This window comes from Chroococcidiopsis cubana SAG 39.79 (assembly GCF_003991895.1).
Lineage (GTDB): Bacteria > Cyanobacteriota > Cyanobacteriia > Cyanobacteriales > Chroococcidiopsidaceae > Chroococcidiopsis > Chroococcidiopsis thermalis.
The window spans coordinates 1-57671 of sequence record NZ_RSCK01000038.1 but is presented as its reverse complement, the minus strand read 5'-3'; the positions used below and the strand labels follow the sequence as shown (position 1 = coordinate 57671).

Below are 57671 nucleotides of genomic sequence, written 5' to 3'. Positions count from 1 at the left end.
GATGATTTCAGTTTGGCGTTTAGCTTGTCACGAACTAAACGGTGAACAACGTGATAATTTGCTTCAACTCCTAGTACAGTTTTGAACCATAACTGCACTTCTTTATAACTAGAAAATCCTTCTGGATCTTTTAATTCTTCTTTTAACGATGCGATCGCCTCTGCTGATCTCACCATCGGTCTCCCTTGGCTTTTGTGTTGGGACAACAATTGGCATAGTCCACCACTACGATAAGAGCGTAACCAACGTTGAACTGTAACTCGATTCCGTCCCAGAATTGCTGCCAAGTGTTGTACTGTCTCGACTTGTTTTGTTTTCAGCAGATATAATGCTTGTACTCTTTCCTTGCCAAAAGCTGTTGTTTGTGCCGCTAATAACGTTTTCAGCTCTTCAACTGATTCAATGATGTCAATTTTAACCACGCCAGACATAGCATTTCACCTTTTGATACCTCCTACTATCTGTAGCATCTTTAAAGTAAAATGGTATTACCCCTCTTCTGTTACTTTAGGCAAATTCAACGAATCTACGTGGTTTTAGCCTACGAAAAATCAAGGTTTCACCCCAGTTTGACAGAAGAGGGATTACGGGTGTATTTATTGCAGATTTATGTATAAAAACTGCTGTTTTTGAATTGTTACTAACTTGACATTGACCCGCAAATTGTTCTATTCTGCTCAAGCTTATAAAAAATATTCGCAATAATATCGACTTAGATTTGAGAATGATTTAAGTGGATTGACTAGACGTGAGAAAACCGGATTGAAAAGACAGTCGTTACTCCCAGGCTTGTGTGTGGGTGAATTTTTTGTGTGGTTGACAACTCTTATTCGTTCCCAGTTGTCATCAATGCTTTTGACGATGACATACGGTGCAACAGTTTAGGTAGATAGGGTGTGAGGTAAAGTCATGAAGCTGCATTTATTGCTCTCCTGCGTCGCACTGCTCAGTGTTGGTATGATGCCGACAGCAATGGCATCACCAAAGTCTCCTGAGGAAGTTGCCAAATATTCCCATCAGAGATCGCTGCCTGTCGCGGCAAAAGTGCGATCGCCACAAAATCCTTTAGCTGCGCGTCTGCGTGAGGTAAAACAGCCTCACAAAACCGTACAGTCCCTATCTCAAGCTTCTCCGTTAGCGCCAGCGAGTGCGATCGTACAAGTCAAGGGTGTACGGCTGATCCCAACTGATAAGGGGCTGGAAGTTATCTTAGAGACAGCTGCTCCGCAAAAGCTGGAATTCTCCACTACCAGCGAGGAAGCTACCTGAATTTCCAACGTTGCCAACGCCCAGCTAGTTCTACCAGAGGGCAATGAGTTTCAGGCTGACAATCCGGCTGAGGGCATTTCTGCAATTAGAGTCGTGAATCTGAATGACAACACCATTCAGGTGCGGGTGACAGGAACGGCAGCAGCACCGAAAGTTGAGGTGTTTGAGAGCGGTAAAGAAGGGCTGATTTTCAGTTTGACCCCAACAACTCAAACGGGTCAAGTACCCGCACCAGCACCAGAGACACCGGAAGCTCAACCTAAACCAGCGGAACAACCAGCGACTCAAGCCGAGGCAGAGGAACTCGATATTGTCGTGACTGCTAGTCGCGTAGAAGAATTACTACAGAACGTGCCGCGATCGGTGACGACAATTACTCGCGAACAGATCGAGACTCAGACCTCTGTGACCAGGAATTTGCCAGATATTCTCGGTCAGGCGGTTCCTGGCTTTGGTCCGCCGACCCAAAACCGCCGGACTGGTCGTCTGCAAACTCTGCGGGGTCGTCCGCCGCTAATTTTAATCGATGGAGTCGTTCAAAATACGAGTGCTGGTTTCGATCGCCAACTCAATGCCATTGACCCGTCATCGATCGAGCGGATCGAGGTCGTGCGCGGTCCCAGTGCTGTTTACGGTCAGGGCGCAACGGGTGGAGTCATCAATATTATTACTCGTCAACCGACTGACGAAAGAATTCAGTCAGAGTTAGTTGTAGGGGCGCGTACCGATCTGGGCGAACTATAAGGAGAATCTTTTGGCTATACCCTGATGCTCTTGACAGTTTTAACAGTCTATGCGTGCAGTAGCACTACTTCCCAAGAATTGCCCAGCAATAACAAGATTGCTAATTCTGTTTCTACATCAGGCGCAACCGCACGAGTCATAAAACACGCAATGGGGGAGACTAAAGTTCCGGCTCAGCCGCAGCGGGTGGTGGTGCTGGATACAGCCCCCCTCGATGCTGCTTTAGCGTTGGGTGTTAAACCGATCGGCTCCAGTCTTCCCAGAACTGATTCTTTGCCAGCCTATTTAGGCGATCGCGCGGCAGGAATTACGCCTGTAGGTAAAACCCCACCTAACCTTGAGGCAATTCTGCGCCTCCAGCCGGATTTGATCTTGGGCAATACGATGGCTCATAGACAAATCTATGACAAGTTATCGCAAATTGCTCCCACGGTCTTAACAGCAGGAAATAGCACTGACGGACAGTGGAAGCAAGAACTCCAACTCTATGCCCAAGCGCTCGATCGCGCTGATGCCGTTCAGCCACTCCTTGACGATTACGATCGGCGGGTAGCCAAACTCCAACAACAGCTCAAAGCTCAACCTAGTAATATAAAGGTATCTGTAGTTATTACAACTGAAGGTTGGATAGCTTTTTATACGCAAGACAGCTTTCCTGGTTTAGTGTTGCAGGATGTAGGTTTAGCTCGTCCCCCAGCTCAAGACGTGAGGGGGAAATCCTGGGAACAAGTATCGCGGGAAGACATTAATAGTATAGATGGCGATGCGATTTTCCTGCTCAGCGTCGATTCAGATAAAGTCCCAGGTAGTTTTACGGTTAACCAGTTTGCAAAAGATCTGCTCTTTTCTCAACTGAATGCCGTCCAAAAAGGACAGGTGTATCAAGTGGACGCTGAGGTTTGGCATCTCGGCAGCAACATTTTAGGGGCAAATCGGATTCTGGATGACTTATTTAAATATCTAGTAGCGGAAAAAAGCTAGCTGTCTAACAAATTCAAAATTCAAAACTCAAAATTCAAAATTCAAAAGTAAATTTAAATGTAGAGTGGGCATTGCCCACCTAACGAGCGGGAGAGCCATTTCTTGCAGCCAGAACAACCAACTAGCTTACGCACTTTCCTAATTTTGTGGATCGGTCAGATGACTTCGATCCTTGGCTCTGAGATGACTAACTTCGCCATCACAATCTGGGCTTGGCAGATTGCAGGTCAAGCAACGCCCTTATCCTTAATTTTCTTTTTTACATATACACCAAAATTAGTTGCTGCCTCTTTTGCTGGGTTACTCGTCGATCGCTGGAATCGCAAGCAATTGATGATGGGGGGCGACACAGCAGCAGGAATTTCTACCATTGCCATTCTACTGTTGTTGTTGACCGGGCGCTTAGAAATCTGGCATTTCTACATCACTGCTGCTATCAACGGACTGTTCGGCTATATCCAAAGTCTAGCCTTCTCAGCTTCTATGTCGGCGATCGTTCCGCCGCGACATTACACTCGTGCTACAGCGATGAGTTCGTATGTCACCTATTTTGGCTCCTACATCATGGCTCCGGCAAATGATGCCGCAGTCTTAGCTAGCGTGCAATTCGCGATCGGCATAGGTGGTTTAGTGGGTGCTACGGGGTTGAGTGTTTGGGGTGGACCTAAACGCCGCATTCACGGTCTGTTATTTGGTACAGCACTGATGAGCTTGGGTAAAATCATCTTTGGCTTAGGACGTGTAGCTTGGCATTGGATGACGGCTGGCTTTTTAGCAGCTTTCGTTTCTCCGGCGATCGATAGTTCCAATCAAGCAATTTGGCTGTCGAAGGTGGAACCAGATGTACAAGGGCGAGTCTTCGCCTCCCGCTATCTGATTGCCCAGGTTACTACACCGTTAGGGTTAGCGATCGCCGGACCATTAGCTGACTATTTTTTTGAGCCAGCGATGATGCCAGGAGGTAGCATGGCTGGAATATTTGGTGGTTTGTTCGGCACTGGTAATGGTGCTGGGATGGCACTGCAATATAGTCTCTTTTCTTGCTGTAGTATGCTGATTGGCTTTGGAGGGTATGCCTTTCCAGTATTACGTGACGTGGAAAGCCTCGTACCCGACCATCATGCCTAGAAATCGCGGCGATCGCTAAGTCAGTAGTCGTCAGCAGTAGCTTTGCTTGCTCCATCCGCTGTTGAATGAGCGGCGAAATGCACTTTAGAAATTCCCAGAACATCAAGTGCGATCGCGTCCGCCGCCATCTGTTGAAGGACTTGCGGCATAATGACTAAATCGAGCAGTTAGTATGCTTCACGCTGCTTTCCACTTGAGTTATAACTTAGACGTTGTAACTTAGACGTTGTAACTTAGACGTTGTAACTTAGACTTAAAGAGCGTAAGACTCCCTCAGGTTAAGGCAATAAAATGGCAGATCCGGTGCAACTTGCTCTACTAACTCAAGGAATAGCAGTTTGGAATGATTGGCGCAAAAAGAATGGGGGAGTTATGCCAAACCTGAGTCGAGCTACGTTAATCAGAGCTTATCTGTGCGCTGTCAATTTAAGTAAAGCTAATCTCTGTGCTACAAACTTGACTGGGGCTAACCTCAATATTGCCGATTTAACCGATGCCGATCTCAGTGGTGCTAATCTCAACAATGCATATCTTATTGGCGCAAACTTGACGGGAGCTAGTTTGAGTGGAGCCGATCTAACTGGAGCCGATCTGAGCGAAGCCGATTTAAGCGGTGCTAATCTTCACGCCGCGATCGCGAATCGTACTAACTTTTCCCAAGCTAAGTTTTTTAAAACAACTATGCCTGATGGCTCGATCCGTGGATAGATTTTACTACCACAGTCTTTGGCTTACCTCATTAGATAGAAAACAGCTTTTGATATTAAATGCTAAGTATATAAGTATATTCAATTCCTTTAATAAGCATCGCTCGCACTTGTGTAAATCTGTATTATTTATAAAGATTTACTGTCAAAAATTAAGCGTGCGAGCGGTTGAAAAAGATCGAAAATCAAAGCTGCTGTGGCTTTGCCTCTGTGAAAAAATAGCTAAAGCTAGTACTTAAGTATTCATTTTTGCAGAAATATTAACTTATGTATATAATCAAAATCTATTTACGCGATTAACAAACAAAATTTGAAGCAGAGGAAGTGTGAGATATGGAAACTCTAGCTATTTGTATCGGCTTGGGAATTATGGCGATCGCGATTACCGTAGCTGTGTTGTGGACAGTTGAGAAGCGATCTGCATTGAACAAACTCAAACTCAGGCAGCCCAAACATTGCTAACATAATAGGCTGACCTCTTTTAAATAAAACTTGCGATCGGCAAAAGTTTGCGATCGAAACTGCGCGATTCTCTACGAGAATGGTGTAGTATTAAATATGCGATCTAAAGCCTATTTTGGTTGTTAAATAGCTGGCTGGAAAAAGCCGTCGTGTATTTTTAATATCGAAATATACTGACAAAAGCACCGATCGCCTTTAAATACAGATAAAACAGAATTAAAATCTAGTTTGAGACTAACCGATATGAGTTCTGACGACCTCAATAAATCTCTTGCAGAATCAACTAGAGCATTGGCAAAAGCTTTTATCGTTTGGGGTTTAGAAAGCATGGATCGAGTGCAGGAGTTTAGCCACCAAGCCCAGGAATACATGCAAGAGTTGGTGACTGAAGCCAAAAAAGAGCAGACTGCTGGCAAGACTAACAAAAGTAGCGACGAGGAGCCTCATTACAAACAGGCAGAAGCACCGGATACAGTGACCAATGACCACTGACCTGTTACCAGTTAATTCTGACTCCCACGCCAAACGACTTCCGCGCCAGCGCGATTTCTCCTTGCTCCCTCTGCTTTCTCCTTACGCTTAAAAAAAGGAACAGGCGATGCGAAAACCGATACCGCTACCACCATTATCTGCTCGATCCCAGTGGCGCTGTGCGGCACGGCAGAGCTTTGGAATACAGTACCAAGCACCGCCTCGTAGTAGTCTCTGGCTGTTGTCTCCCCCAAAATCCCAAACGCTACCATCGGTAGGAGCGCCTTTGTAGTTGGAGTACCAAGGATCGGCGCACCATTCCCAGACGTTCCCGTGCAAATCGTATAATCCAAAGGCATTAGCGACACCAAAACTACCTACAGGAGTTGTTTGCTGTCGATAAGTTCCTCGGATTCCAGAGCGGTAAGTATAGTTGCCGTCGTAGTTAGCAACATCAGAAACGATCGTATCGCCAAAGTGAAATGGCTTTGTTGCCTGTGCTTTAAAGATTTCTCGATCCTCAGTGTATTTAAACGCTGCCTGACTCAGATCGAATTTAGTCGAGGCGATCGCCCGACAAGCATACTCCCACTCGGCTTCACTGGGTAACCGATACTCGCGTCCAGTTTTGCGGCTGAGTCTGGCACAAAACTCAACTGCTTCGTACCAAGTGACTTGTTCTACGGGTAAATCTTCGCCTTTAAAATGAGCAGGATCGGGATTGAGCGATCGTTCGACTTTAGGTAAAGCCGCGACTGCTTGCCACTGAGCTTGAGTGACTGGATATTTTCCCAGCCAAAAAGATTTGACCGTAACTTGGTGCTGCGGTCCTTCGTTGGCTTCCCGTCCCTCTTCATTCGGAGGCGAACCCATCCAAAACGTACCAGATGCGATTGAAACAATTTCTAACTCGATCCCATCTCCCAGTTGCTCGCTCCAAGATTGGGCAAAGCTGGTATGACGATCGATTTGTTTGCCGCGATCGTCTAAGGTTAGGACAGAGAAAGAAAATTCCGATCTGCTAGTAGGTATGCTCTCCAGCAGTAATGATGGTACGCGCTCTAACTCTACTTGTAGTTGCGATCGCTCTCGATCGACTTGAGACAATTTGCTTTGCAAGCGCGATCGCTCTTGGAGCGATTGTTCTAGCTGAAACTGAAGATGAGATTCTTTTTGTCTGGCTTGTTTGATTTGCAGTTGCAACTGATGCATTTGTTCTTTTTGCAACTTAGTTGCCATCCACTGTTTCCGCGCCCACTCTAGTTTGACTTTCTCTTGCTCGATCCAATCTGGCAGTAAGCTAACTAAAAATGGGTAAGGCTGGAGTTGCCAATGGCAGACAGGGCAATTTTCAATTTCGCCTTCAATGTATTCCGTCTGGCAAACAGGACATTTAGCCATAGGAGGGGCTAGGGGCTAAGGGCTAGAATTTTTATGAGACAAGGGAGACAAGGGAGACAAGGAAGCAGGGGGAGCAACCACCAACCACCAACTACCAACTACCCATTACCACTGGTAACAGGTCGCTGATAACTAGTCACTGGTCACTGATAACCAATCGCTGATTCAGACAGTTGCCATCAGAGGTGAGAAATCTGGAATATCATTGCTCGTGTTGGAGTTAGAAAACTTAGCGGTGGAGATTTTGGCGATCGGATCGTCTTCCGCATCGAATAGCGGGCGCAAAGCATTCAACTCGGCAAGGAGGGCAGAACCGTTGCTGATAATGACTGAGAGAACTGGGTTTAAGGCGAAGAAAATACCTGCAAGTACAACTCCAATGTTGGGAATGGCAACTAAAGCTGTATTTTGGTAAACGATATCCATTGACCTTTTGGCAATTTCAATCGCTTTTGTCAGTCCTCGCAAGTCGTCGTCTAGCAGCAACACATCTGCTGTTTCCCGTGCAATGTCACTTCCAGAGGCAATCGAAATCGAAACATCGGCATAGGCAAGCGCCGCAGCATCGTTAATGCCCTCGCCTACAAATGCCACCGTGCATCCATTATCGCGCAGTTGGCGAACGATCTCAACTTTTTGGAGGGGCGAACAGGAACTATAGGTATTGTCAGGCTCTATGCCTAATTTTTCGGCGACTTCATTCGCAACGCGCTGCCGATCGCCGCTGAGTGTATAAATATCTAAACGTTGAGCTTTAAGAGCAGCAACGGCGCTATGGCTTTCTGGACGCACGGGATCGGTATATAAAATTGCCCCCAGCAGTTCGCTATCTTGCGCCACGTAGACGAGGGAGTGGTTGCCGGACGTGATGTCAGGATATCGAGCGTGAAATGCATTCAACTCAATGCCCTCTTGCCGCATTAGGCGATCGCTACCGACTAGCACTCTTTGTCCGGCAATTTGAGCAACAATACCTAAGCCAATTTGATAATCCCAAACTTCGCACTTTTGCCGTTCGATGCCGTTAGCTTCGGCGTAGCGGACGATCGCGTCGGCAACGGGATGGGTGTTGGTTTGCTCGGCGGAGGCGGCGACTGTCAGGACTCGATCTGCGTCAATGCGATCGCTAGCGGTACGAATTGCCACGACAGCCGGATTGCCTTGCGTCAGCGTTCCCGTTTTATCAAATACGATGGTATCGACCCGCGCTAGCATTTCCAATGCCCTGCCGCTACGAATGTATACGCCATTGCGTGCTGCATAGGAGAGTGCAGAAATCACTGTGGTGGGAACGGAAAGCCGAATGCCTTGGCTGAAATCGAGGTGTAAGGGAGCCACTGCCCTAGAGAAGTCTCGCGTCACGGCAAAAATCAAGGCACTCAAGCCCAAGGTAGGTAATACGGCAGCATTGGCGAGTTTTGAGGCGTAATCTTCTACGCGGGTATCGTGGACGGGAGCGGCTTGCATTAACTGGAATGCAACACCAATGCGGGTACTATCACCAACCCGTTTGACCAGAACGCAAAGCTTTCCTTCTACTAATAAAGTAGAGGCGTGTACTACCTGCCCTTCACAGCGGGAAACAAGGGTAGATTCTCCAGTAAGTTTGTGTTCGTCGATTAAAGCTTTACCCCGCAGGATGCGACCGCTGACAGGAATTATGCTACCTGGGTAGACAACAACGCGATCGCCTATTTGTACTTCTTTGAGCGGAACTCGCCGTTCTTCTCCGTCCTGTTCTACTAAGGCATATTCACCCAAACTATTCACCAAATCTAATGCTTGTCGATCTGAGGCGCTGGCGGTGACATCGCGTAATAACTCGCCAGATTCAATCATGCTGACCATTAAAGCCGGAGCAACAAAATCGCCTTTGGCAGTATAAAGACTAATCCATAGCGCATCGAGCAGGTCGGCATCTAGTCGCTTTTCTTTTACCGTCGTCTCGAACACTCGCGTCAAAAACGGTAAAGCTGCGGCAACCACTGCTCCGCCTACCAAGATTGCCGGAATTGGCATTGCTAGTTGATTGGCAAGCAAAGATAGAGACAACCCTAACATCGGCAAACCCAGGCGTTCTACCCAATCGATTTCGGGTCTTTGGTCGAGTTGTTCGGGTGCTGCCGCCACAGGTAATTCGATAACGTAAGCCTGTTGAATGGCAGTGCCAATTTTCTCTTTTAATTGTGTGGGAGCAATGGCACAAACATCATATTCCAGCACGAGCGAACCAACCAGACAGTTAATTCGGACGTAAATTGCAAACTCGAAAGTATCAAATAACCATTTCAGTTTACTAGCATACTCTGAGTCATCGATTAACCGAGGAACGCGGATGCGCCAGCGACCCTCAATTGTGTGGATGACTTCATATTCTAGCGATCGCTCTTCTATGGACTCAGGCTGGATTGCTTGCAGCATATTATTTTCGCCTTATTAAACATCCACAACTTTTTTATTTGATTATTAAGGGGATTTTTACAAAAATGCAGGAATTAAGCAAGAACCGCAAGAAGGATAAACTCTTCTTGACAGTTACGATTGATTCCTGCATAAACTCAAAGTTCATTGGACGGGCTATGTGCCGTTTTTCAGCTTTTGAGCTGAGATGAACTATCCATGTGCTTTCTACTATTAGCACAAGTTCAGGTCACAAAGTGTTCGTATATTCATAACTCTATGATTAGGAAACCGGATAATCAGTTATCAGTTGCCAGCAATCGCCACACTCAGAAAATCAAAACTATAAGCAATCATGACTTTAATAGCTGACTATTTAAAAGTAAGGTAAATCGTCTCAATTTCCACCTAATGTCACATTCCTCTTGGTAGATGTTCGCTTCAATTCCTTCAATTTATACTGAAAACTGTTCTGCAATTCAATGCTTTGAGAAAGTTGAAATTGTTGAAAAGTTGAAACCAAGAGCAGGAGAAAAAAATATGCTAAGAACACTTAAGAACGTTGCTTTACTAGTTGCAGGAACGATTAGCTTGGTGGTTGGGATTGTAGGAGTTATTCTTCCTATATTACCAGGAACTCCTTTTTTAATTTTAGCTTTCTTCTGCTTCGCGACTCTGCTTGAGTCAATTCTTGAGTCAATGTTTATTGCAGCTTGGTTTTAAAAGTTGCAATTAAACACGATAGCACTATCGAAAAGTTGCTAAATCGCTATTTTTAGCAGTTCGGGCAACCGAACTCTCAACTCGATCGTCGCGCCATGTAGAAAGGAAAAGTTCTTCCATTTAGGCACGTTTCGATACTTGGGGCGGGTTGGTGAAGCACCCAGAATCTTTAAATCCTGTCCGCCATACTTTTTTGTAATTTTAGGAGATTTTATAGCTTCAAAATCTCCTGAGAATCTTTACTCTATCCAAAATAAAACCTAATTGAATTTGAAAAGATAAATAAAAAATAATTTAAAAAGATTGTATCAGATATTATAGAGTTCTGCTACTAGTAAAACCAACACTTTAATCGCAGAACAGATTATATTTATTTATACTATTGTTCTTTTAAGATTTCTAAATTTGCGCTCTTATTGCTAGTAATTATTGTATTCTACAAGAAAGCAATACCACTAAAGGTATATGCCGAAGTAACGAGAAAATGTATCTGTATTTGCTAATTGTCAACCTTGTTACTTCACCCTGTCGTGGCTGACATTTCGCGTAACCATTATTTCTGGTAGTTAATAGTTATTAGTCTGCTACATAGCGTGCGATGTGAAGCAAACAGAGGCTAATTCCTACAGTCAAATTAGCTGTCGGCTACATCTATAGTAGTTACGCGATACCTAACCGTTCAGTAATTTTTGGAGGATAAATAAAGATGCTCGAACTAGAGACTTTGTTACTAGGTCTTGAGCCAATTACAGCATTAACTATTGGTGCTGGTGCATTAATTTTAGTTCCGGCGATCGGCGCGATCAATTCAATGACGGGTAACTCTCTTTCGGACTCGGCAAGAGGTGCTGCTAAAAATGGTTTAGTTTTTGCCCTCGACTCATTCGACAAGGGACAACGTTTGATTGCCGAAGCTGGCGAATCTTTCCAAGATTTAGTTGCTGAAGCTAAATTAGAAAGAACTAAACCGACTAATGGCGCTCCAGAAGCTCCCCGTGAGGTATCAATCGTATCTCAATAAGCTCTGAGCTTTGGATATTTTTTGGTGGATGAGGAGTGATGTCGTAACACGCTATAACCTGGGAAGGTAACCGCCTTCCCCTCTCGCTCTTAAACAACCCTCTCAACACTCGCTTTTAGGTTTCTACCTGGGCGAGTTTTTTCATCATGGGTAATTGGTAATTGGTAATTGGTAATTGGTAGTCGCCCCTCTGCACCTGAAGTTCCTCTGCTCCCTGCTCCCTTGTCTCCCTTGTCCTCCTTGTCCTCAAGAGGGGGCGCGTACTGTTGAAGAATTCAGCTAGGAAGGCAGTAAAGTTGTTGGTGACGACATTGACAATCGGGTTAAGACCGAAAAAGATCCCGCCAGTGACTACGGCGAGATTAGGAACGATGACGATCGCAGCATTTTGATAAACAATTTCCATCGCTCTTTTGGCTAAGGCGATCGCTTCTACTATCCCAGCTAAATCGCGATCTAACAGTACGACATCTGCGGTTTCTGCTTCTATGTCGCTACTAGATGCAAAAGAGATTGAGACATCGGCAAAAGATAGCGCCGCCGCTTCGTTAATTCCATCCCCGACAAAAGCCACAGTTTTACCGTGGTGGCACAGTGCTTGTACTAACTCGGCTTTGTTCTGGCTAGTTGCATGGGCGTGAACGCAATTAGGAGTCATACCCAGTTGCGTTGCAACAGCGTTGGCAACTTTGGGATTGTCTTCTGTCACTACATAAATCTCAATTTGCAATTGTTGCAAAGTTGCAATTATGTCTGCACTTTCTGGGCGTAAAAAATCAGTATAGAAGATTGCTCCTATAACTTGCCCGTTTTTAGCCACGTATATGTAGGAGTCAGTACTAGCATCAATTTCAGGCTGAAGGCAGCTGACATCGACATGGTGTTGTTGCAATAGGCGATCGCCTCCAACTAAGATTTCTTGCCCGTCGATCTGACAAGCAATTCCCATGCCAGCAAAGTAATCCCATGTTTCGCATTCCAATAACTGAATCCCTTGGGTTTCAGCAGCATAGACGATCGCAGTTGCTACGGGATGATTGAGAGAGGCTTCAGCGGTTGCGGCGAGTTTTAATACTTCAGTAGGGGAGATACTTGGATCTGTGGTATGGACGGCTACAACTGCATTGCCTTGCGTCAAAGTACCAGTGCGATCGAAAACTATAGTATCAACTTGAGCCAGCAACTCTAAAACGCGACCGCTACGAATATACACGCCATGACGTGCCGCAGCTGTGAGAGCGCCCAGAAAAGCTGTGGGCATGGCAATTTGAATGCCGCTACCAAAGTCGAGTTGGAAGGGCGTAATCGCCGGACCATACGTCCCAGTCAAGGCAAAAATAGATGCACCTAAAAAGATAGTCGGTACGACAGCACTTTTGGCAAATTCTGCCTGCTGCGTACCGATCTGGGTGTCGTATACGGGTTCTGCTTGCAACAATTGAAAAGCTAATCCGACGCGGGTATTGTAACCAGTGCGTTTGGCTTGGATGCAGAGTTTACCTTCTAACAATCGGGCAGAGGCACAGACATCTTCGCCTGCTGTAGCAACGACTGGCTGCGGCTCGCCAGTTAAGTGCCGTTCGTCAATTAATGCCGTTCCCTGTAAGATTTGCCCGTCTACGGGAATCACATCGCCAGGATAGACGATGACGCGATCGCCTACGGCGACCTCTCGATAAGCAATTTGTTGTTCTTGCCCATCTCGTTCGACCCAAACAAGCTGTTGGGAGCCATTCAACAACTGTTGAAATTGTCGTTCTTTTTCCTCTCCACTCATACCGCGCAGAGTCCGCCGCACGCCTACCAAAGCTGTCTTCAGTGATGGAGCGACAAACTGCCCGTTGAGGGTGTGAAATGTCATCCACAGGGAGTCTAGCAGATCGACATTGGGCTGGCGATTGACAACTAAACTCTCAGTTGCCCGACTAAACCAAGGTACGGCAGCACTTGCGATCGCCGCACCAATAATTAGGGGTGGAATTTCCAGTGGAGCAGCTACCAAGGCAAGTCCGAGGGCAACTGCTGGTAGTCCTAGTTGTTCCCACTCATTGACCTGCGGTCGGTCTAGTGGTTTTGTCTCTGGCAGAATTAGATCGGTACTGCCATCTGCATTACCGAATCGTTGAATGCGATCGAGCAGTTCTGCTTCGGCGATCGTTTCGGAAACTAAATGAGTTTCGTAAGTCACGATCAGCGATCGCGCCGCCGGATTGATCCGAATGCTGGTGACAAAATTCAGCGACTCTAATAGCCAATTCAGCTTGTCGGTATACTCTGAATTGTCGGCAATCCAAGGGACGCGAATCCGCAAGCGCCCCTCCGTGCTGTGAATAACTTGGCAATCCATCTTTAACGAGGGGATGAGGTCCGTAGAGACGTTGCGTGCAATGTCTCTACGGACATTAAACTACGTTGGTTGTGGAACAACACGACTAGCAAGGTGAGCAATGACATGACTATTCCACCACTCCATTGCTCTTGCTTGCGGGTTGTCGCTGTCGTGCCAACCACAATGTTCGACATGGATCGATTCGGGTTCGGCAGCGTGCGCTCTTTCGAGTTTTTCCGCCGTCACCGCGATCGCCGGTATGTAGCCAATGTGGGTGAATGAGTAAATATAATACTCGCCATTTTGATTTTTGTAGGCGGCGTGGTACTCATTCAGCGTATGGTGAGAGTCATGCTTGGCATCGGCATCTGCTAGGTTGCGTCCGTCCCATGCCTCGGCAATTAACTCATCGTAAGCAAGAGCGCGATCGTAAGCAGCGTATACGTTAGAGTCGAACTTGGGCTTTTCTCCCAATTGAATTTGTTCAAACATTAGCGCACTCCTGCTGTAACTAGCTGTTCTTGCTGGGCGTTGGAGTTGTCGAATTCAACCGTGTAGAAGTATCTCGAACCTGGTTCGTAGAACCATGCAACACCTTCTGGATCTTTGGTCATGCTCCATTCAACGAAATCAGTTCTCGATCTGCGGTATGTCAGGGTTTGAGGAGACATACCCAAACGTCTTGCTAAGTCGCTCTGCTTTAAATGACCTAGAGGTGATGGTTTCTTCGACATTTCTAGCTCGATCGCCGTTTCTACTGCTGGATGCTTGCCGTTACCATTGCCATTGCCGTTTGTATAGTGTCCGTTGCCATTGCCGTTTGTATAGTGTCCGTTGCCATTCGTTTCAGGCGCGATCGCTACACTGACTTCCTCAGCAAGCTGCGGTTTCGACTCGACAATTGAAGTTACAATGTCTTCCTTAGCTGGCTGTGGTTTCGACTCGACAATTGGAGTTGCACTAACTACTGGAGTGGATGTTTCTGACGGAGCGGCGATTGCTTCTTGAGGTACTGCCTTGGCTCCGGTGAGGGCGGGAATTTCCATTCCAGGTCCCATCAGCGGACGCAAGCCATTCAGTTCGGCAAGGATAGCCGTACCGTTGTTGATCACAACAGCAAGTAGTGGATCGAGGGCGAAGAAGATACCTGAGACCAATGCGCCAAGGTTAGGAACGGCAACGATCGCCGTGTTTTGCCAAATGATATCCATCGCCTGTCTTGCTGCCTTAATTGCCATCAGTAAGCCGCGCAGGTCGTCTTCCATCAACACGACATCAGCGGTTTCTCTAGCAATATCCGTTGCACCAGCAAATGAGATCGAAACATCGGCGTAAGCGAGTGCGGCTGAGTCGTTAATTCCGTCACCGCAGAAAGCAACTGTCTTGCCACTGTCATGCAGGGACTTCACAACTTCGACTTTGCGCTCTGGGAATGCTTCAGCATAGATGTTGTCGGGATTCATGCCCAAGTTACCAGCAACGGCTTTCGCGACTCGCGATACGTCACCACTGAGCATGTAAGCAGTAATACCCATGCGCTTCAATTCGGCGATGACTTCTCGACTTTCTTCGCGAGCTGGGTCGCTGTAGCGGACTACGCCGATGAGTTTGCCGTCGCCTGCAATGTAAACTAGAGATTGTCCGCCGGATTTAGCATCGGGATACCTGCGATCGTATTCATCCAGAGAAACGTTCTCTTGGTTCATGAAGCGCGGACTGCCGACGATGATTTGCATTCCGTCGATTTTGGCTGCTGCACCCAGACCGACTTTGTATTCCCACTCTTCGCATTCTTTCAGCGCTATGCCTTTATCTTTGGCGTTATGGACGATTGCCTCAGCGATTGGATGCGTTAGTCCTTGTTCGGCGGTTGCAGCCAAGCACAAAACATCATCTTTAGTAAAGCGATCGTCCATGATGTCGATGTCGTTGACACCAGCATGACCGACAGTTAGGGTTCCCGTTTTATCGAAGACGACTGTATCGATGCGGGCAAGAATTTCAATGGCTCGACCACTGCGGATCAAGACACCGTTACGAGCTGTGTAAGTCAGAACCGATAAGATCGTGGTCGGTACTGATACGCGAATGCCCGTACCAAAGTCTAAAGTTAACAGAGCAACGGCACGATTCAGATCGCCACTCATTAGACCGACACCAGCACCAATTGCCAGAGTGGGAAGAACGGCTTGGTTGGCTACCATTGCCGCATAGTTTTCAACTCTGGTATCGTGTACTGGCGCGGCTTGCATTAAGTTGACAATCACGCCTGCGCGAGTGTTGTTACCGACGCGCTCGGCATCAATTGTTAATGTCCCGTCAACTAATAGGGTGGAAGCAAATACTTCTTCACCTTCGCGTCTGGTAACGGGGACTGATTCACCTGTTAATTTGCATTGGTCGATAATGCCAGTGCCGCTGATGATACTCCCATCAACCGGAATTTGGTCGCCAGGATAGACGATAATGCGATCGCCTACTACCACTTCAGCTGTGGGAATTTCTACTACTTGTCCGTCACGAATGACGAATGCCGTCTTACTCAAACAGTCGAGTAGGTCGAGGTTAGCTCTTTCGCTACCGCGAGCTGTCAAGTCTCGGATCGCCTCACCGCCTTCGACCAAACCGAGCATGAACGATGGTGCAAAGTAGTGACCTTGCAAAGTATGCAAGCTCAGTGCCAAACCATCGAGAAAGTCGATTGTCAATTGTCTGTCTTGTTGGATTGCTTCCCAGGCTCGTTTAAAGACAGGGATAGCACCGACAAATACTACGCCAGCAATAACAAACCCTGGAATTGGTAAGCCTATCATCGCGCCTACAGAGAGTGCTAAACCAGCCGCAGGAAAAGCTAACCGTTCTACGAAGTCTACTTCGTTACTAGCTTTTTCCTCCTCTGTTTTTGGTGTCCATCCTATGGGAACTTCTACTTGCGGCGCTGTTTGAATTGCACTGAATAGCTTTTCTTGAACGATCGCGATCGCTTTGGCACTAGCTTCGTAGTCATACTCTACAGTCAACGAGCGAGAGGCTGGGTTGAGTTGAACATCGCTGACAAAATCTAGCCCGTCAACTAAGTAATGAAGCTTGCCGACATATTCTGGATCGTCTGCCAGTCTGGGGATGCGAATCCGAAAACGTCCCTCAGTCCAGTGAACAACTTGGTAATGGATGTTTTCGATTTGAATCGTTGGTTCAACCGCAGCAACCGTAGGAGTCAAATCATTAGTAACGCTTGTAGCAATCATGACAAACAGTTATCTCCAAAGTGGCTGACAAAACACAAAAATTTAGTTAGTCCAAACCCTGGCTAATACCTTGCATTTATCCTGCAATACTGAGTTTGCTGAGGCTTGCTAATGAATGGGGCGGTAAAATCCACAATTCACTACGATTGCCCGCATACCAAACCACACAATTGTGAGGCATTACTTGCCAGATATAAGCTGTATGGGTAATTTTTAGACCTTGTAGATGTCAAGCTGAAACCTCTACTAACTGAGGTATTCGCAGTTGATAACAACTGGATGCTGCCCCGATCCGTCAGCTCACCAGGACGAATAGAAAATATGGGCGATCGACAAAAATCAGACATTGACCTCGCGTTATAGTTCAGCTTCACAGTGCTACAGCGAGTGCATTTAGAGTTCTTCTAAAGCTTACTATGAAATTTCCAGAATAAACAGAAAACTTTTGTAAACTACAATTAAATCGATTGATTCGACTCTGAAGCCTGCATTAGTTATTGGTTCGATCCCGCGTTTGAACAAGTTATAGCTTTAATTTGATTAGCTTTTAGGCGATCGCTTCACTGAGAGTTCAGCGGAATTTTTTTGGCGATCGCCCTCACTCACGCCACAGAATTTCTGAGAATTTTCTCGTTTCTAAGCTGCGTTATGTTAAGTAAAGCTAAAAATATCCTGAAATTTTGCCATTTTTAACTCTTTTTTGTAACTTTTGCTTCACGTAACGTTAGCCAAATTAACTTCCATCTCCTGAATTCTGGCTTCTGACTTCTTTCACAAACTCACTTCTTTCACTTTCGTCTCGCCTTTCTTCCAGCCTTTCTTCCAGTAAGAAACGATCTCATGTACTTGCTGGCGATCTGGCTCTACCAAGATTCCCCGCCGTTCAAATCGATTCAAAACATCTAAGATTTTAGGAAAAGGCAAATAACAAATTGCGACTGTCTCTCCCACTTCCGTATAGAGATCGAGTAATGCCTCTAAAGTGTTTTCCAGTAGTTCGGAATTCTTACCTTTAGGTAAATACCGCGTGGCAATGATCCGCGTATCTGCGGGAATATCTGTCTGCCAATTGGGAACTGGCGGAAAAGCAAGCAGAAGTTTTAGCTTTTCTGGCAGCCGTTGACGGAGTGCAGGAGAATTTGGCTCGTCGCAATATAAGATGTGATCTTTGGCTAAGTGCCAGCAAACTTCCGGCTGGCTAGTTGAACTTTTCCTGTTCCTACTTGCTTGGTTGGGAGATAAACGCGCTACAGTGTTAGGCTTTGTTTCAACGATCTCCACTTGGGGGGATAATAGCGATGTTTGTGCCGAAACTGCCTGATGACTGCTCGGATCGGTTTCGCTAACTGTGGATTGAGCTTCTAACTTTGGCTTTGCCGAAGAAACCTTGTATTTTTTTTTGAGTGCTTTCGCTTTCGAGTAGGTAATGCTTTCCCCCGATGCAGCTAGGGCGATCGCTTCTTCTATCGCTTGTTTTGAAGTTGACGGCGCTGCTAGCTCGTACATTGCCGACGGAGCAAATTTATCAATTTGATAGATTTGGCTACCAAAGCGATCAGCAACTTGCATGAATCTCGCCGCAGTTGGATAGCTCCAATGAAATTCTGCCTCAATCCAATCAATAAAGCGTCCGTGCTTCAATTTGTCTTTTACGGCATTAAGCTTCTGCCCGATTTCGATAATATCTTGGGCAGTGCGTTTCACCAGGGCTTGGATTTCTCCCGTTTGCTGTCGCACAAATTGAGAGATTTCTGCTTCTAGCTCTGTATAATTAAACTCTTTTCGAGCCGCGTCGATTACTGAGACTGGCATTCTATTCATTTGTTAAAACCCGCTATCAATATAGTTTTGCCAGATATTTATCTTTTTTACTTCAAAGAAAATTTTGTTTCCTCTGCCTTTGGACAGGCATGTGTTGCCTCCCTACCATGACTATTATATTCAGAATAGGCATAGTTGCAACTTCGCGATCGAGTAACTTTATCTAAACGGCTTTGAATTGATGAGTGTAGACTATTCTTGCTAAGTTGCACCGACTTCACCAAGTCAGGCGATCGCACGAGTAGAGATACAGACAAAAAGCCTACCTACAGTGAGAGAGAGAAACATAAAGTTTTAGAAATTTTATTGCTAATTGTTTTGTCCAGCTAACACTCCGGGAAGAAAACTTACTAAGTCTTAGTCTATCGTTACTATAAGAGTTGCTTTGTCTACTCAAGATTTTTTTTAAGACTTTGTTTAGATTTAGTATAAATCGCAAATTTCAATTTTATACATTGATTTCACTAATATATTCGATTGCAAGCAGTGATGAGTCAGTTTGCTTAGAGGGTGTGTTATGGGTGAAAACAAGCTTGTAACGCTTACTGCTAGCTGCTTGGATAATTTCAAGCTAGACAGTTGTATATATAAAATTCAATCCAAATAATCAGAAAAGATGACGGATTTTAGTTGATTAATATCTCTCAAATCGACAAAATTGTTTGATAATTAAATAATTGTCGAACAGAGCGATCGTACATGTTAATTATAAACAATATCACTCATAAGCAGGAAAAAAGAAAAACAATAATTTAGCTTTAACTCATTCATTAGCTTTGCCAAACCACTAGTTCATGGAGTTAGAATTTCTGACTTTAGTTAGATTACTTGTTAAATAAATCAATTTAAAAAATAATACTAAAGGAGGCAAAGTCAGATGGAAGCAGTAATGTTTAAAATTTACACTAGACCAGATAAGTTTAGCGAATTAGTAGAAGTTTTAAAAGATCGTGGATTAAAAGTTGTTGTTAGCTATAGAGCCGATCGCTCGGAAGAATACGACGAAATCCTCGTATATCAAGGCTTAGACGATATCGAGCTGCAAAATGAATAGAGTGAAAAACACGATTAAGTGACGGATAGTCTGAAGCTGAAGAACAGTTGGCAGCGATCGCATGTAAAGTTATTGAACAGTTCAAATTTTTCAATTGTTTTGAATTTTATCGATCGCTCAGGTACGTGGAGTTACTTTTCAATAACAGATGTTCTAAGATTTAATAACTTAGATTAAGAAAATTAAACTATAGTATTAACTCAGGTTCAATTAACTTTTTTAAAAATCTTTGAAGTAGTTCAATTAGATTTGTGTTATTCCTGCTATCATCAAAATTGAGTTTTAGAAGCTACGTAGGGTGACAGAGTTTGATTGAGTGCAAATACATTTTGCTCTTGTGACCCAAATTCAGAGATAACGACTGTCTTTCGCACTCAGCGCGATTAGCAGCTGTTGGTTATTAGTTATCTGCTGTCGGTCATCGATCTAGGCAAATAGCTAATAACGAGTGACAAATAGCTTTAGCGCGATCGCTTCCCACGATAGGCATGAGGTAGTCGTTGCGTCCGGTACGAGTTGCAATTGTTCTTTTTTGGAAACTGAATCAACATGCTTGAACTAGAAGCTTTATTGCTAGGACTAGAACCGTTAACAGCAGCAGGGATTGGTTTAGGAGCATTAGCCCTAGCACCTGTAGTTGGTGTCGTAGGTTCTGCTATGGGAGGGTCTAATTCAGCTGTAGGTAATTCTTTGTCAGAGTCATCCAAATCCTTAGCGAAAACCGGTATGGTTTGGATGTTAGATGCTTATGACAAGGCTCAAAGTACCGTAGCTGAAGCATCAGAATCTTTTCAGGACTTGGTGGCGGAAGCCAAAACTGACTTGAAAAAGAGTAAAGCCAAGCCCGAACAGAGTTCAATTCCGCATCAAGTGGAAATTGGCTAAAAAAGGACTGGGAGACAATGGAATTCGGAATTCGGAATTCGGAATTCGGAATTCCGAATTTGTAATTACTCTCTGCTTGGGTAAGGGCGGGTTTTGACTCCAGATTGACGCTGGGAACGGTGAATCTGCTTGCTACCCCCCCCTACCACTCTTAATTCACAATCAATGACCAATGACCAATGACCAATGACAAAACAAATAGAACAGTTTCATCAACTGGTATTGCAAGACTCATCGCTCAAAGAAAAGCTGAAACAGTCAGGCGATCGCGAAAGTTTTTTAAATCTAGCAGTGGAACTAGGCAAACAGAACGGCTATAGCTTCACTTACAGCGAAGTCAAAGCATACATATCTCAAAATCTGCTGGCGATCGCCCAGCAGTTCTTATAAATGTCAGAGGTTGAGGGAGCGAATTTTTGGCAATCCCTCAGCTTATCCTCCAAATATATTTGAAAGTCACAACTTCGCAAATTAAATAAATTGCAAACAAGTAATAGTTATATTTTCTCACTTTATATAGTTAAAAACTTGACATCTGAAAATTTGGAAATCTGTCAATTTTTACCTCACGCTGTTTTACATAAGTTTAGATATTTCAGATAGTTTGCTCATCGATAAAGTCCAATTTGAAAAGTTTTAGGGGATTTACTACATTAGAGCTAAATCCTTGCAGGGCAAGAGATAGCAGCTTTTTTACATGTGTCTATAGAAGGATAATTATTTTTCTTTATTTGCACTTAACAAAAATTTTAGATTTTTCTAACGAGTTTATTGTACATTTAAAGTCAAGTGCATTTAGAGTTTCAAAGCTGCATCATTACCTTCGGGTCGATTGCAGTTTCTTAATTCATTCAAATATCCAATATCCAAATCAAGTGTCGCTCTAGTTGACGGTACTGAACAGCAATGGCAGTGCCTACTATCTCGATTGAATAACCTGTTCTACAAGCTGAGAAATGAATTAAAGAGATGGCTGTTGCACAACATCAGCTTCTTGCTTAGGTGTGGTAATTGAAAACGGCTGTAGATAGGTTTGCCAAGAATTAAACTCGCCCTTACATGGAATGAGGTTGGGCTGGGTGTCGCTTGAAAAGCAGCCAAGCAATCTCCGCAGGATTAGGTATGTGAGATTGCCCCATCCCCTCCAAAGCACAATAGACTTTTGGAGCCGGAATAATGTCAGTATCAACAAAACCAGACAGACCCACTGCGGGGAAAGTGGTGTCGCGCCGAACGATGTCACGCAAGGATGCGTTCTTGTTACGTATGCTTGTGTTCGTTCCTTTGGCACTGCTGTTTAGACAACTTGGTTTACCACCATTAGTTGTTTTTGCTACAGCAGGCTTAGCAATTATCCCTCTAGCAGCATGGATTGCTAACTTTACAGAGGCGATCGCTAACAAAATTGGTTCATTTCTAGGTGGTCTACTCAACGTCACCTTTGGGAACGTCACCGAAATAGTCGTCTCAATCGTTGCCCTGCAAGCGGGTATGGTTGAGGTGGTCAAAGCGAGTTTAATTGGCTCAATTATTGCTAACCTTTTATTAGGTCTAGGATTCGCATTTATCTTAGACGGCTTGAGCTTCAAAAGACTAGATTTTCAGCACAACATCAAACGAACGACTGTAGCGCGGATCAATTCTGGTTCGCTCAATCTGGCAGTTGTATTTATTTTGATGCCCGTAGCGCTCAAATTTACGACAAGTTCTAGCCATCAACTCGCCAATGCCAATCATTTTTCTTTTGTAGCATCCATACTGTTACTAGGCTTCTACGCCATGATGCTATTTTTCTCGATGAAGACTCATAGATTTATGTATGAGTTGGAGGAAGATGCCGAACCTGAGAGCTATGGTAGCGAAGCTACAGGACAAAAGTACGATCTGTGGATACATGTTGGTTTGCTCTTAGGTTTTACGGTTGCGCTGTTATTTGTCTCTGAAGTACTAGTTGATAGTTTGCAAGAAGCTGTCTCTAGTCTCGGTTTGACTAGTTTATTTACAGGTGTCATGCTACTGCCGATTTTCGGTTCAGCAGTAGAAATTATTACCTGTGGTATGTGTGCCGCGAAGCAAAAAATCGATCTGTCTATTTCCATCGCCCTCGGTTCTAGCTTGCAGATCGCCATGTTTGTAGCTCCAGCGTTAGTTCTAGCGGGACAAGCAATGGGGCAACCGATGAATCTAGCCTTTGATACATTTGCAGTTTTAGCAGTTGGTGTAGCTGTACTGATGACAAACTCAGTCAGTACGGATGGTAAGTCTAATTGGCTAGAGGGCGTGTTGTTGCTGATGACCTACACAATGCTATTAACAGCTTTTTACTTGCATGACTGAATCAGGATTCGGTTATCAGTGACTGGTGATTAGTGACTAGACCAATAACTAATGAATCTAGCCACCAGCCACCAGCCACCAGCCACTCACTACTCACTCTCAAGAGGTAATCATGATCGAGCATCCAGACTTTTTTAACGTGCGTAAGACCGCGATCGCCCTTGCAGTTGGTCCCTTGGCTTTTCTGCTATTACTGATTGGAATTGATTTTTCCTCGCATCAGTGGCAAGTATGGCAAGCAGATCGCTCATGTATCAAAGTTGCAAGTTCTACTGGAGTCGTACAACCCAGTGGAAATCATTGTTCGCCTAACCAGGTGCAGTATACGAGTCAAAAATAACGAAATACACGCTCTGTAGGGGCGTACATCTGTGCGCCCCTACTTACCTAAATCGAAAACTATGAACCATCAGTAGAGACGCACAATTTTGCGTCTCTATTTCGTGTCTCTATTTCGTGTCTCTACTGTGCTGTCTTTCACGAAATCCCTCCCTGGGAAGCGGGAGGGAATAAAGACGATCGCGGTTTTAAGAATATGCTCTGTGGCTGCTCAGTAAAGCGATGAGCTGAGTTACAGCCTCTCGCATCCATTCAACTAGAGTAACGGCGATCGCCTCTCGCATCCATTCTGCGATCGCCGCGATCGCTAATTCCGCAATCCAGACCGCGATCGCTTCAACCAAAGTTTCAGTCACAAATGAGATTAACCAAGTCATAATCAGGGGTTAGGAGTTAGGGAATAGGGGTTAGCAGGAAATGGTAGGGGCGGGTTTTTTGAACATTCCTGTGAAAGAACAAACAATTCTGCGGTTAAACCCGCCCTTAAAGTGAGTTACAAACAAAAAATGAGCAATGACAAATGAGCAATGACCAATAACTAACTATGCTGCCGAGATCTTTGCCAACGGATGAATAGCTTCTCTAGCTCGATCCAAACAAATACCAAGGAACTGAAGCCGAAACAAATCAGCAGTTCTATGGGTGGTATGTAATGGGTGCTGAAGAAACTACGCAACGGTGGAACATAGATTAGCAGTAGTTGTAAAAGAGTGGTCAAGACGACTGAAATCAGAATATAGGGATTAGAGAACGGATCGACTTGAATCGCTAAGCGGGTGTTAGAACGAATCGCGATCGCGTGTCCCATTTGCGCTAGACAGAGGGTGGTAAATACCATTGTTTTCCAGCGGTCTGCGCTCAATCCACCGCCTTGAACTGCCTGGGAATGGTGATAAGCCCAAACCATCAGTATAATCGTCACGATGGCGAGGATAATCCCGATCCGAATCATGTACGAACCCAGTCCTCGCGCAAAGATATTTTCTTTGGGATTTTTGGGGGGTTGTTGCATGACAATTGGTCTACCTGGTTCGACAGCCAGAGCTAGCGCCGGAATTCCATCTGTCACTAAATTCATCCAGAGAATTTGCAACGGTGAAAGCGGTACTCCTCCCAGACCTAATAGCGGTGCTGAAGCAATAGTTAAAACCTCTCCTAAGTTACTACCTAGAATGTATCTAATAAAGCGACGGATGTTGATGTAAACAACTCGTCCTTCTTCTGTCGCCGAGACGATTGTAGAAAAGTTGTCGTCTAGCAACACCATATCGCTAGCTTCTTTACTGACATCCGTACCTGTAATGCCCATTGCTACGCCAATATCTGCCTGTTTGAGGGCGGGAGCATCGTTGACTCCATCCCCTGTCATGGCAACAATTTGGTTTTTGTGTTGTAGCGCTTGGACGATCTGTAATTTATGCTCTGGCGAGACGCGGGCGTAGACGCTGACGCGATCGACGTGTGCCTCAAGTTCTGGCATACTCAATTTTTCCAGCTCTCGCCCTGTCAGTACTAAATCTCCTGGGTGAGCAATCCCTAGATCCTCAGCTACTGCTTGAGCAGTCAGTTGGTGATCGCCTGTAATCATCACAGGACGGATACCAGCAGTACGGCACTTAGCCACGGCTTCGCGAACTTCGGGACGGGGTGCATCCAACATTCCCACTAAGCCCAACCAAGTTAAATCGTTCTCTGAGGTTTCTTCCGAACCCTCTGGGGGAATACTTGCAATTGCTTTGTAGGCAAAGCCCAGAACTCGTAACCCCTTACTGGCATACTGGTTGTTCCGGTCGAGGATGTTTAGCCGGATCTCGTCAGTCAGCGGTTTGATGCGATCGCCCGTTTGAATATGAGTGCAACGCTCTAAAGTCAGTTCGGGCGAACCTTTGGTGAACATCAAATAAGGATGGGCGGTGAGCGGTGAGGGATGAGAGGCGAGGAAGTTCACTAAGTCCTCGTTTCTCACTTCACAGATCGTACTCATGCGCTTGCGTTCTGAGGAGAACGGAAACTCAGCAATTCGGGGAAACCAGCTCGATTGCTGGTCTTTTTCTAGCCCTGCTTTACCTGCTAAAGACAACAGCGCTCCTTCGGTCGGATCTCCAAGGATTGCCCACTCGCCTTTATCTCTTTGCAATATGGCATCGTTGCAAAGTACGCAAGCTAAGAGTAAGGCTTGCAGTTCCGGTTGGTCTGGCGCTGAGACGACTCTATCTTGGTGGCGAAACTCGCCAATGGGGTCGTATCCTTCGCCCGTGACTCGCAGAGAATTGCTAGCTGTTGCAACTGCCTGGACGACCATTTTATTTTGAGTCAGCGTCCCTGTTTTATCAGAGCAAATTGTGGTGACGCTACCAAGAGTTTCTACAGCTGGGAGTTTGCGGATCAGGGCGTTGCGCTTCACCATGCGTTGAGTTCCCAACGCCAGGGTAACGGTGATCACGGCAGGTAGCCCTTCGGGAACGACAGCAACCGCCATACTGAGCGAGACTTTCACGAGGTTCTCGAAATTACTCATGGTTGGCGTGTGGAGCATTCCTAATCCCACCACCAACAGTACTAGAATCATCGCCCCCGTGACTAAGGTATTGCCCAGTTGCGCCATCCGTTTTTGTAACGGTGTGGGTTCGGCTTCTACCGATTGCAGTGCTGTAGCAATTTTCCCTAGTTCAGTCTTCATTCCCGTCCCCGTGACGAGGACTGTTCCTCGCCCTTGGACGACCTCCGTACCTTCGTAAACCATATTGACGCGATCGCCTAATACGGTATCATCTGGTAGTTGGAGCGTGGCTTGTTTATTGACGGCGTGAGCCTCTCCTGTCAAGGCGGCTTCCCGAATTTGCAGATTTGCAACTTCTAAGAGGCGACCGTCAGCAGAAATTTTCACACCCGCTTCCAGTAACATTACGTCCCCTGGAACCAATTCTTTAGAATCGACTTCCACGGTTTTGCCGTCGCGCAGAACTCGCACTTTGGGCGAAGACAAGCCTTTTAAGGCAGCTAAAGCCTTTTCTGCGCGACTTTCTTGAATATATCCCAGCAACCCGTTCAGAACGACCACTACGCCAATCGCGATCGCGTCTTTAAACGGTATTTCTCCTGGTTGTTTCGTACCGAACACATCTAAAATTGCTGAAATGACAGCAACTGCTATCAACATCAGCAACATGATGTTTTTGAATTGGTCTAGGAGGATTTCCCAACCACTACGTCCTCCTGTTTCCTGTAATTCGTTGAAACCGTAGCGTTGTAATCTTTCTTCAACTTCAGCGGAAGTTAAGCCGGAGGTGCGATCGCTCTGGAGAACATCTGTGGCTCTCTCAGCTTCCAGAGTATGCCAAGCGTAAGACTCTCCGGCAGGCTTAGCCACTGCTAAGTCTGTGCCAGTGCTTGAAGACATTATTTTACTTCTCAAAAACTCAGGAATGCTCTTATAACCTATATCATTTAACTATATGCCTTGCATACCCTTAACATGGTTAAGTAGTGTGAACTTGGATGAACAAGAGTGAGTCGTGAAGGATTCTCATCTAATGACTCACTACGTTTCTTGGGTGCTTGGCTGCATCGCCATAGAAACAAACTTATCAATTTGATAGATTTGCAACTTTGCATTTGTGTGAAGTTGCAAATCTATCAACACGAGTTTGGAAACTAGAGAAAAACTGTGCTTACGGCTCCCCACTACTCATTGTAAAAAGTTACATTGATTACTATAAGTTAATGTAACGTTAGGTAAAACTGAACATTTAAACCTTTTATGTTTTATTCGTAATACTTTACGATGAAAGATAACCTTTAATGCTTAGGAGATGGTATTTTTATATGCAAACCATTGGTTTAATTTAATAGCTGGCTCAGGTACGCATAGACATTAAATTTGGCTAGATTTCAGCGCTTGGCAAAAATTATAATCTGATTGAGAAGAGCTGTGGGAAAAAAAGACGATCGGAACTACGTGCAAATCAGGGGTCATGTGCGAAAAGATGTAGCACGCCGCTTTAAGCAGTTTTGTTTAGATCGGGAAGTAGACTATAGTGAAGGACTAGAAACAATTCTTAGTGCCTTTTTTACGACGGATACGCAAGTAACTAGCAGCGATCTCGATCGCCAAAACAATTCAACTCACTTTCACTGTTACGAACAGCATTGATAATTATCATTTATCATTTGTGAAAGACCAATCTTGTTATTGGTCATTTGCCATGTGAGATAAACTAATGACAGTCTTATGAGTATTTTATGACTCTGTTGAGGGTTGGAATTACAAATTATTCTGTCTTTTGTTTCCTGTTCTTTTCAGAAAAAAGACCGCTAGCAGTTAGCACTTACTAAAAGCAAAACTTTGTAGAGCAAACATAAGAGGTGAAATGCTAAGAAGAGTAAAGATTGTTGCTATCATCTGCAATTTTGATGCACAGTAGTAACTATTACATGGTAGTGTAAAAACTACAAAACTGAAGATTACTAGACTGAAAACTATCAAGATATCACTCAAGTCAATATGCTCAAGCAAATCAAGAATGCAGCTTTAATTGCTGCGGGTACACTCTGCGCGGGTATAGGTGTCATTGGTGTTTTATTACCTTTGATTCCTGGTACTCCCTTCTTATTAGTAGCAGCAGCTTGTTTCGGCGCGATCGAACAGTAAATTGAGTCAGTTGTCAGTTGTCAGCGTAGAGACGTTACATGTAACATCTGTACGAAGTTATCAGTTATCTCTCATCCTATTTTTGTAGGGGAGGGTTGAACTAAGTTACTTATTTGCTGTGAAGCTTTCGCTCGATGCACTCTTGTAAATCCCTCATTTCGGAAGGGCGAATTTAACTAGAATACCTGCACTTAGCAATTTTTTGGTAGACTCGCCCCTACAATTCCCTATTAGCAACGGGATTGATTCAATGAGCAGAATAATTACATTTCTGGGCGATGGATCTAGAGAACGGACAACGCTAGCAATTGCTACTGCAAAATGGTTTGCCCGACAAGGTAAAAGAGTTTTATTGGCTACCTATATTAATCCCAGTACGGAGCTACTTTTAGAAACTTCTTTAAGTACGCATCCTCAAAGCGTTGAGAGTCATCTGCAAGTCGTACAGTTACAAACAACTGTACTGTTAGAACAGGCTTGGGATGAAGTCAAAAAACTTGTTTCTACCTATTTACCAGATTCTTTTTCCGAACAAATCTATCCTGCCGAATTGATTATACTACCTGGATTTGATAGTTTTTTAACTTTCAATGCCCTACGACAATACTATCAAAGTGGTAGCTATGATGTCATTATTTATAGCGATCGAGAAAATTTAGAGATACTGCGTATGCTAGGGATTCCTAGTGCTTTGGATTGGTATTTTCGGCGCTTTCACCAAATATTTGCAGATCTAGATATTAGCGAGATTGCTAATTCAATTGGTGGTCCATTGGCTGCGGCAATTCTTCACGCTAATATCGATCGCCAGAAAATGCAAGAAGGACTGGCTCAAATTCAGCATTGGATCGAGCAAGGAGTGGCAGTGGTTAACGATGGAGGTCAGTTAACAGCCTATCTCGTGACTAACGATACACCAGAAGCGATCGCCGATACTCGCTGGTGCTGGGGCAGCGCCCAACAAATTAACCTCACTGTCAGTGGTGTTTTAGCGTATCAAGATCGAGATTTGAGTAGAGAAGCTATACAGTCGGCTTTTACCCCATTAGCTGTCCATCATATCTCTACTTTGCAGGAGAGGAATTGGGAGGCAATTATTCAAGAATTGCCAGATTTTAACGCTACTATTTCCGTGACACCACCGCTCAAAATCGACCTCGTTCAGCGCCAAGTTCTCGTTTTTTTACCAGGATTTCATAAAAAACAAGTTAAGTTAACGCAGTCAGGTGCAGAAATAGTTATTGAAGCTGGCGACCAAAGGCGACAGATTGTTTTACCACCAGAGTTGAAAGGAAAATCTGTACAATCTGGTAAATTTGAGGAACCGTATTTAGTAATTTCTTTTTAAGCGCGATTCGTTGTGCTAGAAAATCCCCTGGCTGGGTGTTAGCAGATTGTCGGGATCGTAGCGGCGCTTGGCGCTGACTAGCCTACCCCATACTGGATAAAAGTGCTGTCTCCAATCGGCTTGAGAAAATGGAACGGCATCAATCGGGTAGCGATATCCACCAGTGTCGCGGTTGCGCTCGAAAAACGTGCGGTTATCAGCTAGCATTTTGGCGATCGCGCTAGCATCAGGTGGTGCAGTGCGTAGAATAGCAAACAGGAACACGACTGCCTCATCAGGAACTCGAAACAGCGGTAGCCTCAAGCGGTCTGTTGGCACGGGATACAGTAGCACTGGACCCTGACCCGTATCTGCTAAAGTCAAGTCAGATACGATCTCGCCGACAAAGCGATCGACTGCTGTTGCTGGGACGAATAAATCTAACCAAGGATGCGGATAAAACCATACTCCACTTTCCTTTAAAAAAGCTACAGTTGGAGCTAACCGATTCGCAAAATCAAAGTAAGACTTATCTTCAATCTGTTGAGTCCCCTGAGTGTAGCTTAACCCAGCAAGTAAACTGCTATTGTCTGGTTCATCTGGCGGTGTATAAAAGCTAGCTGCCTCCAACATATAACGCCATCCACCACTAGCATCGGGTACGACTTGACCTTCTACGTAGTCAAATCGTTTTTGGGCAATTAGCCAGCGCTGGTCGTGCGTCAAAGCAGCCAGATCGTTGTAAAACAAGAGAAATACACGGCTATTTTGGGCAGACGGAATCAGGCGAACTGTTGCCCTGACGATAATGCCACATTGACCCAACCCTGCCAGCACTGCTTCAAACAAATCGCGATTTTGGGAGCGAGAACAAGTTTCTAGGTTGCCCGCACCCGTGACGACTTGAAGGGATAGGACGTTATCCACCTGCACGCCATAACGATGACTCCTGCCACCGATCCCACCAACGGCTAAAGTGCCACCCACGGATAGCTCGATGTAATCTGTCAAGACGGGGGGTGTCAGTTGTCGCTCTAACGATGCCAGGAGCAGTTGGCTCCATAATACGCCTGCATCTACTTCTGCCCCCTCTGCATTCATAGTATGAATCGTATCGAGCGAACTCATATCAATAACTATCCCCGCCTCTATGAGCGGTTGACCGTAAGTGGAGTGCGCTTGACCGCGTGCAGCAACTTTCAGCTTGTGGCTGCGAGCAAACCGGACAATTCTCACGATGTCCTCAACCGAACCTGGTTTGAGTACAGCACTTGGATAACGACGCACCAGATGACCGAAATCATCAGCGGCAGCATTGCGGGTGGCAGAATCGGTGTAAAGTATACCGTCCAGGGGTGGCAGAGATTCAAACTCAGATGCAGCACTGGCGGATGTGACCCACGATCGCATGGCAGGATTGAACCCAATAATAATCGCACTGGCGATCGCACCTTGCAAAACTTGACGGCGTGAAGCATTCTTCATCCAGCATCCCCTGAACTAGCGTTTGACAGACCGAAATTCTTTTGCTCAATTAGAACTTCTTCAAACTTAAATGATAGTATTTCTCATTGAAAGCAATAAAATTTGTGTCGGGCTAATGCATGATGAGTTCGAGCCGTTCAAAGCAGTTATTTGACAGTAGTAGATGGGGCAACAGGCGTTAAGCTGGCAACAAAAGTAGAATCGGCAGGTTGAACTTCGATGACTCCTCGAAACATATTCATGCCACAGGTGAAAGTATAAGTCCCTGGTTTGTCCGGCGTAAACTCGATGGGTGTGACTTGGTTGAGGGGGAGATTCTGGGCGATATGAAAGTCAGGAAATCGGATTTCTTCGAGGCAACTGCTAGGATCTGTACGGTGGAAGTTGAGTCGGACTCTTTGACCTGCTTTTACCACAACTCGACTGGGTTCGTACCCACCATCAACAGCAATCTCGACTGCCTGAATTCCTTGACTCGTCTTGGCTTTGTGTGACTTAGGCTTGCTGAGCAAAAACCACCACAGTTCTAGTCCAATTAATCCCAAACCACTAACTGTAACGGCTCCTTTCAACCATAGCGGTTGTTCGATCCGGTGGAACTGACCCTTCTGCTCTATTTCGGAGCGTTGCATCCCTTCATGAGACATTTGTGCCACTGCTTGTCCCGAAGCAATGCCTAATGCCAATCCTATACTCGCAATACCACCTACGATCGCAGTTTTGCTTACCATTGAAAACCTCCTATACAACTGCTCCTGGCTCCTAACAAAAATCTAAATCCTGCTAATACCAATTGACTTTTTAACTACGGCAGAAAGATCCCCCCAACCCCCCTTTTCAAGGGGGGCTATAGAAAATCGTCTCTAACATAGCTTGAGTGAAATGGTATAACGTCCGCAAAGAATGTCACTTTCTTCAGCATCATGAATTTAGCGCCCAGTTTTCGGATGGAAGTTACGCAGACGCAGTGCATTTGTCACCACTGAAACAGAACTAAATGCCATTGCCGCACCTGCAATAATCGGACTGAGCAACCAACCAAAGAAAGGAAAGAGAATACCTGCGGCGATTGGAATGCCAGCCACGTTGTAGATGAAAGCAAAAAACAGATTTTGTCTGATATTACGAATCGTGGCACGCGAGAGTTGAATTGCCGTCACAATACCTTGTAAGTCGCCGGAAATCAACGTAATATCGCTAGCGGCGATCGCCACATCCGTTCCCGTACCAATAGCAATTCCCACATCCGCCTGCGCCAAGGCTGGTGCATCGTTAATCCCATCGCCAACCATTGCGACAATTTTGGGAGTCGTGAATCGTTTTTTGCTCCCCTGCTGCTCTAATTGCAGAGACTTAACAACCTCAGCCTTTCGATCGGGACGAACTTCTGCCATGACTCGGTTAATCCCGACTTCCCGCGCAATAACTTCCGCCGTGCGGCGGTTGTCACCAGTCAGCATTATTACCTCTAATCCCATCTGTTGCATAGTGCGTACAGCAGCAGCAGAAGATGGTTTGACGGCATCCGCAATTCCCATAATGGCTTGGACTGTGCCGTCTACAGCAATCCAAATGACTGTTTTACCGAGATACTCCAGTCGATCCCACTGTGGCTGTAATTGGCTAGTGTTAATTCCCAATTCTTGCATCCAGCGCTGCGTGCCAATTTGTACGAGGCGATCGCCTACGTATCCTTGCACGCCACTACCTGCAACCGCTGCAAATTCTCGTGCGTCAGTCAATTCTACTCCTTGAGAAGAGGCGTATTGCACCACCGCTTCAGCCAAAGGATGTTCTGAATTGCGTTCGACAGCAGCAGCTAGGCGCAAGAGTTTTAGCTCGTTGCTATGTGCCGTACCGTTCACCGTGACAAAATCGGTGACAGTTGGCTTACCTTGCGTAATCGTACCCGTTTTGTCAAGCACGATCGCTTGCAGTTTGTGCGCTAGTTCCAGGCTTTCTGCACCTTTAATCAGAATGCCATTTTCCGCACCTTTACCTGTTCCTACCATAATTGAGGTTGGTGTAGCTAAACCCAAAGCGCAGGGGCAGGCGATAATCAACACTCCAACGGTGGTAATCAATGCCATCGTCAGGTTACCCATGATGTTAAACCAGATGACAAAGGTAGCGATCGCGATCGCGATGACCGCAGGTACAAACCATCCCGTCACTTGGTCTGCCAACCGTTGAATCGGTGCTTTAGAACCCTGAGCTTGCTGTACGAGCTTGACAATTTGCGCCAAAAATGTATCTTTACCAACTCGTGTCGCCCGAAATTTAAAGCTGCCAGTTTTATTGATCGTAGCCCCAATCGCTTCATCTCCAGGCTGCTTTTTCACAGGCAAGCTTTCACCCGTCACCATTGACTCATCAATCGTGGAGGAGCCATCAACGATTTCTCCATCCACGGGAATCTTTTCCCCAGGACGAACTAGGATGATATCCCCCACTATGACTTGGGCAATCGGAATATCTACCTCGCGATCGTTGCGAATGACACGCGCTGTTTTTGCCTGTAAGCCAATTAGTTTGCGAATTGCTTCTGAAGTTTGTCCCTTAGCGCGATTCTCTAGAAGTTTTCCCAGCAAGATTAAGGTAATGATGACAGCGGCGGCTTCGTAGTAAACGTCTGGGTTCAAACCCTGAGCGATAAACCACCCAGGAAAGAAGGTGGGAAACAGGGAATATAAGTAAGCCGCACCCGTACCGATCGCCACTAGAGTATCCATCGTGGCTGTATGGCGCTTGAAAGCTTTCCAGGCATTGACATAAAAGGATGCACCACACCAGAACTGCACTGGAGCCGTGAGGATCAGTTGCAGCCAGGGATTGTGCAGCCACATGGGGATGAAGGGGATAGATAACCCCGTCATAGCAGGCAACGACCCAATGACCAGCACTGCACTAATAATCCCGCTAATCCAAACCTTACGAGTCAAGTCGCGATTTTCTACCTGCCGCGTCCGACGTTCGGCATCGTCATCTGCTGCCAACACATCTTCTTGCATCGGCTGAGCGGAATATCCGGCTGCGTCAACCGCATTTTGCAGTGTCGCCACATCTGTTTTGTCAGGATCGTAAGTAACTGTAGCTTGTTCTGCACCAAAATTAACGCTGGCATGACTCACCCCAGGAACAGAGCGAATCGCGGCTTCAATGTTGTTAGCACAAGAGGCACAACTCATGCCTTTTAGTTTCAGCGTGATGTTATCCATATGGCGATTACTTTTTATTGGTAACCAATTGCTGCTTAAGCCGCAGGATAGCCTACAGCAGCGATCGCATTTTCAATTTCTGCCGCCGATCGCTGCGTCTCGATACTAACCATTTTTGTTTTCGGATCGGCTTCTACTTTTGCCGTTGCATCCACCTTCTTCACTGCTTGAGTTACAGTATCGACACAAGCAGCGCAAGCGAGTTTGGGAACTTTGAGCTGGATTAACATTTGCTCAACTCCATAACGTGACTAAATCTATTGTGAATTCTCTAGTTAACTAGAGAGTCAAGGGGAGAAAAATTTCGGCGTTGCATAATATGAGGTATGAATTGAGGTAAGTATCAACTCATATCAGTGTCTTTCTTTGGTGCGGCACTCACCGCCTTATGGTGAGCGGTGAGTGCCGCACCAAATGCGTAACTCCTGCCTTTCATCAGCTTTATTTTTGCCGATGGCGAATTAATAAATAGAGAAAATAAGGAGCGCCAACAGCCGCAGTCACCACTCCACAAGGCAGTTCGAGCGGTGCAAACAAAGTTCGTCCGAGCAAATCTGCCAAAATGACGATCGCTCCTCCTAACAATGCCGCAGTTGGAATTAACCCTTGATGGTTTGTCCCTACCAACTGTCTACCTAAATGAGGTGCGATTAAACCAACAAAGCCAATCGTGCCAGCAGTGGCGACTCCTGCACCCGCTAAGGCTACACCGACTAACACCAGCATTCCGCGCTGCCATTCCACGCGACTACCTAAACCTTTGGCAACATCATCTCCCAAGTTCAATGCATTCAAATGTCTGGAATTTGTCAACGCTAGCGGTACGAAAATAATTAACCAGGGTAAGAAAGAAAAGACTTGTTCCCAAGTTCGTCCGTAGACGCTGCCAGCCAACCAAACTAAAGCACTACTCACGTCATCAATTTGCCCGAAGGTAATCAGCAAACTAGTAAAAGCACCAGCGATCGCCGATAAACCAGCGCCGATTAAAATTAACAGAATCGGCGAACTACCGTTGTTCCAAGCCAGCGAGTAAATTAAAACAGCCATTAGTAAAGCACCGGCAAAAGCTGATAAGGGCAAGGTGTAAATGGGTGCTGCCGGAAATAGGACAATAACCGTCACGGCTGCCAGACTTGCCCCTGCATTGATGCCAATAATACTAGGGTCAGCCAAAGGATTGCGGGTCAAACTTTGAAAGATCGTGCCGGAAATGGCAAATGCTACACCTACCATCAAAGCAACCAGCGTGCGGGGTAGACGTAGGACGTTAATGACGAAATTATGGTCTGGGTTTCCCGTATCCAAACCCAACAGAGTTTTAACGATATCTAACGGCGCGATCGGATATTCACCCCGTCCTACATTTATCACCATCCCCACCAAGGCGATCGCCCCTAAACACAGTAGCACTGGTGGAACGCGGCGATCGAGTCGAAAGGAGAGCGACTGCGAGCGGATGACTAGCCAATCCAACTTCATTTTTTCACCTTTGACTTAGCCAAGTAGACAAAAAAGGGAGCGCCAACTACTGCTGTCATCACCCCTACAGGTAATTCTTGCGGCTTGAGTAAGACACGCGCTGCTACATCTGCAACCAAGAGTAAAGTTGCCCCTGCAACTGCTGCATAAAGTAAAATCCAACGGTAATCGGTGGGAATAAAAAATCTCACCATGTGAGGAACGACTAAGCCGATAAAGCCAATTGGTCCGGCTAGCGCCACCGAGCTTCCTGCCAGTAAAACCACGCCGATCGCCGTAACAATCTTGACCCAAGCAGTCTGTTGACCTAAGCCTTTTGCCACATCTTCACCCAGGCTCATTGTCGTAATTTGTCTACCCAAAGCAAATGCGACGATTAAACCCACTCCAAGAAAAGGTAATACTTGCCATAGAATCTCAGTATCGCGTCCTGCCAGCGAACCAGCTAGCCAAAATCTAATTTCTTCTAGGGTTTGTTGGCTGACAATTAAGATTGCCGTAGTCAGAGAAGAAATCAAAGCCGTCAGCGCCGCACCTGCTACAGTGAGATTCAGTGGCGTAGCTCCTCCCCGTCCTAGAGAACCGAGAAAGTAGACTAAAATTGCCGTGACTGCTGCACCTAGCATGGCAGCAAGAGTTAAAACGCTCAAGCTAGAACTGCCAAGCAGAAAAATTGTCGCCACTACAGCTAGTGCTGCTCCCGACTCAATCCCTAAAATTCCTGGATCTGCCAAAGGGTTGCGCGTCAAGCCTTGCATTAACGCTCCCGCTACTGCTAGGGAAGAACCGACAAGTAGAGCAATGAGCGATCGCGGTAATCTGACAGTCTGGACGATTAAATGATTGTAGGAGCCATCAAAGGCAGTAAAAGATGCCAAAATCTGAGCTAGAGGTATTTCTGCTGCGCCTAAACTGATGCTGTACAAAAAGCAAACGAGCAGGATTGCTAGCCCGACGATTAGACCAACTAAGGGCGATAGTTTGGGCTTGTTCGCTCCTTTAGGTGAGCTGGCGATCGCTTTTGACATTGTCAATTTTTGTCATTGGGAATGCGTAGTTTGACTTATCGAGCTAGAATTTGAACGCTAATTGCCAACTATTGACAATAATTGTACAGATAAATGACACAAAGAGCGTCAACTACTTCCAGGCTGCACCTGCCAAAGACTAGCATAAATGCCATTCCGTGCTAGTAAGTCTTTGTGATTCTTGCTCGATCGCCTTGATACATCACGTAAATGCAATGACTGTAACGAATCGTCGTGTTGTTTGAAACCTCTGTGATAGGTTAAAAGAGGAAATTTTAAGTTCGATCGTTTGTCGTGGCTGCCAAAGAGCGTTTTCATCAAGTTGTTAAGACGGCTCTTGTTAAGGATGGGTGGAATGTGACTCACGATCCGCTTCAGATTAAAGTAGGCAGTGTAGAGATGGAAATCGACTTAGGAGCAGAACGATTACTCGCAGCGGAGCGAGGAAGTGAAAAGATTGCGGTTGAAGTCAAAAGTTTTCTAGCTAGTGCATCGGCAATTTCAGAGTTTCATACAGCACTGGGGCAGTTTATTAACTATCGAGCAGCACTGCGTCGTGAAGATCCCGATCGCGTTCTCTATTTAGCCGTACCCGATTTTATCTATAACAGCTTCTTTCAACTTGATTTTCCAGTTTCAATGCTGCAAGAAAATCATGTGAAACTGATTGTTTACGATATTCAAATGGAGCAGCTCGTCCTATGGAAAAATTGACAGATAAATTAACGCATTATCAACAAATTGTGCAGCAACTACTAACGGGCTATGCCCAAAGTAAGCCTGCTTACGGCGAGCTTGAAGTTGAAACTATTTTTGATACCCAGAGAAATCATTATCAAATTGTGCATTTGGGTTGGCATCATAAGCGGTGGGTACATCATTGTGTAATGCATCTCGATATTCGGAATGAGAAAATCTGGATTCTCTACAACTCAACGGAGCATGATATTGCAGATGATTTAGTAAATTTAGGCGTGCCAAAGCAAGATATTGTGTTAGGTTTTTATCCCCCTTTTATGCGTGAAATGAGTGATTATGCAGTGGGTTAAAAGTAGAAGAATTAAAAGCGCGATCGCTTCTATTTGCAGACAAACAGAGTGCGATCGTCGGGCATAGTTTAAGGTGTGTTGACGAGGTACTTTTCTAGATCGTCGAGGATAGCATTAATTGCGTAAATATCTGAGCTATGCCAGTGTGTGCCGACAAGATAAACTTTATTTTTTTGAACGACTTCGAGTTGTGACCATAAAGGACTTTGTTTGAGCTTATCTAATGTTTTCTTATCGTCTTCTCTTTCCCAAGATGCAAAAAAAAGAACATCTCCATCAAGATCTGATATTTTTTCCTTGGATATATTTTCAATATAGAAGAAATCCCCTCTCTGCGAGCTGGGACGTTGCAGACCAATATCCTTCAATACTGACCCAGAGAAATGCTTTTTTCCATAAGACCAAATGCCATATTCTGAAGATGTATTGGCAATAGATACCACCATAGTTTTACGGCGATCGCCCAAAGCTTGCTTCAGTTTTTCCACCCGTTGCCAATATTTATCTATGAATTGCTGGCTCACTTCTTCTTTGCCCAAAACAGTAGCAAGTTCCTCTAAGCTCTCCTGCCAGGGGGGTGAAGGAAAGGGGGTATTGAGTACTACTGTAGGGGCAATATAAGACAACTGTTTGTAAATCCCTTTCAACTGGGAACCAGAAATGATTAAGTCTGGCTTAAGTCTCAAAATCTTTTCTACACTCGGGCTAGAATAATCGCCAACAGATTCTACTCGATTTACCTTACCTTGAAGATATTTTGGTATAGGAAAGCCCGTAACATAAGCCGATGCAATAGGACGGATACCTAACGCCCAAGTATTTTCAAAACTATTAAGAGTTACTACCTGTTGAGGATGGCGAGGAATGCAGCTGCTACCCATGATATGTTGCACGGTTCGGCAATTCTCAACAGGCTGTTTATCGCTAGCAATATTAGGATCGTGAACTATATTACAAGCCGAAACCAATGTTACCATCGAGATTCCCAAAAATACTAGATAGGCAAAGCGGCGTAAACAGATTTTCATGAATCTAGCGATCGCTCAAAACTGCCAAGAAACCGTTCCTTGGACGGTGAAAGGGTCGCCTCGAAAAACTCTATCTATAGAATAAGCACCTGAATAGTATTCCACATCAAAAAGATTGCGGAAGTTGAGTGCGGCACGGAATGCATCCCGTTCGTAGAAAATAGCAGCATCGGTGCGGAAGTAACTGGGTAGATCGAAGGAATTTTCTAGATCCCCAGGTCGCTCCCCAATATAGGAGAAGCCTAAACCAAACCCCAGACCTTGCAAACTCCCTGTTTGGATTTTGTATGATGTCCAGAGATTAAACATGTGTTCGGGCGCTAAATATAACCGATTACCAACGGGAATCTCAGTGTCTTCAGTGACTTTGGCATCAGTGTAGGCATAACCGCCAATAATGTTCCATCCAGGTAGAATTTCGCCCCTAACATCCAATTCAATGCCTTGACTGTTCTGCTCTCCAGTTTGAATCGAAAAGTCAGGATCTTCTGGATCTGTTGACGTGACATTAGAGCGGGTCAAATCGTAGAGGGCAAGGGTTGCCGAAAGTCGGTCGTTGACATCTGCTTTAATGCCCACCTCATACTGCTTGCCGCGCTCTGGCACAAATGGGTCGCCGCTAGCAGATACACCAATACTTGGCGAAAAAGAGCGAGTAAAACTGCCATAGAGCGAAATCGCTGGGATCGGTTGATAGACAATCCCCACACGCGGACTAAATGCTGTATCTGATTGCGTTGTTTCCTCGTCTGCAAGTCGATCTAGGGCGCGTTCCTCAAAGAAATCGACCCGTCCGCCTAGCAAAAGTTTCAGATTTTCTGCCAGTGCAATTTGATCTTGGAGATAAATACCGAGCGTATCTCTAGTTGTCAAACTGTCAGTTTCAAGAATACCGGAACGAACAAAGGTTTGATCGAAAACTGGATTGAAGATATCCACCGGAGCGGCAGGACTATCTTGTTCAAAGGTAAGCTCGATTTCATTTCGACTCAAACTGAAGCCAAACAGGAGTTGATGGTCAATCGAACCAGTGCGGAACTCGCCAAGTAGGTCGGTACTGAGGTAGTAGAAATCATAAAACTGGCTACCAACACTAGCAGCTCGATTGAGCGTACGGTTATCTTCAGCTAGGCTTTCGCCAGAGAAACTAGGTGCGCCATCGCGATCGTCATCATCGTAGAATGTGTATCGGAATGCATTACGAAGCTTCCAGTTTTGATTAAATCGATGCTCCAAGCGATATCCAACTCTGCCATTGATGGTTAGGTTATCTGTTTGGGGTCCTGTGGGGTTAAAGCTACGGTCGATCTCCCCGTTGGGATTCGGTAGCACAGTCCCTACAGCTGGCACTCCATAGGGTTGCTGTCCGTTTCGTTCCATAGCGTTGACATCGCCCTCCACAATCAGGTCAGTATTTTGACCCAGGCTGAAGCTCAAAGTAGGAGCGACGAAAAACTCTTGAGATTCGTTAAAGTCAATGAAACTCTCACTATTCCGGTAGGAAGCGATGAAGCGGTAGAGAACCGTTTTGGAATCGTTGAGGGGTCCAGAGAAATCAATTATCCCTTGATAGTCGTCAAATCTGGCAGCACTTACACTCACTTCGTAAAACGGATCGCGCAACGGTTGCTTAGTAACAAAGTTAACAAGACCGCCGATAGAACCTTCTCCAGTTTCACCATATAAGACGGAGGCAGGTCCTTTCAATACCTCTAACCGTTCTATATTGGCAAAGCTACCATCACTACTTATTTGTGGGTCGGGGATGCCGTTGACAAGGAAGTTATTATAAGCGAAGCCTCGGATTGTAAAATAATTTCGAGTCCCCGCAGGACCAGTAATCGGAGCTACGCCACTGACGTTTTCTAATCCATCGGCGATGCTTCGCGCTTGCCGCTCTTGCAGCACTTGTTGCGGTACTATCTGAATTGATGCGGGAATATCGCGCAAGGGCGTGTCAGTTTTGGTTCCTATACTGGCATCGGGGATGCGATAGCCTTCCTGCTCTCCCGTTACCACAATTTCTATTTCCTCTCCCCCTGGCGCTGGCTTAGTTGGCTGTTGAGGCGTGGCTGGCGCTGGTGTTACTTGCTCTGGTTTGGTAGGGGGTTGTGGCTGCGCTGTTTCCCCCTGTGACAAGGGCAGTTGTGGCGGTTGGACTGTAGGAGGGACGACTGTAGGATTGACGGGTGCAGATAAATTGAATACCAAAGCGCGATTGCTCTGGACTATTCGCGTCGTAGGTACACCAGCTTTACCAATTACACTGACTCGAATCCCGCTAGCAGTTGGCTGGGTTACAGTCACGGTGGCAATTCCTGCTGCCGGATTGTCAGCACGAAACATCTTTCCCTCTGGTAGTGCTAGCTGGCTATTGGGAATATTGGCAACAAAGGTTTGACCGTAACTAGAAGTTAAGACTTGTAATGGTTCGCCACTTGTAGTCTCTAGAATCAACTCAATGCCGTTTTTGGTAGGATTTAAGCGAACTCCAGCGATCTGAGTTGGGAGTTGGGAGTCGTTGGCAGAAGGCGATTGGGCAAGCCATTCTGCAACAGTGGTAGCAGGGCGATGCCTTCGGCGGGCTTCGCCAACGCCTTGTTGAGAGTTGGTTGTTAGTCGAGGCTTTGCACTCCCCTCAATTTCCCCTGCGGCTTGCTCTCCTTGGTAAGCAGAAACTTGCGCCCAACTAGGCAAAGCTAACGCACCAACTAAACTTCCCGATACCAGGATCGATCCCAGTCGCATTAAATCCGCAAACCACCAAACGCGCATCTCAATTCCTCACACCTGAAAAAACGCCTTCTTGCCAACTTTTATCGATTGCAGTAAAAGGCAGTGTAGAGAAGTCGATCGCGCTGTGTCTACTCAAAACCGGAAATAGATCCCGAACCGGACATTTTTAGCTCAGTAATTTTGCCCAAATCATGACAATAAATCGCGACCTCAGCAAATCCTATTCTTGAGCCAATTTCTTGCCCATCGCGCATTGTTTGGGAGTCATGCCAAATTTGCGTTTGAAGGCAGCAGCAAAGTGTCCTTGGTTACTGTAGCCACTGCGATGAACTACCTCAGCAACGGTCAAGTTGCCACAGCGCAAAAGCTGTTCTGCCTGGATCAGCCGTTGCTCGGTTAGGTAGCCCCACACAGTTGTGCCAAATAATGCTTGAAAGCCTCGCCGGAGAGTACGATCGCTCACTCCTACTTGCTGCGCCAGTTCTGTCTGTGAGGGTGGTTGTTCTAGGCGCGATCGCAAAATTTCTGCTGCATAATAAATCCGAGCGATCGTGCTGGGCTTCAGCGATGTCTCTGGTGCAGACTGTCGATCGCACATAATACTACTAAGCTGTAGCGCCATCAACTCAAACACCTTGCCCTGTAAATAGAGCCGCTTGGTTGCCCCCCAAAACGGGCAGTCAACGATCTGCTGCACTACTAATCGCATCGCCTCCGTAGTCTTGGGAGAAAACACCTGCTGCCAGTCGTCGCCGCGTACTAAAGGTTGCAGTTCTGCGGGTAGTTCTCCTGTTGGTGTGGCAAAAAACTGACTCAGTAAGTGTGACTGTATGTGAATATTAACTCCAACCTGGGGTTGGGACTGAGGCAAAAACACCTTCAGGCGGCGTTGAATACCGCTACCACCAACATAACTTTGCTTGGCATCGATTAATACGTGGTTTCCACTATCTTCCACTCCTGATAAAAGCACCTTAAACTGCACCAGATGCCTGTTCTCTGGTACCTTTATTGTCAGATCGCGATAGGTTTCGTGGAAAATACACAGTTCCAAACTAGGATACAGTTTTATGTCCCGACTGTAGCCACTGCCCACCAAGGTTGGTACGCTGTAGATTGTTTCCAGGCGATCTATGGAAGTTACTGGCGGACACTGCTGCTCGGCTTCCATACAAATTTTCTCTACCTCTTGTTCGGTCAGCTCAAGGCTCATAGGAGAATGGGAGATTGCAGTGCAGACTAACGAGAAATAATATCAATAATCTCTATTTGCTGCTGAGAAGTCAAGGAACTTGACAGCGTTATCAAATCCCAGACTGCACTCGCCAAAGACTAGCATAAATGCCATTAAGTGCTAGTAAGTCTTCGTGTTTACCCTGCTCGACAATTTCACCTCGATCCATCACGTAAATCCGATCGCTGTGACGAATTGTGGAAAGGCGGTGAGCGATCGCAATTGTGGTACGGTTTTGAGTAATCTTGGTCAGGGATTTTTGAATTGCGGCTTCAGTCTCGTTGTCTACCGCAGACGTTGCTTCATCTAAAATCAGTATGGGCGGGTCTTTGAGAATCGCACGGGCGATCGCAATTCGCTGTCTTTGTCCGCCAGAAAGCTTCTGTCCCCGTTCTCCCACAATCGTCTCGTACCCTTGCGGCAACTCCACAATAAACTCGTGTGCTTCGGCTAATTTGGCAGCATGGACGATCTCTTCGTCGTTAGCTGCTAAGTTACCATAGGCGATGTTTTGAGCTACCGTACCGTGAAATAAAAATACGTCCTGGCTTACCCAACCGATGCAACGTCGTAGTTCTTGTAGTTGTAATTCTCGAATATCGACTCCATCAATCCTAATGCGTCCGCTTTGAATTTCGTAAAAGCGCAACAAGAGTTTGACGAGCGTACTTTTCCCCGAACCCGTCGCACCGACAATACCGATATTTGCACCAGGGGGAATATGCAGCGATAAGTTTTTCAAGATCTTGTGGCGCTCTTTGTAGGCAAAGGCGATATTCTCTATCTGCACTTCACCGCGTACTACTGTTAATGGTAAGGTGCGATCGCCCCCCCCAATCGCGATCGGGGTATCTAACAATCCCATCACCCTACGGATCGAAGCCATTGCTCTTTGATACTCGTCCATAATTTGGCTTAAAGAGGCAAAGGGCCACAGTAATAGCTGTACGATGAATACCAAGAAACCGTAAGTTCCTACGGTTAGGCGATTGTTTGCTACAGCTACACCACCAAAAAATAGCGTAGCGATAAAACCCACCACAACCAAGAAGCGAATTAACGGATAAAAAGCAGCAGAAAGGGCAATTGCCTTACGGTTACTACGTCGATAAGCATCGCTTTCATCAAGGACACGGCTGCGCTCGTAGTCTTCGGTAGTAAAGCTTTTAATTGTCGCAATTCCTGAGAGATTGTTGGCTAAACGGCTGCTAATGAATCCCGCTTTTTCGCGCACGTCTGCATAGCGGGGAGCGAGTTGTTTTTGAAAAACAAATGAACCCCAAAAAATGAAAGGAATCGGCAGAATTGCGAAAGGAGCCACACTAGGAGCAATCAGAATAAACGAGCCACCCACAGCCAAAACAACGGTGAGAAATTGGAGAATTTCTGCTGCGCCAAAATTGAGAAATCTTTCTAATTGATTGATGTCATCGTTGACAATCGAGAGAAGTTCTCCGGTGGAGCGTTCTTCAAAATAGCTCAGTTCTAGTTCTTGTAAATGGCTGTAGGTATCGAGGCGTAATTCGTGTTGGATGGTTTGGGCAAGGTTGCGCCAGAGGCGATCGTACAGAAATTCAAAGAGTGATTCTAGGCTCCAAACTAATAGAGTTAATAGGGATAGTATTGCTAGTTGACCAATGATGTTGGTTATGCCAATTTGAGCAATCAGAGAATTCTCTTTTTCTACTACCACATCGACTGCAACACCGATTAGATAGGATGGCGCTAGGTCGCAGAGTTGGTTGAGAATTGTGCAGGTGACAGCAATCCAGATTTGAGGACGGTAGTTTTTGGCGTAGCCTAACAATCGTAGAAGTGGATGCTTTTTGGATCGCAAATTAGATGGCGATATATATAATTGCATAAACTCTATTAATGCTGCTGCACTTTCTTATGGTGAAAGATTGACAAACAGATATGTTGGTTTGTCTTGACTAGATACCGATACCACACAGCCTTGAGAGCAAGCCCATAAACATCCAACTGGCTGAATTTCAAATTCATCAGATGAGAATTCTTCACTGCATAAATCGTTGATTTTGTCAAGCAACATAACGCTATCAGCAGGCTGACCTTCTGGTAGTTCTTCAGAGCCACGGTGACAAGATTTGCAGACAAAGAGAACGTGTTTGGACATAGTTTAAAGTGTGTTAACAATGAATGTATAAAGGCGATCGATGACTCAGTTATTGTGACATTAATTGGATTGTTCAAGAAAACAGAGATTTTATGGATTTTCCGGCAGGTATTTAAACAAGTCATCCAAGATTTGATTCGCTCCTAAAATCCCCCTGGTATCCCATCTTTCTAAAGGCACGAGATAAGCTCGATTGTTTTTGACTGCTTTGAGGCGACTAAAGATAGGATGTTGAAGAAAAAAGCTGAGTGGCTTTCGTTCCAGATTAATAATAAATAGGATGTCAGTGTTGTATTCATCGACGCTTTCAATGCTGAAGGACTTACCAGAAGGTGGCAGTTTATAGTGTAGCCCCAGATCGATTAGAACATCAGCAGTTGCATCATAGTTTTTTGCTGGTGTATAAACAAGACCATGAATATAATAAATTACGGAAACTTTGATTTGTGACAACCGATTTCCCAAGCGTTGCTTCAAGTCTTCAATTCGTTTCTGGTATCGATCTAAAATTTTCTCGGCTTTTGTTTCTTCGCCAAGAACTTTCGCAATGTAGCGCAGATTTTCCTTAAAGAAAGCTTCATTCGCTGGCACATCAAAATTTGGAGAAGGCACTACAACGGTAGGCGCGATCGCGGATAATAACGGATATGGATGGTACTTTGTTGCTAAAATCAAATCTGGTTTGAGCATAAAAACTTGCTCTAATGAAGGCTGATCTGACTTCCCAACATTTGTGGCTCCTGCAACATCATCAAGTGATACGCTACCAATAATTTCTTTTCCTCCCACGTTATCAGATGTGTAACCAATTGGTTTGATACCAAGAGCAATTAGGGGATCGAGGATTGTGTCAGGGTTTAAGGCAACAATCCGCTGTGGTTTGAGTGGGACGCAGGTTTCGCCAAATTCGTGCCCAATGACTCGGCAATTCCCCACTTGCAGCTGGTCATTTGTGACATGGATATTTGTTAAACGGGTATTTGTCACGCGGGTATTTCTAGCAGTGTTGCAAGCAGCAATGAGAGTTACTGCTATGAGTCCTAAAAGCAAAAAACAGATAAGACGGCGCAGAGATTTCATGAATGTAATAACTACTCAAAACTCCCATGAAACCGTTCCTTGCACGGTAAACGGCTCTCCTGGAAAAACACTCAGATCGTCATTAGCAGACTCAAAATAATCTACATCAAATAAATTATTAAAGTTCAGCGATGCCCTAAACTGTCCGCGATTGTAAAATATCGCCGCATCAGTGCGAAAATAGCTAGGTAACGTAAACGAATTATCTAAGTCACCCTGGCGATCGCCGACATAGAAAAATCCGATCCCAAAGCCCAATCCTTGCAAATTCCCAGATTGAATTTCATAGCTCGTCCATAAATTGAAGCTACTTTCTGCCACATTATTAATTCGATTACCAATTGCAAACGTTTCATCTTGTGTAATCTGTGCATCGGTATAGGCATAACCGCCAATAATGTTCCATCCTGGTAAAATTTCACCCGAAACAAATAGCTCGACACCTTGACTATTTTGCTCCCCTGTTTGAATTTCAAAGTCAGGATTATCTGGGTCAGCAGTAGTAACGTTAGTGCGAGTTAAGTCGTACAATGCAAGTGTGGCAGAAAGGCGATCGTTTATATCTGCTTTAACTCCAATTTCATATTGCGTACCGCGTCCTGGCTCAAATGGCTCGCCATCAACAGATCTACCAATAGTGGGGGAAAACGACCGAGTATAGCTGGCATAGAGCGAAATTGGCTCTATTGGCTGGTAGACTAGACCCAGACGCGGACTAAACGCATCTCCTGATTGAGATGTTTCGGTATCTTCGATCAGATCTTCGTCAGTTTGTTCAAAGGCATCAAATCGACTACCTAGCAGTAATTTAAAATTATCTGCCAAGGTTATTTGATCTTGAAGATAAATACCTATTAAATTGATTGATGTTTCATCATCATAAGGGCGGTTAATCACCTCAAGTCTTTGGGAACTGTAAACTGGGTTAAAAATGTCAATTGGCGTTCCTTGGAAAGTCCTCAAGGCAAAGCTGCTAGAATTATATTTTCTCAAATCGACACCAAATAGCAGCTGATGATCGATCGCGCCTGTGGAAAATTTACCAACAACGTTTGTGAAGAGATCGAAGATATATTCCTTGGAATCGCGATCGTCACCTTCACGCTGTAAAGTTCTGAAATCGGGTTCGAGGCTAGCAGGACGGACACCTCTAATTTTTTGATAAAGATAGGAATAGTAAAAAGCATTTCGCAACGACCAGTTTTCACTCAAGCGATGCTCTAGGTCGTACCCAACTCGGAAAACCTCTGGACTATATTCACTATCTTCGCTGGCAAAATTGCGATCGCGCTTAATTTCTCCGTTTGGGTTGGGTAATACAGTTCCTATGGCGGGAAGACCAGAGGGATAACTCTGATTTATCTTGCTATACTCTAAATCAAATTTTAGCTCGGTATTTTTGCCAAGTTCAAACTTTAAAGCACCTGCAACTGCTGAGGTTTCTAACTCGCTAAAATCGACAAAACTGTCGGCAGATTCATAAAAGGCATTTAGTCGATACAATGCTGTTTTGGAATCATTCAACGGACCAGTTAAATCGATCGCACCTCCGTAACGGTCATAGCTGCCAATAGTGGCTTCAACCGAATAATAAGGATCGCGCAGGGGTTGTTTGGTGACAATATTAATTGTTCCGCCAGAGCGCCCTCACCAAATAGAACTGAAGCAGGTCCTCTGAGAACTTCAACCCGTTCGATGTTCGAGAAAATTGCGTTTGTACCTGCTGGAAGTCTGACACTTAATCCGTTTCTAGTGACGTTTGGTCCAAAGTCGCCAACAGAAAATCCTCGAATCGTAAAACCAGCAAATCCAGGGATGTAATTAGGAGCGGTTTGAGTCGCACCAGGAACATTTTTGAATGCTTCATTTAAGGTGTTAACTTGTTGTTCCTCTAGCACCTGTTGCGGGACGATTTGAATTGATTGCGGAATATCTCGCAAAGGTGTATCGGTTCTCGTTCCCACGTTGGTATCGGGGACGAGATAGCCATCTTGCTCCCCCGTTACTACAATTTCCTGCTCGTCAGTTTGCGCCGTTGGTTTTCCTGGTTGGGTTTCACCCAGTGGTAGCGGAGTCTGAGCAGCAGATGTACCTGGTGTGAAGCTAAAAATTAACCCCTGATTTGGAGCGTCATATAATTGCACTTGTGGCAAAGCTGTTTCCCCCGTCACCGCGACTCGAATACTATTAGCGGTAGCTTGAGTCACAGCCACGCGAGTAATTCCGCTTGCAGGGTTATAGGCGCGAAATTCTCCTTGAGGAAGTGTTAATACAGCGTTGGGAATATTCGCAATATACGTATTGCCCAAAACCAGAGTTACAGGCTGAAGCACTTTACCCTGAGTAGTTTGTAGAATTATCTCTACACCTTTATCGGTGGGATTTGTCACAACTCCCGTAATTGATACAATGCTTCCCTTCCCTTCTTGGTTAGGCAGGACGGCAGGTGGGTTAGTTGGTGTTGGCGATTCCAACATTTGAGCGCTTGTCGTTGGAAGTCTAATTTCGTTTGGCTGTAAAATATTTTTGTCAACTTCTCGAATCTGCGCTCCCATTTCCTCGCCTTTTGCTGGAGTGCCGAGCAAAAGCGCGTAAGCGAAGCATCCCGTTAGGGTTATCGCACTTGTTAGCAGCAAACTTTGACACAATTTATCTACCTTCATCGCTCCACCTACATTCCCTCACACCGTTTGGTAGTTAGGAGTTACGCACTTGAGTTTCAGTCCTCGACGATCCCTCCTAGTTCCTCCCTTAAAAAGGGAGGAATAAAGCCCCCTGTTTAAGGGGGTTGGGGGGATCGACTGCGTAACTCCTGATAGTATTAGGAAAATTTCCTAACTAAACTAGAAGTGTATGTATAATAGGCGATCGGTATTTCCAATTTGAACGCTAGAGGGATTGTTTTGAACGCTAGAGGGATTTTTGGCAATGCTGAAAGTATTGTTTGGGATTCAAGCCAAATTTTTTGCGGAAAGATGAGGCAAAGTAACTGCGGCTATCAAAACCTATTTTCAATGCTACTTCTTCAACATTCATGTCTCCTAATGCTAAAAGTTGCCTTGCTTGTTCCAGTCGATAGTCGTGTAAATATTTAAATGCTGATGTCCCAAAAACTTTCCGAAACCCCCGCTTCAATTTAAACTCGTTTAGTCCTACTTGCCTTGCTAAATCTATCAAGCAAGGTGGACTTTCTAAGTTTTTTAGTAAAATTTCTTTAGCTTGATAAATTCTGTCAATATCGCTCAAGTTCTTGGTAGGGAAGTGGCGATCGCCTATATCCTGTTCCTGACATTGCTGGAAATGAAATGCAATCAATTCCATCGCCTGGCTTTCCAAATACATTCGCTTCATTAAGCCTTGATAGGGACATTTGAGGATGTTAGATAACACCATCCACATTTGCTGTGTAATTTCCCGTTGTTGGTAGTAAGGTTGTACGCGATCGCCAATTACGGCTTGGCGCAAGTAAATTGGAATCTGTTCTAGCTCTTGTTCACCAAAACTTTGAAAAAAATGCTGCGGTTCGATTTTCAAATAAATTCGGGAAAATTTCTCTCCCGCTTTCCACCACTCAGTCTCTTTAAAATCGCAGTTACATTCTGAATAGTACTTCCCTACTGATTCATCAGTTTCATCAGTTAAGCTGTAACGCTCAATCCTCACCTTTCCTGAGAGAAAAAAGCTCAAGCCGAATTGAGAATCATCCCATCTATCTCTAGTCCATACAATATCTTCAGTTAACTCTACTTCATGTATTGAAAGAGTTAACCCACTGCGTAACTCTACTTGCCAATCGTAGGTATTACAGACATTTGGAATTTTTCCCCGATCGCTCGTTTCAAAATCCTTCGATCGATCGGAAGTTTTTTGCCATAATTCATTCCAGCTTGTATCTGTAAGAATTATTGTCATGATTTAATGAGAATCATTTCATCATCAAACAGTCGAGGTTGCAGCGATCGCCTTGACATTGAACGCTCTAGCTAGCTATATCCCTTTGGTTAAATGAGAAACACTCTTAATTGTGGCACAAAATTCACTGTAAGAAAAGTGACCAACAAGGGAGTAGGGAGCAGGGAGCAGTAAAGCGTTAAGACACTATGCCTGAATGCCCAGCTATAATCTGCCAAGTCCCATCCTGAGACTGCGACCAAACTCTAGTAAACCGAAAAACGCCATTTGTGGGCGTACCATTATAACTACCCGATAATTGCATCTTTACTGAAACGATCGCCACATCACCTGCTAACAAAATATGCTGCTCGGAAGCTGACAGCGAGTTGAGTTTGAGAGCGCCAGACTTATGACCTGCTAGATCTTCCTCTTTTCCTACCAAATGCCCCAGGTGATTTGTAAAAAGTAATTTAGGCGACAACAGTTCATCTAATGCTTTCACATCGGAGTGAAGCATTGCTAGCCTGAGCTTTTCTTCTGCCTCGACGATTTGATGCTCAATTTGATGACTCATAATTTTGTCACATAAACGAAGGTGGTTTTATCCGTGTTTACTCTCTTTGGTGTTTCATGTTACAACGAGTCGCCGCCGCTGCCGTCGTATTTTTCCCTCTGCTTCTAACTGCTGGAGAACTCTAGTCACCGTCACTCGGCTCGTACCTAGCGTCTGAGCCAACTGCTGATGGGTGAGTGGTAGCTCAAGCGTCTGCCCGTTATCGACATTACGACCAAATTTTTGACTCAACCACACGAGTAGCTGCCACAATTTTTGAGATATAGGATTGATATGAATGATGCTCAGTAGTTCTTCTGTTTGCTGCTGGTGGTGAACGATCGCATCTGTTAATTGCGCCCACTGATTGCGGTTCCAGCGACTGACTTCTACATTTGTCAGACAGTGGATTTCGTAGGGCTGCACTCGTGATAGTGCATGTCCAACAACATCTCCCGCTCCCCAGTAGCCCAAGCAAACCAACTCACCTTCCTGACTCCAAGTAATGCTGCGGGCAACCCCGGATTCAATTTGCCATAAAACTTCTTGATTTTCTGGTAAGCGATCGCGGCGTTGAAACTGTAATTTAGTTGGGGTCGCTGGAGATATCGTTACATCATCTCGGTTGCGATAAATAGGCTGGACGTAGCTCATCACTTTACACCAATAAACCACTAATGCGAGTTACTAGGAATAGCATTCATTTATTCTCAAACAAGGCAAGCAACTTAATTTGCTGACTACAGGCTAAATTCACAACAAAAGCTACTGCAAATTCAGTATTGCAAACCACGTTTGTTATTAAAAAAAACCTTTCTTAATAGAAAAGAATCTCAACTCCAGAACTTTTCTGAACTTTACTAGATTGACAAATGATGGCACTAACACTGAATTGACAAGATTTTAATTTGACCGGAGTATAGATGTGATAGCACCAGAAATCATACTTAACTCTCTCTGCTAACCTCAGTTAGCTTGAAAAGGAGATAAGGCAGCATGATGCAACAGTCTCAGTTAATAATCGGAAATCGCAACTTCAAGTGACATCGAAACTAAGGTTTCTTTTAAACTCATGATTTTTTTGGAGGATAAATGCAACAAAACTTTTCTAGTAATTCAGAAGAAAAAATTACTTTACCACAGATTCATACACTTGATAAAACCGAACTGAATTTCAGTCGTGCTTTTTTTCAAACCGCTCAAACTTTATATAGTTATCTACAAGATATTCAGCTTTTAAGTACCTCAATTTTTAACATATCTACCGAGCCTTACACTATAGCTATAGTCAGTTTATTTTCTAAAATGATTCAAAGCTATTACTCTTACGTTCTACTGGAAATACACCGCGAACGTGTCGGCAGTCAAGTTTTAATTGAACATTTGTATTCAGCCGCGATCGCGCTCGTATATTTATTAGAAAACTCGGAACGTGAGATTTTTGAAAAATATGTTTCTGAGTCTATTTACCAAGCTAATATTTTAGTCGAAAGAATAGAAACACAATTACAATCGGTTTCTCCTAATTTAGAGTTAGCACTGCTGTGTGAATGGTTGAAAACTTTTATGTCTAAATCCGAACTACTAGCAACTAACTGCCAGCTTCCCAACTTAACAGCAGATTTGTGGCACTTAGAAACATTTGATATGACTAATCAACGTGCAGCATCAATGGGATTAGATTTTCTCAGCAATCCAGCGCGGCAAATGGTACACAAGATTACACCAGGTAGCTGGCTAGACGTTCGGATCAATTACTTCAATGCTATTCGTAGTCGGCAATCAGAGCTAAAGAAAATTGATTTTCAACAGTTACGTGATGCCAGCCATTTATGCTTACACGCAACTAAAGTATTTTTAGAGGAAGTTGATTGTTGCGCTGATAACAAAGCTGAAGTGCAACGAAAACAGCAAAGTTTAAGTAGATTCTTTGAATGGTTTTATCAGGCTCACCAAGTATACAGTTGCCATAATGATGTTTCTCTAGAGCTAAATTAATATCGATCGTAGGCGTTAAATGTTTTAGAAATGTTGTTTTATTGCGATCGCAGACTCTCCTATTCTCCTCATAATTGCATCCACAAGGGTGTTGGCTCTTGTCTACCCAAATTGTTTGGTCACAATTTACTAAATTGCCATAGCCGAGGGTCAGTGCCATACAGTGCATCAGCGCACACCCACCTTGCTCCAACGCCTGCATCTATCGCTCGCCCCAGCATAATTCTGGAAAAATTAGATTTTACTGAGAAAAACATGATAAATTTCTAGCCAAAATCTCAGCTCTACTAACTGATACTTTTAAAGAGTTATCATTCATCATTTCGTCAATCGAGCAACAATGAACTTAAGCTGCTTAGAGCAATTTCGTATGATGAAATCGCTCAAGCATGACTTAACAATCCGTATTTAGTCATGAGTTCGCTCGGTCTTTCCACGAACGATATCGATTATTACTTATGCTACTCACTTGAGAACTAATTGCTATCTATTCAAGGAGAATTTATATGAGACTTGAAGGTAAAGTTGTCCTGGTAACGGGTAGCAGTCAAGGAATCGGACAGGGAATTGTGGTGCGACTTGCCCAAGAAGGAGCAGATGTTGTCATTAACTATCGCTCGCATCCAGAAGGAGCGGCAGAAACCTTAGCAAAAGTACAAGCTGCTGGTGGTAGATGCTTCATGGCTCAATGCCCCAGTTCCCAGGGATATACGATTCAAGCAGACTTAGGTAGCGTACATGAGATACGTCAATTGATTGGCGAAAGTATCGAGCATTTTGGCAAGCTAGATATTTTAGTCAATAATGCTGGAATTGAAAAACACGCTCCATTTTGGGAAGTTACGGAAGCCGATTACGATGCGGTAATGAATGTCAATTTGAAGGGAATCTTCTTTGCAACTCAAGCCTTTGTGCAACACCTAATCGAAACTAAAAGATCTGGAAAGATTATTAACATCAGTTCGGTGCATGAGGAACTGTCCTTTCCTAACTTTACAGTGTACTGTGCCAGTAAGGGTGGCATGAAAATGCTAACTCGCAACTTAGCAGTCGAACTAGGTTCTTTGGGCATCACAATTAATAACGTAGCACCTGGCGCAATAGAAACTCCAATCAATACCCAGCTCTTGCACAACCCCCAAAAGTTGGGTGCATTGTTGAAAAATATTCCCCTCGGTCGTTTGGGACAACCACAAGATGTTGCTTCTTTGGTTGCCTTTTTAGCATCCCCCGATGCTGACTACGTTACGGGTAGCACTTTCTTTGTCGATGGTGGCTTGCTTTGGAATTATCAAGAGCAGTAAGGAGAATCAATTCATGTCAGACTCACCTCTATTTATTCCCGTCATTCTCGGTACTCCCCGCCAAGGTCGTCAAAGCGAATACGTTGCTAAATTTATCGTCGAGCAACTTTCGGTAAGGGATGGTGTAGAGACTGAGTTAATTGATGTTCGAGCGATCGCAATCGCCACGAACGATGCTGGTGAATCGCTCAAAGACCCGCAGTTTTCAGCCTTGATGGAGCGAGCAGATGGATTAATTGTTGTCGCACCAGAATACAACCACGGCTATCCAGGCTTGCTCAAACACGTACTCGATACTTGTCTGAAAGAATACATTCACAAAGCTGTCGGGCTATGCGGCGTTTCTGCTGGACCGTTTGGCGGTACGCGAGTCATCCAGAATCTGCTGCCCGTGATGCGCGAGTTGGGACTGGTGACAATTTTCTACGACCTCAACTTTAGCAACGTCCAAACGCTATTTGATGAGTCTGGAAATTTAATGGACAAACCGACTTATACCCGCCGCCTAGAGCGGTTTATGCAAGAGCTAATTTGGATGTCAACCGTGCTGAGGTATGGACGCACGCAGGTGAGTTTGGATAAGCAGCAGGAAGAGGTTGCCACGATTCATCATGCAAATAAGCCCTGCCCTGAAATGGCTGCACGTATGGGTACTGATGCAATGGATAGCGTTCTCCAAATTAGCCAATCTTGTGAGACGAACGCAGTAGAAGCCAGTTTACTTGCTTAATTATTTTTTGACTTTTGACTTTTGACTAGCTAAATATGAATGCTCTCTACCGTCACTATCCCGAATATTTAATGGAAGCTGCGGGACTTGGGATCTTCATGGTTTCTGCTGTCGTTGTGACAGCCCTACTGGAGCATCCAGCTTCACCGCTGCGACAAACAATTGTCGACCCGTTATTACGCCGTTGCATTATTGGGATAGCAATGGGTTTAACCGCGATCGCGATCGTCTATTCCCCTTGGGGTAAGCAGTCTGGAGCGCACATCAATCCAGTCGTTACATTTACATTCTGGCGCTTGGGCAAGATTAAACGATGGGATGCATTCTTCTATATCGTGGCGCAATTTGTCGGCGGATTGTTGGGGCTGTGGTTAGTTGCAGTGGTATGGAGAGATGCGATCGCCGATCCAGCAGTCAATTATGTTGTCACTGTTCCTGGGGAAACTGGTGTAGGTGTTGCCTTCTGCGCCGAGCTAATAATTTCCTTTGGCATAATGCTGACGATTCTATTTGTATCGAATATCCCAAAACTAGCTCGATTTACTGGGCTATTTGCAGGCTTATTAGTTGCAACTTACATCACGGTAGAAGCACCATTATCAGGTATGAGCATGAATCCCGCCCGTACCCTTGCTTCGGCAATTGGGGCGCAGACTTGGACGGCAATTTGGATTTATTTCACTGCCCCAGTGTTAGGAATGCTGCTAGCAGCCGAACTTTACGTGCGCCTCAAAGGGCGTAAAGCAGTCCGCTGCGCCAAACTCCACCACCACAATCACAAACGCTGCATCTTTCGCTGTGGCTATCGGGGACAGTGACCAGTGACCAGTGACCAGTGACCAGTGACCAGTGACCAGTGACCAGTGACCAGTGACCAGTGACCAGTGACCAGTAACCAGTGACCAGTGACCAGTGACCAGTGACCAGTGACCAGTAACCAGTGACCAGTGACTACTAGGAGAGAATTGATGCTTGCAAGTCTTAGACAAATTCAAAATCCCGTCCTCAGAAGTGTTACGGGAGCAAGCGCGGCATTTGCGATCGCAACTATTGTTTCTGGTGCAGTCGTTGGTTTAGTAAATATTAGAGACAAAGCTAGATTGAGCGTGTATGCTTCATTACTGGGAACTGGTGGCGGCGTTTTGGTTGGTTTAGTTGCGGCTGGAAGGGTAAGCACACAAGCACCGATCGCTCAACCCACAACTGCTAGCACAACTTGGCAAGACTGGCGCAATTTTGTTGTCGTTCGCAAGGTAAAAGAGAGCGAGGAAATCACCTCGTTCTATCTCAAACCAGAGGATAACGGTGAAATTCCTAGCTTTCAACCAGGGCAGTTTTTAACCATCAAACTAGACATTCCTGGGCAAGCCAAACCAATTATTCGTACCTATTCGCTCTCAGATTATCCCGAACCTTGCGAATACTATCGCCTTTCAATTAAGCGGGAACCAGCTCCCCAAGGGTTAGATGTCCCACCAGGGATTGCGTCTAACTTCATGCACGATCGCATCCATGAGGGATCGATCGTTCCGGCTAAACCACCCAAAGGTAAATTTGTTCTCGCTCTCAACAAGTCTTTACCAGTCGTACTCATTAGCAATGGTGTGGGAATTACTCCCATGCTCAGTATGGTAAAAGCTTGTGGTCGTCTCAATCCCAACCGACCAATTTGGTTTTTGCATGGGGCGCGAGATGGTCGATTTCATGCATTTCGAGATGAAGTATTGGCGATCGCGCCGCAGAATCTTAACCTACACGTACACTTTTGCTACAGCCGTCCGCGAGTAGAAGATGAAGGACATTATCACGGTATCGGTTATGTAGATGCAGCTCTGGTTAAAAGCTTAGTAAGGCAAGAAGCTGAGTATTTTCTCTGTGGTTCTCCAGCTTTTATGGAGTCTCTGATGGCAGGACTTCAGGAATCGGGAGTAGCTAGTAGTTCCATCTTGTTTGAATCTTTCGGTAAACCGATGAAAGCCAGTCCGAGAAACAACTTCCTACTGCAAGTGGGGATGAGGAAGTTGCAGCAGCAGAAATTGTTTTTGCTAAATCGGGCAAAACCTTAACTTGGCACGAGACTGAAGGAACGATTCTGGAGTTTGCCGAAGCTAACGATCTCGATCCTGCCTATAGTTGTCGTGCGGGTATCTGCGGTACTTGTCAGTGCAAAATCCAAGCAGGCGAAGTGACTTATCAGGAAGCACCAACCGCAGAAATTGATGAGGGTGCGGTACTGATCTGCATTTCCAAACCTAAAACGGCAAGAGTTGTCCTCGATCTTTGATAAGTAGCACTACAGTTATGACTAAGCAACTAACTCAAATCGCCAGAATATTGTTCGCAGTTGGTGCATTTGTCGCGATTGTTACTACTCACACTCAAGTATATCCACAGCCAAGCGCTCGGCTAGCTTCGACATCTGTAACTCAGCCAGCTCAGTCAGCTATCACTGCTGTAGAATCGGTAGGAATGACAGTTGCAGACATGGATCGTTCCATTGATTTTTATTCTCAAGTCCTTTCCTTCCAAAAAGTCTCTGATGTAGAAGTTTTGGGAACTCAATACGAACAATTGCAAGGAGTGTTTGGCGTGCGGATGCGCGTGGTAAGAATGCAGCTAGGTAGCGAATTTATCGAGCTAACTGAGTATCTCACCCCCAAGGGCAAACCATTTCCAGTTGATTCGCGCAGTCACGATCGCTGGTTTCAACATATTGCGATCGCTGTTAGCGATATGGATAAAGCTTACCAACACTTACGCAAGTTTAAAGTACAATACGCCTCCACTGCCCCGCAACGCATCCCCGACTGGAACAAAGCAGCAGCAGGAATTCGTGCCTTCTATTTTCGCGATCCAGATGGTCATTACCTAGAAGCTATTTATTTTCCCCCAGGTAAAGGCGATCCAAAATGGCAACAGCCGACAAACCAACTATTTTTAGGCATTGACCACACCGCGATCGTTGTTTCTAACACCGCAGCTAGCCTGAAATTCTATCGCGATCTCCTGGGTATGAGGCTAGCGGGAGAAAGTGAAAATTACGGGACAGAACAAGAGCATCTCAACAACGTATTTGGGGCAAGGTTGCATATTAGTAATTTGCGATCGCGCCTTGCTTCCCCTGGAATTGAGTTTCTCGAATACCTCACCCCCAGAGATGGGCGACCTTTCCCAACTGATGCTCGTCCTAACGATTTATTGCATTGGCAAACTACACTAGTCGTGAAAGATGCAGCAGCAACAGCCCAAAAGTTGCAACGACATCAAGCTACGTTTATTTCTCCTAGTGTCGTAGTCATTCCTGGGCAGAAGTTAGGCTTTAAAAAAGGGTTTTTAGTCGAATGGCACTAAGAAAAGCTGAAATACTTGTGATTTAAGCAGTTTGTAATTGTTCGTGTAATTCGTGCCTTGATTTCG

The 57671-nt window shown here is 45.1% G+C and carries 55 protein-coding genes (1 of these 55 running past the window's edge); 26 read left to right on the top strand and 29 right to left on the bottom strand.

Annotated features, from left to right (window positions below):
* Positions 1-431: the 5' portion of a helix-turn-helix domain-containing protein gene (locus DSM107010_RS20825; RefSeq protein WP_106166139.1), read on the bottom strand. 79 nt of this gene lie to the left of the window's left edge; the window shows 431 of its 510 coding nt (coding positions 1-431); the start codon lies at positions 429-431; its stop codon lies off the left edge, out of view.
* Between the two features lie 478 nt (positions 432-909).
* Here DSM107010_RS20825 and DSM107010_RS20820 point away from each other — a divergent pair, with 478 nt between their 5' ends.
* From DSM107010_RS20820 to DSM107010_RS20805, 4 genes are all read left to right on the top strand, one after another.
* A complete protein-coding gene (locus DSM107010_RS20820; protein WP_106166138.1) occupies positions 910-1269 on the top strand; it encodes a hypothetical protein in 360 nt (119 codons plus the stop codon).
* Complete coding sequence (locus DSM107010_RS42360) at positions 1270-2013, top strand: TonB-dependent receptor plug domain-containing protein (RefSeq protein ID WP_106166137.1); 744 nt, start codon at positions 1270-1272, stop codon at positions 2011-2013.
* A 24-nt stretch (positions 2014-2037) separates the two neighbouring features.
* Positions 2038-2994, top strand: a complete 957-nt coding sequence (locus DSM107010_RS20810; protein WP_106166136.1) for an ABC transporter substrate-binding protein — start codon at positions 2038-2040, stop codon at positions 2992-2994.
* 102 nt (positions 2995-3096) lie between these two features.
* The gene (locus DSM107010_RS20805) at positions 3097-4122 is read left to right on the top strand and encodes an MFS transporter (RefSeq protein ID WP_127023808.1); all 1026 of its coding nucleotides are present in this window, start codon (positions 3097-3099) and stop codon (positions 4120-4122) included.
* 20 nt (positions 4123-4142) lie between these two features.
* Here DSM107010_RS20805 and DSM107010_RS42355 read toward each other — a convergent pair whose 3' ends face one another.
* Positions 4143-4271 (bottom strand): hypothetical protein, encoded by a 129-nt coding sequence (locus DSM107010_RS42355; RefSeq protein ID WP_256498544.1) that lies wholly within the window; start codon positions 4269-4271, stop codon positions 4143-4145.
* A 142-nt stretch (positions 4272-4413) separates the two neighbouring features.
* Here DSM107010_RS42355 and DSM107010_RS20800 point away from each other — a divergent pair, with 142 nt between their 5' ends.
* The 3 genes from DSM107010_RS20800 to DSM107010_RS20795 all read left to right on the top strand — a co-directional run bounded on the left by DSM107010_RS20800 (position 4414) and on the right by DSM107010_RS20795 (position 5783).
* A complete protein-coding gene (locus DSM107010_RS20800) occupies positions 4414-4830 on the top strand; it encodes a pentapeptide repeat-containing protein (protein ID WP_015155663.1) in 417 nt (138 codons plus the stop codon).
* Between the two features lie 332 nt (positions 4831-5162).
* A complete protein-coding gene (locus DSM107010_RS42350) occupies positions 5163-5291 on the top strand; it encodes a hypothetical protein (protein ID WP_015155664.1) in 129 nt (42 codons plus the stop codon).
* A 243-nt stretch (positions 5292-5534) separates the two neighbouring features.
* Entirely contained in the window at positions 5535-5783 is a 249-nt protein-coding gene (locus DSM107010_RS20795) for a hypothetical protein (protein WP_106166135.1), read from the top strand.
* Positions 5784-5870: 87 nt separating this feature from the next.
* Here the strand turns inward: DSM107010_RS20795 and DSM107010_RS20790 are convergent, their stop codons facing one another.
* Together DSM107010_RS20790 and DSM107010_RS20785 are read right to left on the bottom strand one after the other, a co-directional pair.
* Positions 5871-7163 carry a formylglycine-generating enzyme family protein gene (locus tag DSM107010_RS20790; RefSeq protein WP_106166134.1) on the bottom strand — a complete coding sequence of 431 codons (1293 nt, stop codon included), beginning with the start codon at positions 7161-7163 and terminating at the stop codon, positions 5871-5873.
* Between the two features lie 165 nt (positions 7164-7328).
* Complete coding sequence (locus tag DSM107010_RS20785) at positions 7329-9584, bottom strand: heavy metal translocating P-type ATPase (protein WP_106166133.1); 2256 nt, start codon at positions 9582-9584, stop codon at positions 7329-7331.
* A 411-nt stretch (positions 9585-9995) separates the two neighbouring features.
* Between DSM107010_RS20785 and DSM107010_RS41435 the strand changes: the two genes are divergently transcribed.
* Positions 9996-10286: a DUF454 family protein gene (locus DSM107010_RS41435; protein WP_241994287.1), complete on the top strand. Its 291-nt coding sequence runs from the start codon at positions 9996-9998 to the stop codon at positions 10284-10286.
* A gap of 706 nt (positions 10287-10992) precedes the next feature.
* Entirely contained in the window at positions 10993-11307 is a 315-nt protein-coding gene (locus tag DSM107010_RS20775) for a DUF5132 domain-containing protein (protein ID WP_106166132.1), read from the top strand.
* Between the two features lie 115 nt (positions 11308-11422).
* Here the strand turns inward: DSM107010_RS20775 and DSM107010_RS20770 are convergent, their stop codons facing one another.
* The 5 genes from DSM107010_RS20770 to DSM107010_RS20750 form a co-directional block, all read right to left on the bottom strand.
* Complete coding sequence (locus DSM107010_RS20770; RefSeq protein WP_106166131.1) at positions 11423-13654, bottom strand: heavy metal translocating P-type ATPase; 2232 nt, start codon at positions 13652-13654, stop codon at positions 11423-11425.
* 60 nt (positions 13655-13714) lie between these two features.
* Positions 13715-14128 carry a hypothetical protein gene (locus DSM107010_RS20765; RefSeq protein ID WP_106166130.1) on the bottom strand — a complete coding sequence of 138 codons (414 nt, stop codon included), beginning with the start codon at positions 14126-14128 and terminating at the stop codon, positions 13715-13717.
* Positions 14128-16884, bottom strand: a complete 2757-nt coding sequence (locus DSM107010_RS20760) for a heavy metal translocating P-type ATPase (protein ID WP_106166129.1) — start codon at positions 16882-16884, stop codon at positions 14128-14130. Before DSM107010_RS20760 ends, DSM107010_RS20765 begins: the two co-directional genes overlap by 1 nt.
* Before the next feature lie 771 nt (positions 16885-17655).
* Complete coding sequence (locus DSM107010_RS20755) at positions 17656-18705, bottom strand: DUF3102 domain-containing protein (RefSeq protein ID WP_015155673.1); 1050 nt, start codon at positions 18703-18705, stop codon at positions 17656-17658.
* 47 nt (positions 18706-18752) lie between these two features.
* Entirely contained in the window at positions 18753-18962 is a 210-nt protein-coding gene (locus DSM107010_RS20750; protein ID WP_127023805.1) for a hypothetical protein, read from the bottom strand.
* Positions 18963-19582: 620 nt separating this feature from the next.
* On the opposite strand from DSM107010_RS20750, the gene DSM107010_RS38605 reads away from it, so the two are divergent.
* From DSM107010_RS38605 to DSM107010_RS20740, 3 genes are all read left to right on the top strand, one after another.
* On the top strand, positions 19583-19759 hold the full coding sequence (locus DSM107010_RS38605; RefSeq protein WP_158631828.1) for a hypothetical protein: 177 nt from the start codon (positions 19583-19585) through the stop codon (positions 19757-19759).
* A gap of 549 nt (positions 19760-20308) precedes the next feature.
* A complete protein-coding gene (locus tag DSM107010_RS20745; protein ID WP_015155675.1) occupies positions 20309-20644 on the top strand; it encodes a hypothetical protein in 336 nt (111 codons plus the stop codon).
* A gap of 186 nt (positions 20645-20830) precedes the next feature.
* On the top strand, positions 20831-21034 hold the full coding sequence (locus tag DSM107010_RS20740; protein WP_015155676.1) for a Nif11-like leader peptide family natural product precursor: 204 nt from the start codon (positions 20831-20833) through the stop codon (positions 21032-21034).
* A 665-nt stretch (positions 21035-21699) separates the two neighbouring features.
* Here the strand turns inward: DSM107010_RS20740 and DSM107010_RS39890 are convergent.
* Entirely contained in the window at positions 21700-21891 is a 192-nt protein-coding gene (locus tag DSM107010_RS39890; protein ID WP_127023803.1) for a hypothetical protein, read from the bottom strand.
* Between DSM107010_RS39890 and cax the strand changes: the two genes are divergently transcribed.
* Both cax and DSM107010_RS20725 read left to right on the top strand, forming a co-directional pair.
* Positions 21881-22981, top strand: coding sequence for a calcium/proton exchanger (gene cax, locus DSM107010_RS20730; protein WP_041462524.1), 1101 nt, complete (start codon positions 21881-21883; stop codon positions 22979-22981). The genes DSM107010_RS39890 and cax overlap by 11 nt on opposite strands.
* 112 nt (positions 22982-23093) lie before the next feature.
* Positions 23094-23321, top strand: coding sequence for a hypothetical protein (locus DSM107010_RS20725; protein WP_015155678.1), 228 nt, complete (start codon positions 23094-23096; stop codon positions 23319-23321).
* Positions 23322-23508: 187 nt separating this feature from the next.
* On the opposite strand, the gene DSM107010_RS20720 is transcribed toward DSM107010_RS20725, so the two are convergent.
* Positions 23509-23697: a hypothetical protein gene (locus tag DSM107010_RS20720; protein ID WP_015155679.1), complete on the bottom strand. Its 189-nt coding sequence runs from the start codon at positions 23695-23697 to the stop codon at positions 23509-23511.
* Positions 23698-23858: 161 nt separating this feature from the next.
* Positions 23859-26720, bottom strand: coding sequence for a cation-translocating P-type ATPase (locus tag DSM107010_RS20715; protein ID WP_106166128.1), 2862 nt, complete (start codon positions 26718-26720; stop codon positions 23859-23861).
* 531 nt (positions 26721-27251) lie between these two features.
* Between DSM107010_RS20715 and DSM107010_RS20710 the strand changes: the two genes are divergently transcribed.
* From DSM107010_RS20710 to DSM107010_RS20700, 3 genes are all read left to right on the top strand, one after another.
* A complete protein-coding gene (locus DSM107010_RS20710; protein WP_015155681.1) occupies positions 27252-27473 on the top strand; it encodes a hypothetical protein in 222 nt (73 codons plus the stop codon).
* A 351-nt stretch (positions 27474-27824) separates the two neighbouring features.
* On the top strand, positions 27825-27971 hold the full coding sequence (locus DSM107010_RS20705) for a DUF454 family protein (protein ID WP_015155682.1): 147 nt from the start codon (positions 27825-27827) through the stop codon (positions 27969-27971).
* 250 nt (positions 27972-28221) lie between these two features.
* Positions 28222-29319, top strand: coding sequence for a Get3/ArsA fold putative tail anchor-mediating ATPase NosAFP (locus tag DSM107010_RS20700; protein ID WP_127023800.1), 1098 nt, complete (start codon positions 28222-28224; stop codon positions 29317-29319).
* A gap of 15 nt (positions 29320-29334) precedes the next feature.
* On the opposite strand, the gene DSM107010_RS20695 is transcribed toward DSM107010_RS20700, so the two are convergent.
* The 6 genes from DSM107010_RS20695 to DSM107010_RS20670 form a co-directional block, all read right to left on the bottom strand.
* The gene (locus tag DSM107010_RS20695) at positions 29335-30783 is read right to left on the bottom strand and encodes an FAD-binding protein (RefSeq protein ID WP_106169191.1); all 1449 of its coding nucleotides are present in this window, start codon (positions 30781-30783) and stop codon (positions 29335-29337) included.
* A gap of 146 nt (positions 30784-30929) precedes the next feature.
* Entirely contained in the window at positions 30930-31514 is a 585-nt protein-coding gene (locus DSM107010_RS20690; RefSeq protein ID WP_015155685.1) for a cupredoxin domain-containing protein, read from the bottom strand.
* A gap of 198 nt (positions 31515-31712) precedes the next feature.
* Positions 31713-34001: a heavy metal translocating P-type ATPase gene (locus DSM107010_RS20685; RefSeq protein WP_106169190.1), complete on the bottom strand. Its 2289-nt coding sequence runs from the start codon at positions 33999-34001 to the stop codon at positions 31713-31715.
* A gap of 35 nt (positions 34002-34036) precedes the next feature.
* Positions 34037-34231, bottom strand: a complete 195-nt coding sequence (locus DSM107010_RS20680; RefSeq protein ID WP_015155687.1) for a heavy-metal-associated domain-containing protein — start codon at positions 34229-34231, stop codon at positions 34037-34039.
* Between the two features lie 211 nt (positions 34232-34442).
* Positions 34443-35483 carry a FecCD family ABC transporter permease gene (locus DSM107010_RS20675; RefSeq protein ID WP_127023797.1) on the bottom strand — a complete coding sequence of 347 codons (1041 nt, stop codon included), beginning with the start codon at positions 35481-35483 and terminating at the stop codon, positions 34443-34445.
* Positions 35480-36511, bottom strand: a complete 1032-nt coding sequence (locus DSM107010_RS20670) for a FecCD family ABC transporter permease (RefSeq protein ID WP_127023820.1) — start codon at positions 36509-36511, stop codon at positions 35480-35482. Before DSM107010_RS20670 ends, DSM107010_RS20675 begins: the two co-directional genes overlap by 4 nt.
* A 294-nt stretch (positions 36512-36805) precedes the next feature.
* Here DSM107010_RS20670 and DSM107010_RS20665 point away from each other — a divergent pair, with 294 nt between their 5' ends.
* A complete protein-coding gene (locus tag DSM107010_RS20665; protein WP_015155626.1) occupies positions 36806-37225 on the top strand; it encodes a XisH family protein in 420 nt (139 codons plus the stop codon).
* The gene (locus DSM107010_RS20660) at positions 37213-37560 is read left to right on the top strand and encodes a XisI protein (RefSeq protein WP_106166836.1); all 348 of its coding nucleotides are present in this window, start codon (positions 37213-37215) and stop codon (positions 37558-37560) included. Before DSM107010_RS20665 ends, DSM107010_RS20660 begins: the two co-directional genes overlap by 13 nt.
* 68 nt (positions 37561-37628) lie before the next feature.
* Here the strand turns inward: DSM107010_RS20660 and DSM107010_RS20655 are convergent, their stop codons facing one another.
* From DSM107010_RS20655 to DSM107010_RS20610, 11 genes are all read right to left on the bottom strand, one after another.
* Positions 37629-38588, bottom strand: a complete 960-nt coding sequence (locus DSM107010_RS20655; protein ID WP_106166837.1) for an iron-siderophore ABC transporter substrate-binding protein — start codon at positions 38586-38588, stop codon at positions 37629-37631.
* A 15-nt stretch (positions 38589-38603) separates the two neighbouring features.
* Positions 38604-41363: a TonB-dependent siderophore receptor gene (locus DSM107010_RS20650; protein ID WP_127023794.1), complete on the bottom strand. Its 2760-nt coding sequence runs from the start codon at positions 41361-41363 to the stop codon at positions 38604-38606.
* Between the two features lie 181 nt (positions 41364-41544).
* Positions 41545-42537 carry a helix-turn-helix transcriptional regulator gene (locus tag DSM107010_RS20645; protein ID WP_015155622.1) on the bottom strand — a complete coding sequence of 331 codons (993 nt, stop codon included), beginning with the start codon at positions 42535-42537 and terminating at the stop codon, positions 41545-41547.
* Positions 42538-42628: 91 nt separating this feature from the next.
* Entirely contained in the window at positions 42629-44422 is a 1794-nt protein-coding gene (locus DSM107010_RS20640) for an ABC transporter ATP-binding protein (protein ID WP_106166839.1), read from the bottom strand.
* A 27-nt stretch (positions 44423-44449) separates the two neighbouring features.
* Positions 44450-44695, bottom strand: coding sequence for a DUF1636 family protein (locus tag DSM107010_RS20635; protein ID WP_106166840.1), 246 nt, complete (start codon positions 44693-44695; stop codon positions 44450-44452).
* A 90-nt stretch (positions 44696-44785) separates the two neighbouring features.
* Positions 44786-45775, bottom strand: a complete 990-nt coding sequence (locus DSM107010_RS20630) for an iron-siderophore ABC transporter substrate-binding protein (protein WP_106166841.1) — start codon at positions 45773-45775, stop codon at positions 44786-44788.
* Between the two features lie 15 nt (positions 45776-45790).
* Entirely contained in the window at positions 45791-47380 is a 1590-nt protein-coding gene (locus DSM107010_RS41430) for a TonB-dependent siderophore receptor (RefSeq protein ID WP_241994290.1), read from the bottom strand.
* Complete coding sequence (locus tag DSM107010_RS41425; protein ID WP_241994286.1) at positions 47308-48438, bottom strand: TonB-dependent receptor plug domain-containing protein; 1131 nt, start codon at positions 48436-48438, stop codon at positions 47308-47310. Before DSM107010_RS41425 ends, DSM107010_RS41430 begins: the two co-directional genes overlap by 73 nt.
* Before the next feature lie 247 nt (positions 48439-48685).
* Positions 48686-49687 carry a helix-turn-helix transcriptional regulator gene (locus DSM107010_RS20620; protein ID WP_106166842.1) on the bottom strand — a complete coding sequence of 334 codons (1002 nt, stop codon included), beginning with the start codon at positions 49685-49687 and terminating at the stop codon, positions 48686-48688.
* 178 nt (positions 49688-49865) lie between these two features.
* A complete protein-coding gene (locus DSM107010_RS20615; RefSeq protein WP_106166843.1) occupies positions 49866-50243 on the bottom strand; it encodes a nuclear transport factor 2 family protein in 378 nt (125 codons plus the stop codon).
* A gap of 54 nt (positions 50244-50297) precedes the next feature.
* The gene (locus tag DSM107010_RS20610; RefSeq protein ID WP_106166844.1) at positions 50298-50876 is read right to left on the bottom strand and encodes a Crp/Fnr family transcriptional regulator; all 579 of its coding nucleotides are present in this window, start codon (positions 50874-50876) and stop codon (positions 50298-50300) included.
* Positions 50877-51314: 438 nt separating this feature from the next.
* Between DSM107010_RS20610 and DSM107010_RS20605 the strand changes: the two genes are divergently transcribed.
* The 7 genes from DSM107010_RS20605 to DSM107010_RS20575 all read left to right on the top strand — a co-directional run bounded on the left by DSM107010_RS20605 (position 51315) and on the right by DSM107010_RS20575 (position 57605).
* Complete coding sequence (locus tag DSM107010_RS20605; RefSeq protein ID WP_106166845.1) at positions 51315-52220, top strand: hypothetical protein; 906 nt, start codon at positions 51315-51317, stop codon at positions 52218-52220.
* 506 nt (positions 52221-52726) lie between these two features.
* Positions 52727-53524: an SDR family NAD(P)-dependent oxidoreductase gene (locus DSM107010_RS20600; RefSeq protein ID WP_106166846.1), complete on the top strand. Its 798-nt coding sequence runs from the start codon at positions 52727-52729 to the stop codon at positions 53522-53524.
* Between the two features lie 13 nt (positions 53525-53537).
* Positions 53538-54254: an NADPH-dependent FMN reductase gene (locus DSM107010_RS20595; protein ID WP_015155609.1), complete on the top strand. Its 717-nt coding sequence runs from the start codon at positions 53538-53540 to the stop codon at positions 54252-54254.
* Positions 54255-54289: 35 nt separating this feature from the next.
* Positions 54290-55072 carry an MIP/aquaporin family protein gene (locus tag DSM107010_RS20590; protein WP_106166847.1) on the top strand — a complete coding sequence of 261 codons (783 nt, stop codon included), beginning with the start codon at positions 54290-54292 and terminating at the stop codon, positions 55070-55072.
* A 129-nt stretch (positions 55073-55201) separates the two neighbouring features.
* Positions 55202-56320, top strand: coding sequence for an FAD-binding oxidoreductase (locus DSM107010_RS20580; RefSeq protein WP_199755666.1), 1119 nt, complete (start codon positions 55202-55204; stop codon positions 56318-56320).
* Positions 56290-56538, top strand: a complete 249-nt coding sequence (locus DSM107010_RS39885) for a 2Fe-2S iron-sulfur cluster-binding protein (protein ID WP_199755670.1) — start codon at positions 56290-56292, stop codon at positions 56536-56538. Before DSM107010_RS20580 ends, DSM107010_RS39885 begins: the two co-directional genes overlap by 31 nt.
* Positions 56539-56555: 17 nt before the next feature.
* Positions 56556-57605: a VOC family protein gene (locus DSM107010_RS20575; RefSeq protein ID WP_127023788.1), complete on the top strand. Its 1050-nt coding sequence runs from the start codon at positions 56556-56558 to the stop codon at positions 57603-57605.
* The last annotated feature ends 66 nt before the right edge of the window (positions 57606-57671 follow it).

What these genes read in the sequence shown, in the direction of transcription:
- DSM107010_RS20820 (WP_106166138.1), top strand. Translation starts at nt 910, where the DNA reads ATGAAGCTGCATTTATTGCTCTCCTGCGTCGCACTGCTCAGTGTTGGT.
- DSM107010_RS20810 (WP_106166136.1), top strand. Translation starts at nt 2,038, where the DNA reads ATGCTCTTGACAGTTTTAACAGTCTATGCGTGCAGTAGCACTACTTCC.
- DSM107010_RS42355 (WP_256498544.1), bottom strand. Translation starts at nt 4,271, where the DNA reads ATGCCGCAAGTCCTTCAACAGATGGCGGCGGACGCGATCGCACTTGAT.
- DSM107010_RS20800 (WP_015155663.1), top strand. Translation starts at nt 4,414, where the DNA reads ATGGCAGATCCGGTGCAACTTGCTCTACTAACTCAAGGAATAGCAGTT.
- DSM107010_RS42350 (WP_015155664.1), top strand. Translation starts at nt 5,163, where the DNA reads ATGGAAACTCTAGCTATTTGTATCGGCTTGGGAATTATGGCGATCGCG.
- DSM107010_RS20795 (WP_106166135.1), top strand. Translation starts at nt 5,535, where the DNA reads ATGAGTTCTGACGACCTCAATAAATCTCTTGCAGAATCAACTAGAGCA.
- DSM107010_RS20790 (WP_106166134.1), bottom strand. Translation starts at nt 7,163, where the DNA reads ATGGCTAAATGTCCTGTTTGCCAGACGGAATACATTGAAGGCGAAATT.
- DSM107010_RS20785 (WP_106166133.1), bottom strand. Translation starts at nt 9,584, where the DNA reads ATGCTGCAAGCAATCCAGCCTGAGTCCATAGAAGAGCGATCGCTAGAA.
- DSM107010_RS41435 (WP_241994287.1), top strand. Translation starts at nt 9,996, where the DNA reads ATGTTCGCTTCAATTCCTTCAATTTATACTGAAAACTGTTCTGCAATT.
- DSM107010_RS20775 (WP_106166132.1), top strand. Translation starts at nt 10,993, where the DNA reads ATGCTCGAACTAGAGACTTTGTTACTAGGTCTTGAGCCAATTACAGCA.
- DSM107010_RS20770 (WP_106166131.1), bottom strand. Translation starts at nt 13,654, where the DNA reads ATGGATTGCCAAGTTATTCACAGCACGGAGGGGCGCTTGCGGATTCGC.
- DSM107010_RS20765 (WP_106166130.1), bottom strand. Translation starts at nt 14,128, where the DNA reads ATGTTTGAACAAATTCAATTGGGAGAAAAGCCCAAGTTCGACTCTAAC.
- DSM107010_RS20760 (WP_106166129.1), bottom strand. Translation starts at nt 16,884, where the DNA reads ATGATTGCTACAAGCGTTACTAATGATTTGACTCCTACGGTTGCTGCG.
- DSM107010_RS20755 (WP_015155673.1), bottom strand. Translation starts at nt 18,705, where the DNA reads ATGAATAGAATGCCAGTCTCAGTAATCGACGCGGCTCGAAAAGAGTTT.
- DSM107010_RS38605 (WP_158631828.1), top strand. Translation starts at nt 19,583, where the DNA reads ATGGAAGCAGTAATGTTTAAAATTTACACTAGACCAGATAAGTTTAGC.
- DSM107010_RS20745 (WP_015155675.1), top strand. Translation starts at nt 20,309, where the DNA reads ATGCTTGAACTAGAAGCTTTATTGCTAGGACTAGAACCGTTAACAGCA.
- DSM107010_RS20740 (WP_015155676.1), top strand. Translation starts at nt 20,831, where the DNA reads ATGACAAAACAAATAGAACAGTTTCATCAACTGGTATTGCAAGACTCA.
- cax (WP_041462524.1), top strand. Translation starts at nt 21,881, where the DNA reads ATGTCACGCAAGGATGCGTTCTTGTTACGTATGCTTGTGTTCGTTCCT.
- DSM107010_RS20725 (WP_015155678.1), top strand. Translation starts at nt 23,094, where the DNA reads ATGATCGAGCATCCAGACTTTTTTAACGTGCGTAAGACCGCGATCGCC.
- DSM107010_RS20720 (WP_015155679.1), bottom strand. Translation starts at nt 23,697, where the DNA reads ATGACTTGGTTAATCTCATTTGTGACTGAAACTTTGGTTGAAGCGATC.
- DSM107010_RS20715 (WP_106166128.1), bottom strand. Translation starts at nt 26,720, where the DNA reads ATGTCTTCAAGCACTGGCACAGACTTAGCAGTGGCTAAGCCTGCCGGA.
- DSM107010_RS20705 (WP_015155682.1), top strand. Translation starts at nt 27,825, where the DNA reads ATGCTCAAGCAAATCAAGAATGCAGCTTTAATTGCTGCGGGTACACTC.
- DSM107010_RS20700 (WP_127023800.1), top strand. Translation starts at nt 28,222, where the DNA reads ATGAGCAGAATAATTACATTTCTGGGCGATGGATCTAGAGAACGGACA.
- DSM107010_RS20695 (WP_106169191.1), bottom strand. Translation starts at nt 30,783, where the DNA reads ATGAAGAATGCTTCACGCCGTCAAGTTTTGCAAGGTGCGATCGCCAGT.
- DSM107010_RS20690 (WP_015155685.1), bottom strand. Translation starts at nt 31,514, where the DNA reads ATGGTAAGCAAAACTGCGATCGTAGGTGGTATTGCGAGTATAGGATTG.
- DSM107010_RS20685 (WP_106169190.1), bottom strand. Translation starts at nt 34,001, where the DNA reads ATGGATAACATCACGCTGAAACTAAAAGGCATGAGTTGTGCCTCTTGT.
- DSM107010_RS20680 (WP_015155687.1), bottom strand. Translation starts at nt 34,231, where the DNA reads ATGTTAATCCAGCTCAAAGTTCCCAAACTCGCTTGCGCTGCTTGTGTC.
- DSM107010_RS20675 (WP_127023797.1), bottom strand. Translation starts at nt 35,483, where the DNA reads ATGAAGTTGGATTGGCTAGTCATCCGCTCGCAGTCGCTCTCCTTTCGA.
- DSM107010_RS20670 (WP_127023820.1), bottom strand. Translation starts at nt 36,511, where the DNA reads ATGTCAAAAGCGATCGCCAGCTCACCTAAAGGAGCGAACAAGCCCAAA.
- DSM107010_RS20660 (WP_106166836.1), top strand. Translation starts at nt 37,213, where the DNA reads ATGGAAAAATTGACAGATAAATTAACGCATTATCAACAAATTGTGCAG.
- DSM107010_RS20655 (WP_106166837.1), bottom strand. Translation starts at nt 38,588, where the DNA reads ATGAAAATCTGTTTACGCCGCTTTGCCTATCTAGTATTTTTGGGAATC.
- DSM107010_RS20650 (WP_127023794.1), bottom strand. Translation starts at nt 41,363, where the DNA reads ATGCGCGTTTGGTGGTTTGCGGATTTAATGCGACTGGGATCGATCCTG.
- DSM107010_RS20645 (WP_015155622.1), bottom strand. Translation starts at nt 42,537, where the DNA reads ATGAGCCTTGAGCTGACCGAACAAGAGGTAGAGAAAATTTGTATGGAA.
- DSM107010_RS20640 (WP_106166839.1), bottom strand. Translation starts at nt 44,422, where the DNA reads ATGCAATTATATATATCGCCATCTAATTTGCGATCCAAAAAGCATCCA.
- DSM107010_RS20635 (WP_106166840.1), bottom strand. Translation starts at nt 44,695, where the DNA reads ATGTCCAAACACGTTCTCTTTGTCTGCAAATCTTGTCACCGTGGCTCT.
- DSM107010_RS20630 (WP_106166841.1), bottom strand. Translation starts at nt 45,775, where the DNA reads ATGAAATCTCTGCGCCGTCTTATCTGTTTTTTGCTTTTAGGACTCATA.
- DSM107010_RS41425 (WP_241994286.1), bottom strand. Translation starts at nt 48,438, where the DNA reads ATGAAGGTAGATAAATTGTGTCAAAGTTTGCTGCTAACAAGTGCGATA.
- DSM107010_RS20620 (WP_106166842.1), bottom strand. Translation starts at nt 49,687, where the DNA reads ATGACAATAATTCTTACAGATACAAGCTGGAATGAATTATGGCAAAAA.
- DSM107010_RS20615 (WP_106166843.1), bottom strand. Translation starts at nt 50,243, where the DNA reads ATGAGTCATCAAATTGAGCATCAAATCGTCGAGGCAGAAGAAAAGCTC.
- DSM107010_RS20610 (WP_106166844.1), bottom strand. Translation starts at nt 50,876, where the DNA reads ATGAGCTACGTCCAGCCTATTTATCGCAACCGAGATGATGTAACGATA.
- DSM107010_RS20605 (WP_106166845.1), top strand. Translation starts at nt 51,315, where the DNA reads ATGCAACAAAACTTTTCTAGTAATTCAGAAGAAAAAATTACTTTACCA.
- DSM107010_RS20600 (WP_106166846.1), top strand. Translation starts at nt 52,727, where the DNA reads ATGAGACTTGAAGGTAAAGTTGTCCTGGTAACGGGTAGCAGTCAAGGA.
- DSM107010_RS20595 (WP_015155609.1), top strand. Translation starts at nt 53,538, where the DNA reads ATGTCAGACTCACCTCTATTTATTCCCGTCATTCTCGGTACTCCCCGC.
- DSM107010_RS20590 (WP_106166847.1), top strand. Translation starts at nt 54,290, where the DNA reads ATGAATGCTCTCTACCGTCACTATCCCGAATATTTAATGGAAGCTGCG.
- DSM107010_RS20575 (WP_127023788.1), top strand. Translation starts at nt 56,556, where the DNA reads ATGACTAAGCAACTAACTCAAATCGCCAGAATATTGTTCGCAGTTGGT.